Here is a 57,671-nt window from a genome sequence, read left to right as displayed (position 1 = left end):
GCCCCGTAGGGCGGCCACCCCAAGAGAGGTGATTCCATGAGAATCGATAAGCTAGCAATGACGTCGCGCGAGGCGCTGCAGACCGCCATGAGCACGGCTGCTGACGCGCAGGCCGGCGCGGTGGAGCCGATTCACCTGCTGTCCGCCCTGCTTGGTGCCGGCGAGCGCAATATCTCCGTGATTATCGAGCGCATCGGTGCCGACCCGGCTCAGCTCGCACGCTCCACGCAGGATGCCATCGACCACGCGCCCAAGGTTTCGGGCGAGGGCCAGCAGATAGGCCTGTCCAACGAGCTCGTCCGCGTCATCGAAAAGGCCGAGAAGAAGGCCACCAAGATGGGCGACAGCTTTGTGGTGACCGAGCATCTGCTGATGGCGCTTGCCGAGGACAAGGGCGAGGCCGGCCGCGTTCTGTGCGACGCCGGCGTGACCAAGGAGCGCATCGAGCAAGTCTACGAGGAGCTACGTGGCGATGATCGCGTGACGTCTGCCGAGGACAAGACGCAGTTTGAGGCGCTGGAGCAGTACGGACGCAACATCTGCGACCTCGCCCGCGCCGGCAAGCTCGACCCGGTCATCGGCCGTACCGACGAGATCCGTCGTACCATCCAGGTCCTGTCCCGTCGCACCAAGAACAACCCCGTGCTCATCGGTGAGCCGGGCGTCGGCAAGACGGCCATCGTCGAGGGCATCGCCCAGCGTATCGTAGCCGGCGACGTGCCGAGCACGCTGCGCGATCGCGACCTCATCGAGCTCGACATGAGCGCGCTGGTCGCCGGCGCCAAGTACCGCGGCGAGTTCGAGGACCGCTTGAAGGCCGTGCTCAAGGAAGTCCAAAAGTCCGAAGGCAAGGTCATCCTGTTCATCGATGAGCTCCACACCATCGTGGGCGCGGGTGCCACCGAGGGCTCCATGGACGCCGGCAACATCCTCAAGCCGGCGCTCGCCCGTGGCGACCTGCACGCGATCGGCGCGACCACGCTTGACGAGTACCGCAAGTACATCGAGAAGGACGCGGCGCTCGCGCGTCGTTTCCAGACCGTTATGGTGAGCGAGCCTACCGTCGAGGACACCATCTCGATCCTGCGTGGCCTCAAGGAGAAGTACGAGATCTTCCACGGCGTGCATATCACCGATAGCGCGCTCGTGGCGGCTGCCGACCTCTCCGATCGCTACATCGCCGACCGTTTCCTGCCCGACAAGGCCATCGACCTGGTCGATGAGGCCGCAAGCCGCCTGCGCATGGAGCTCGACAGCATGCCGGTCGAGATCGACGCCACCACGCGTCAGCTCACCCAGCTGCAGATCGAGGAGCAGGCACTCATGAAGGAGACCGATGACGCCTCCAAGGAGCGTCTGGAGGCCCTACGTCAGGAGATCGCCGAGGTCCAGGAAAAGCTCAACGTGCAAAAGGCCGGCTGGCTCAACCAAAAGAACGCCATCGACCACGTGCAGGAGCTCAAGGGCCGGCTCGACGAGGCCAAGAGCGAAGAGGAGCGCGCGACGCGCAACGGCGACCTGGGCCGTGCGTCCGAGCTGCGCTTCTCCGTGATTCCGGGCCTGCAGCAGCAGATTCAGGATTCCGAGGCCGCGCTCGAGGCACAAAAGCAGCAGGACGGCGAGGGCCTCAACGAACAGGTGACCTCCGATGAGATCGCCGAGGTCGTGAGCGCCTGGACCGGCGTGCCTGTGTCCAAGATGATGCAGGGCGAGCTCGACAAGTTGAAGGGCCTGGAGGGCGAGCTGCATAAGCGCGTCATCGGTCAGGACGAGGCCGTCTCCGCCGTTGCCGCGGCCGTGCGCCGCAGCCGTGCGGGTCTCTCCGATCCGGACAAGCCCATCGGCAGCTTCTTCTTCCTGGGCCCCACCGGCGTGGGTAAGACCGAGCTCGCCAAGGCGCTTGCCGAGTGCCTGTTCGACGACGAGCGCGCACTCGTGCGTATCGACATGTCCGAGTACATGGAGAAGTTCAGCGTCCAGCGTCTGATCGGTGCGCCCCCGGGATACGTGGGTTACGACGAGGGCGGCCAGCTCACCGAGGCCGTGCGCCGTCGTCCCTACTCCGTGATCTTGCTCGACGAGATGGAGAAGGCCCATCCGGATGTCTTTAACGTGCTGTTGCAGGTGCTCGACGACGGCCGTCTGACCGATGGCCAGGGTCGCCAGGTGTCCTTCAAGAACACGATTATCATCATGACGTCTAACGTGGGCTCCAAGGCTATCGCCGAGCTTTCGGGCAAGGACGAGGAGGAGATGCGCCATCAGGTCGACGCCGCCATGGCTCAGACCTTCCGCCCCGAGTTCCTCAACCGTATCGACGACATCGTGGTGTTCCATCCGCTCGGCATGGCGCAGATCGAGAAGATCGTCGACATCCAGCTTGCCGACGTCCGCGCGCGTCTGGCCAAGGAGCGCATGACGCTTGCCATCACCCCGGCGGCCAAGCAGATGCTCGCCGTGGGCGGCCTGGACCCGGTCTTTGGCGCCCGTCCGCTCAAGCGTCTGGTCCAGCGCGAGGTCGTGGATGCCATCGCCGCCGCCATCATCGACGGCACGGTGCGCGAGGGCGATCAGGTGACGGTCGATGTCGATAAGGACGGCGGCTTTACCGTCGTGTGCGATAACACGCCGGCGGCCACCTACGAGGTCCCCGATGCCGAGTAGATTTTTGGGACATGCCTTAAAATCTGCCAGCCGTTTCTAAACGCCAAGGGCGGCGGATCCAATTGGGTCCGCCGCCCTTTTTCGTGCGACAATCGATGATGTCGAGCACGATTGCATGGCAAGGAGATATGCAGATGATAGACAAGAACAAGACGAACACGTCGGCGACCGATGCTGCACCCGCCGCACCCAAGCCTGCACCTAAGCCGGCGCCCAAGCCGCGCGATCCCTACATTCGCGCCGAGAACGAGGACGATGACGGCTACGATCCCTACAGCGATCGCCGCCCCGAGCGTGAGCCGATGTTCGAAGCCGATCCGTGGCGCTGAGTGCCACCCAAAAGGCCACCAATAAGTTGCGGTGAAATAGGGACTGTTTTGCAGTTTGACCAGCAAAAACAGTCCCTATTTCACCGCAACTGCGTTAGGGATTTTTCTGCAGGGGAGGGTAGTCAAAAAAGCCCCGTCCCAAATTGACTGCTCGGGGAGTCGCATTCGAGCTCGGTTGTCCTCTTAGCCACTCGATATCCTTCGGAGCAATAACGGTGATAAAACTTGCTTAAGTGCTAATCAAACTACACACAATCTTGCTCTCTAGCTAATCAAGAATCAGTATAATTTTGATTAGCTAGAGAGCAAGATTGGAGAATCATGGCATTCAACGACTTGATCGCCCAGAAAATAAAGGACTTTGAACAGCAGGGGGTTCCGCAGGTCTTTGAGCGAGACCTTGATCTGGAAAACCCACAGGAGCCAAAGCGCGACAACATCGTAAATGTGGTTGTGGGGGCCCGCCGTTGTGGAAAGACGTATCGCCTGTATCAGGAGATGCAGCGGCTTCAGGGCCGGGGCGTCGAGCTTGACCGGATGCTTTACTTTAATTTTGAGGACGAGCGCTTGCGCCCGTATGAGTCATCGCTGCTGGCGGACGTGCTCGACACGTTCTATGCGCTGTATCCTGCTGCTCGAACCGAGGGCGCTTACATTTTCTTTGACGAGATCCAGGAAATTCCCGAATGGGGTGCGTTTCTGCGGCGTGTAGTCGATACGGAGAAAGCGACCGTCTATGTGACGGGATCTTCTTCCAAGATGCTGTCCTCAGAGCTTAAGAGCGAGTTCAGGGGTCGTTCTCTTATACGGGAGCTTTTTCCGTTGAGTTTTTCGGAATACGTTCGGTATAAGACGGGGAGCGTTTTCGAGCCAGATGCGACCTTTTCCCCAAGCGATGCAGCGCTGCTTCGACATCATCTGATCGGATATCTTGAACGAGGGGGATTCATCGCGACGCTTGAGCAGACGCCCGCGGACGCGATTCAGCTGCTACAGGAATATGCTTCGCGAACGGTCGCCATGGATGTCGTTGAGCGCTACGACGTCAAGAACCCTCGCCTGGCCTCACTGTTCCTGACGCGGTCTATGGCATCTTCTGGACGAGAGCTGTCAGTGAACAAGGTGTACAACGAGTTCAAGAGCAGACAGATACCCGTCAGCCGTAATTCGCTCAGCGATTTACTTGAGTATTATGAGGATGCCTACCTGTTATTTTCTGTGCCGGAGTTCACGCGTTCATTGGCAAATAACATGCGGTCTGCGTCTAAGGTCTACGCTGTCGACCCTGCGATGTTTGGAGCATTCTCTCCCGCATCGGCATTGGACCAGGGCCAGAGGCTCGAGACCGCAGTGTTCAATGCGCTAAGAAGAAGGACTCCCGCGGTGAGGACCGGCTCGGTCTGCCGCCTGCTGATCAAAGAGAAGAGCAAAAGCCATGAGGTGGACTTTGTGGCTGGGGACGCACTTCTCATGCGGGCTTATAGCCTGATTCAGGTGAGTGTGGATATGGCAAGTGAGAAAACGCGCGAGCGCGAAATTGCCGCGCTTGATGCCTCGATGGCCCAGTTCGATCTTGGCGAGTCGGCAATCGTTACCATGGATGAGCAGGCCGATATTCCATGCGAGCACGGTGCGGTACACGTTGTGCCCGCATGGAAGTGGCTCCTTGCCTAATCATCTACGGATCTGTGGGGCCAGGACCTCCTGGCCCCTTTATCACGGTTGGGGAGCACCATGATGCGCCCGGCTAGTCCTGGGCCTTGATGCTCGGCAGGAGAATCTGGGCGAGGTAGTCGGTCTCGAGTTTGGTGGCGGCGTCGGCCTTGCCGTCTTTGCCGACCAGCACGTTCTTGATCTGGCTATAGGTGTAGCGGTTGCCGGTCGTGAGCTCGACAAGCTCAATCGCCGTATCCATGGGGTAGGTCGACACGGGGTCTTGCGTCCGTCCGTTGATGGTCTGGGGCACCACGTACGGATAGACGGGGCCGCTGGCGTAGACGGTGTAGCCGTTGCCGAGGTTTGCGGCACCCAAAACCGCGTCGCCCTCATCGGGCGTAAAGCTCTCGCCCTCGCGCACCGCGACGAGCGTCACGAGCGGTGTGTTGGTGTCGCCGTCCAGATAAATGCACAGCGTGCTGCCGTTTTGCCAAGTCGCGACTTTGCCGTACCACTCAACGGGAATATCGAGCTGATACAGGTCCGTTGCCTTATGTCGAGCATCGGCGTCGCGGGCCGCCTGTGCCTCGCGGGAGCTCACGGCGTTGACGGCGGCGTCACGGCGCGCGGTTGCCGCCTGCTGGAGCACCTTTGCGACCGCGGCGGAGTTCACCCCGCCTTCCTCGGCATACTTGGCGGCGGCATCGATCTGGTCGTCAGTCACCGTGTCGGCCGAAGGCACCTTGAGCTTAAAGGTGGCCTGGGCACTCAAATCCTGCCCATCGCTCTTAATGGTGACCTGCGCCTTGGTGGTCGGCACGGTGTAAATGGTACCGTCGGCTGCGATGGGGGACCCAGCGATGGAGAGCGTATAGTCGCCGGGCAGCAGCTTAATGCCGCGACCGTGTTCGTCAACGTAGAGCGTTTCGCTCACGGAAGAACCGTCGGAATCCTGGCCGCTCACCTGCACGGGAATCTTGGAACCAGTTGAGCAGTCGAGCCCTGCGGCATGCACGCCAATCTGCACCGACATCATCGTGTGTGCACTGGCGGCGACAGCGGCAGCCTGCTCTTGCTGATATCCGTTCCAGGCAGCATAGCCTGCGCCGCCGGCGACGAGCGCGACGGCCACAACGCCGGCAACCATCAGGTTGCGGCGCTTGGGCGGCATCTTACGATGACGAACCTCGGCTTCGCGTGCCGAAGGAACGGACGGTAGGGGAATATCGCCCATGGCGATGGTCTCGTCCACGGCAGGCGCGGAGCCCAGGCCGGGAAGCTCGCGGGTCAGCGAATCTTCGGCCGGCAAGCTGTCGAGTAAGATGGTTTCCTCGCTCGTGTCGGATTCGGGCTGGTCGTTGACCTCGCATTCGGATTCCTCGTGCCCCGCCTCGTCTTCGGTGGGCGCGGCGCCATCGTCTTTTGCATCCTGATCATCGGGCTGCGCCTCGATTTCCGGCTCATCCCGCACATCAACGCTCGGATCGTCAAACGCAATCTCGGCCAGCGCAATCCGGTCTAGGCTCTCCAGGGCCTCAGCGCAAGCTTCTGCATCTTGGGCCGCATCCTCTTGGCCCGTCGTCTCATCTTTCATATATCCCCCAAGCTCAATATCGGGACAACAATGTACCCAAAAACGGGACCCCATAGAGCCGCCGCATGATTTGAAATCCGATTTTATATATGCGCATGTTTTTGAATAGATGAATAGAGACGCAACGACAAAAGCCCCCGAAAAGCGAGCGAAACGCTTTCCGGGGGCTCTGCGAGACATTGGATTGAAAAGCCTGGCAGGTGGGCCTATGCCCAAGTGCCAACAGCGACCAACATGTTACTCAGCGTGCGCGTAATCAACCTTGGCGCGGCGAGCGGTGGCCTTCTCCCAGTCGCTGGTGCCCTCAAAGACATCCTGCTTGTAGGGATTGCGGCCGAGCTTCTTGGCACGGTAGGCGATGTAGGTGATCGCGGCAACGTTGGCGACCAGCGCGGCGACCGAGACCGCGGTGGCGGCGCCGGGGTCGAGCGTGGAGTGGGTCACAAAGATGGACTCCTCCTGGAAGTACGGGAACACCTGGGCAAACATGCACCAAATAGCAAGCGTAAAGGCGCGGTTCTGAATCCAGCCGCCCTTATTCCAGATAAAGGCGGCGACGGTGGGCGCCAGCAGCAGCGCAAAGCCGCAGAACCAGGAGTGGGTGGGCAGGCAGTTGTAGGTGTAGCAGAAGTTCCAGATATCGTAGGCGATGATGTAGACCCAGGTCATGTCGGGCCACAGCATGTCGGTCTTGTCCTCGGAGGCGTAGACGCTCCACCAACCGGTCATGCAGAAGATGTTGATGATGCCCGCGATACCGTTGAACACGTTGTTCCAGCCGGCCAGCTGCGTGGCGCCCTCGGAGGTGACCCAGGTGGACTCGCCCAGGACAAAGAAGTGATAGGCGCTCTCAAAGTCAGACACGACGGCGATCATGATGTTGATGGCGACGATCACAAACGGCCACGCGCGGAACCAATGCGCCTTGCCGATCTTGCCCCACTGGTACTTAATGGCAATGAAGCCCCAGCAACCGGCCAGCGCCGCGTACACCTTGGCGTAGTGGAACCAGCTGTTCTGGTACACATGGGTGGGGTTGGTGAGCGCCCACTCGGCACCCTGCGAAACGCCGACGGCGATGGCGACGCAGTAGATGGTCATGGCCAGCGGAGCCACGCCAAAGATGATTGCCGCGCCCAGCTTGGTGCGGCGGCCGACCTCGTTGAGCACGATCAGGCCAATAAAGACCATGGCCCAGCCGGCCCAGTGGATAAGGGTATCGCTACCCCAAACATCGAACAGCATGCTGCTCTCCTTTCACACGCCCGCGGCCCCTCTTCTGATCGCGGGCAGTTTGGCCAAATGTCGTCAGTTCTGGGGCTTGCGCTCCGGATACTTGGCGGTATAGCCCTCGATGTGGAGTGTCGAGGCGATGATTTCCTTGACCGTCTCGTCGGGCACATCGGGGTGCGTGCGGATATACATCAACAACCCCATGATGAGGGTGTAGAACGTCTCGTAGACATGGTCGATGCGTAGCTCATGATGGGCGGCAAAATCCACCACGGTGGTGTCGCAGATATACTGCGCCACACGCTGGACCACGTTGTGCAAAAAGCCGCCGTAGAGCGCGCCGCTGCTTGAGGTGAGCGTACTCGGCAGCTCGTGGCCGCTGACGACCAGGCGCTTAAAGAGCGGGGCGACGGTGTCGAGTGCGCCCTCGATATCACCGACGGTGCGGTTGGCATTCCACTGCTCGAGCTCGGAGATAAAACCGTCGATCGCCTCGTCCATGACGGCGGTGACAGCGGCGTCCATGTCGGCAAAGTAGTGGTAGAACAATGAGCGCGTACAGCCGGCTCGCTTGGTCACGGCCGATACCGATAGGTGGGACACGCCCAGCTCGGAACTCACGGTGCGCACGGCGGCGAGGATCTCGCGACGGCGTTCGTCGCCCGTCAAGCGCTTTGCCGCGCTATCGGACGCGGGGACGGCATCGACTACAGAGGTATCTGCTGTGTTGTTGCCCATACGTTTGCCGCCTTTCGTCCTCTTTTGCCTGACCGTTCGCCTAACAGTCTTGAATATTGTTGACGGTTCGTCAATACTATTTTTGACACAATGTCAACTAATGGCGGGTGAACGGCATGGGGGCATGCCTGGCCTGCAAAAAGAGGGGTGCCGCGGTCTCGCCGGGCTGTGGCAAGAGAAGGGACGACTATGATTCTCAACGGACCGGGGATTAGCTACACCGAGCCCGATATCGGTGCGGAGTTTGTGCCGCCGCTGCCGGAGCATCCGCGCGAGGCCATCGTCAAACTGTGCGAGCACTGCACTAACCGCCTGCTGCATCGCGACGAGCTGCTGGGCTACGAGTACTGGTCGTTTGCCGAGGCCGCGACTGACGAGCAGGCCGAGGTACTCTGCAAGATGAAGATGCGCCGTCCCTATACGCTGCCCGAGATGGTCAAGCTCACCGGCATGCCCGAGGCCGATATCGAAAAGATGCTCGACGACATGAGCTACACGGGCCTGCTCGAGTACAACTGGGAAAATCCCGAGCGCGCCAAGCAATGGGTGCTGCCCATGCTGGTGCCGGGTTCCGCCGAGTTCCTCAACATGCGCGTGAGCCAGCTCGAGGAGCATCCGGTCTATGCTAAGTTCTTTGAGCAGGCGTCTAAGGGACCGCTGTCCAAGGCCACGCCGATGGTGCCGCCCGGTGGTGCCGGCATCGGCATGCATGTCATTCCGGTCGAGAAGGCCATCGATGCCGCGAGCACGTCGGTGCCTATTGAGCATATCGAGCACTGGCTCGACAAATACGAGGGTAAGTATGCCGCTAGCACCTGCAGCTGCCGTGCAAGCCGTCGCGTTATGGGCGAGGGCTGCGCCGACGACCCGGCCGATTGGTGCATCGCCGTGGGCGATATGGCCGACTACGTGGTCGAGACCGACCGCGGCCATTACGTGACGCGCGACGAGGTTTACGACATCCTGCGCCAGGCCGAGGACAACGGCTTTGTGCACCAGATCACCAACATCGACGGCGAGAACAAGATCTTCGCCATCTGCAACTGCAACGTCAACGTGTGCTACGCCCTGCGCACCTCGCAGCTGTTCAACACGCCCAACCTGTCGCGCTCGGCCTATGTCGCCAAGGTCGAGAAGGATAAGTGCGTGGCCTGCGGTCGCTGCGTTGAGGTGTGTCCGGCCGGCGCCGCCAAGCTGGGCCAAAAGCTCTGCAGCAAGAAGGCGGGCGGACAGGTGCCCGAGTATCCGCGCCAGGAGTTGCCCGATGCCACCAAGTGGGACCACACCAAGTGGTCGCCCAACTACCGCAACGACAACCGCATCGAGACGCACGAGTCCGGCACCGCGCCCTGCAAGACGGCCTGCCCCGCGCACGTTGCCGTTCAGGGCTATCTGAAGCTCGCGGCTCAGGGCCGCTATGACGAGGCCCTAGCACTCATTAAGCGCGAGAACCCGCTCCCCGCTATCTGCGGCCGTGTGTGCAACCGCCGCTGCGAGGACGCCTGCACCCGCGGCCGTGTGGACGCCGCCGTGGCTATCGACGAGGTCAAGAAGTTCATCGCCCAGCGCGATCTTGATGCCGCGACCCGCTATGTCCCGCCCGTGGTGACGCCGACGCGCGCTGGCGGCTTCGATCAGAAGATCGCCATCATCGGTGCCGGTCCCGCCGGCCTGTCCTGCGCTTTCTACCTGGCCGAGAAGGGCTACAAGCCTGTCGTGTTCGAGAAGAACGAGCGCCCGGGCGGCATGCTTACCTACGGTATTCCCAGCTTTAAGCTGGAGAAGGACGTTATCGAGGCCGAGGTCGAGATCATTCGCCTGATGGGTGCCGAGTTCCGCTATGGCGTGGAGGTCGGCCGCGATGTGACGCTCGACGAGCTGCGCGAGCAGGGCTTTAAGGCCTTCTACGTGGCTATTGGCTGCCAGGGCGGCCGCCTTGCCGGTATTCCGGGCGAGGATGCCGAGGACGTGACCGTGGCCGTCGACTTCCTTCGCGAGGTTAACAGCGGCAAGATCGACGCGCTGCCCGGCCGCACCATCGTGGTGGGCGGCGGCAACGTGGCCATCGACGTGGCCCGAAACGCCTGCCGTCTGGGCTCCGAGCACGTTGAGATGTTCTGCCTGGAGAGCGAGGCGCAGATGCCCGCCAGCGAGGAGGAGCGTCGCGAGGCCGTTGAGGACGGCGCGCACATCAGCTGCGGCTGGGGTCCCAAGGAGGTTCACCTGGACGAGGCCGGTCGTGTGTGCGGCATCACCTTCAAGCGCTGCACGCGTGTCTTTGACGACGAGGGCCGTTTTGCGCCCGAGTACGACGAGAACGATCTGCGCCGTGTCGATGCCGACCGTGTCGTCATGTCGATTGGCCAGTCCATTGTGTGGGGCGACCTGCTGGCTGGCTCCAAGGTGGAGCTCGGCCGCGGCCAGGGTGCCCTTGCCGACCCCCAGACCTACCAGACCGCCGAGCCAGACATCTTTGTGGGCGGCGACGTCTACACCGGCCCCAGCTTTGCCATCGACGCTATCGCCGCCGGCCACGAGGCCGCGGTGTCCATCCATCGCTTTGTGCAGCCGGGCTCCACGCTCACCATCGGCCGCAATCAGCGCCGCTACACCGCGCTCGACCGCGACGACGTTGTGCTCGAGAGCTACGACAACGCGAGCCGCGAGGTTGCGCATGTGGACCGCGAACGCGAGAAGGCTACGCCGTTTAGCGAGTATGTTGAGACCTTTACCGAGGAGCAGGTGCGCGCCGAGACCGCCCGCTGCCTGGGCTGCGGCGCCTCGATCGTCGACCCTAACAAGTGCATCGGCTGCGGCCTGTGCACCACCAAGTGCGCGTTCGACGCCATCCATCTGGATCGCGACCGCCCCGAGTGCTCAACGATGGTCAAATACGAGCAAAAGCTCCCGAGCCTGGGCAAGTACGCATTGAAACGTGCAATTAAGATCAAATTTGGGAAGAAGTAAGAGACCTAACAAGTAAGTGAACGGCGCAGAGGGCGGTTGGACAGCGAGCGGGTCCCAGGCGTGGCGAGGTGCCTTGAAAGAGGAGGGCATAGGGCTTTTGCCCATGCCCGACGATTGAAAGGCAGATCGCCCGTCTGGGACTCGCGCAGCGTCAAGCCGACCGCCGTTCGTTAGAACGGCGGAAGGAATTAAAAGTGCACGAGCTCGGAATCGTCTATCACATCATTCGCGATGTCGAGAATGTGGCGCGCGCTCATGGCGTGCGTCGCGTTTCGAGCGTGACGTTGCTACTGGGCGAGGTCTCGGGCGTCGTTCCCGACTTGCTGCTCGACGCTTGGCGCTGGGCAGCAGATAAAAAGCCTATCACCGAGGGCGCGGAGCTTATCGTGGAGCCCGTCGAGGCCGTGACACATTGCGAGGCGTGTGGCTGCGACTACGCGACGGTCGAGCACGGCAAGACCTGTCCCCATTGCGGCAGCGGCGAGACATACCTGCTGCAGGGCCAGGAGGTCATGATCAAACAGATCGAGACCCCCGACGAGGATCCGGCAGACGCTGTCCCCGACGGCCCTTGCGACGTCCCCGACGCCGTCGACGCCGCCAACCCCCTCCACATCGCCTAGGATCCCCTATAAGTTGCGGTGAAATAGTTCCTAAATCCCCCTTCTGACTCTTAAACAAGAACTATTTCACCGCAACTTTTTTGAGTAGTTTTGTTGAGCATAAGTCGTGCAAATAGTCAAGCCACGTCTGTTTAAACAAAATAGTGACAGTACGAGCACATTCGCATTTGCTTAATATCGATATTAATGAACAGCTTGCTTGTATCTATAAAATACATAGATTGATGAGCGACGCTTTATCAGGTAATGAGTCGAAAAACAGTAATGTAATCAATTTGCAACAAACTTAGACGTTTAAACAAATAATCCAACCTTTTGCGAATTTAGCTATAATTCCACAATCCAAACAGGTATACTCCTTTCATGTCGTGTAGGAAATACGTAGACAAAAAGGAGGTTATGTGATGGTAAGTATTGTTCTTGCTAGCCACGGGGACTTGGCAGCTGGAATCAAGCAGACGGGCTCGATGGTCTTTGGCGATCAGCCGTCTGTTGCCGTGGTCTCGCTCGAGCCGAGCATGGGCCCCGACGACTTCCGTGCCAAGGTCGAGGAAGCAATCGCTTCCTTCGAGGACCAGGAGCAGGTGCTCTTCCTCGTTGATCTGTGGGGCGGCACGCCGTTCAACCAGATCAGCGGGCTCATCGAGGGCCATGATTCCTGGGCTATCGTCACCGGTGTCAACCTGCCTATGCTCATCGAGGCATATTCGCAGCGCTTTGACGCAAAGAACACTGCACATGCGATCGCAAAACATCTCGTGACTGAGGCTAAGGCTGGCGTGCGCGTCAAGCCCGAGTCTCTGGAGCCCGAGGAGAAGAAGCCGGCTGCGGCCGCCGCTGCTCCTGCAGGCGCCATCCCTCCGGGAACGGTCATCGGCGACGGGCACATCAAGATTGCCCACGTCCGTATCGACACCCGTCTGCTTCATGGTCAGGTGGCCACCACGTGGACCAAGCAGATCAACCCCAACCGCATCATCGTGGTTTCCGACGGCGTTGCTCACGACGAGCTCCGCAAGACCATGATCGAGCAGGCTGCCCCTCCGGGAGTCCATGCCAACGTCGTGCCCATCAAGAAGATGGCCGAGGTCGTCAAGGACACGCGCTTTGGTGACACCAAGGCCATGCTGCTCTTTGAGAACCCGCAGGATCTGCTCAAGGCCATCGAGGCCGGTGTCGACATCAAGGAAGTCAACATCGGTTCCATGGCTCACTCCAAGGGCAAGGTCGTCGTCACCAACGCCGTCGCTATGGGCGATGATGACGTTAAGACTCTCGAGGCCCTCAAGGCCAAGGGCGTCAAGTTCGAGGTCCGCAAGGTTCCTTCGGATTCCTCCGAGGATCTCGACGCCATGTTGAAGAAAGCTAAGGCCGAACTGGCCGCTCAAGCATAGTAAAGGAGGGTCCGATACATGTCTGCAATCACTATTCTGCTTGTTGCGATTGTCGCGTTGCTTGCCGGTATGGAAGGCATTCTGGATGAGTTCCAGTTCCATCAGCCGCTCGTGGCATGCACGCTTATCGGTCTCGTAACCGGTCACCTTCAGGAGGGCATCCTCCTGGGCGGTTCGCTCCAGATGATGGCCCTTGGCTGGGCTAACGTCGGCGCCGCTGTCGCGCCTGACGCCGCTCTGGCCTCGGTCGCTTCTTCGATCATCATGGTGCTCGCCCTCAACGGTGGCGCCACCGATTCGGCCAAGGCCGTTACCACCGCTATCGCCGTCGCCGTCCCGCTGTCGGTCGCTGGTCTGTTCCTGACCATGATCTGCCGTACCATTGCTACCGCTATCGCTCACGCCATGGACGGTTGCGCCGAGAAGGGCGACTTCTCCGGCATCGAGCGCTGGCAGTATGCTGCCATCCTCATGCAGGGCCTTCGTATCGCCATCCCGGCAGTGCTTCTGTGCGTCATCCCGGCCGAGGCCGTTACCAACGCGCTTAACGCTATGCCCGACTGGCTGTCCGGCGGCATGGCTGTCGGCGGCGGCATGGTCGCTTCCGTCGGTTACGCCATGGTCATCAACATGATGGCCACCAAGGAGACCTGGCCGTTCTTCGTCCTCGGCTTTGTCCTTGCTGCCATCCCTCAGCTCACGCTGATCGCCCTTGGTCTCATCGGCATCTCCCTTGCCCTCATCTACCTTGGCCTTAAGGATCTGGCCAAGCAGGGTGGCGGCATGGGCGGTGGCTCCGGCGACCCGCTCGGCGACATTCTGAACGATTACGAGTAGGAGGGGAGTGATACATATGGCAGAGAACAAGATTCAGCTCACCAAGGCTGACCGCAAGAAGGTTTGCTTCCGTCATCAGTTCCTTCAGGGCTCGTGGAACTACGAGCGTATGCAGAACGGCGGCTGGTGCTTCGCAATGATCCCTGCGATCAAGAAGCTCTACACCAGCAAGGATGACCAGATTGCCGCTCTTAAGCGCCACCTGGAGTTCTATAACACCCACCCCTATGTTTCCGCCCCCGTCATTGGCGTTACCCTCGCTCTCGAGGAGGAGCGCGCCAACGGTGCCCCGATTGACGACGTCGCCATCCAGGGCGTCAAGGTCGGTATGATGGGCCCGCTCGCCGGCGTCGGTGACCCCGTCTTCTGGTTCACCCTTCGCCCGATTCTGGGCGCTCTGGGCGCTTCCCTGGCCATGTCCGGCAGCATCGTCGGTCCGCTGCTGTTCTTCTTCGCGTGGAACATCATCCGTTACGCTTTCCTGTGGTACACGCAGGAGTTTGGCTACAAGGTCGGCTCCTCCATCGCCAAGGACCTCTCCGGTGGTCTGATGGGCAAGGTCACCGAGGGCGCTTCCATCCTGGGTATGTTCATCATCGGCGCCCTGGTCGAGCGCTGGGTGTCCATTTCCTTCACCCCGATCGTCTCCACGGTCAAGCAGTCTGCTGGCGCCTTTATCGACTGGGCTAGCCTGCCCTCCGGTTCCGAGGGTATCAAGGAAGCGCTGACGATGTACAACTCCGTCGGTGCTACCGCCCTTGATCAGATGAAGGTCACCACGCTTCAGGCCAACCTCGATCAGCTCATCCCCGGCCTTGCCGCCGTGTGCCTGACCCTGCTGGTCTGCAAGCTCCTCAAGAAGAAGGTCAGCCCGATCGTCATCATCCTGGCTCTCTTCGCCGTCGGCATCATCGGTCGCTTCTGCGGCTTCATGTAAGCACGCTTCGGCTTAAGACCGAGAGTTGCTAGGTAAGGGCTTTTGAGCCATTGAAACGGACCGCACCCGGTGGGTACACTGGATGCGGTCCGATTGTTTTTATTGGAGGGCGAGGCGCGTATGGCGCAATCTCAGAACAGCACGGTCGATCTGGCAACGCCGGCAACCTGCCTGATGGGGCTTACCAGCCACGGTAACGTGATGGTGGGCAATAAGGCGTTTGAGTACTATAACGAGCGCAATCCCGAGGATTATATTCAAATCCCGTGGGACGAGGTCGACTATATTGCCGCCGAGGTCTTGCGCGGCACCAAGAAGATTACGCGTTTTGCCATCTTCACCAAGGACAACGGTCACTTTACGTTTTCGACGCGCGACGACAAAGAGACGCTGCGCGCTGTGCGCAAGTACGTGGACGAGGATAGACTCGTGCGTTCGCCCGACTTTATCGACGTAACGACCAAGGGCGCCAAGAGCATCCCTGCTGCCATCAAAAGCCTCTTTCACAAAGGCGACTAGTCGTCTGCGATAGATGGCGGAAAATGCATCCCGGAATTCGTTCTCATTCCGGGATGCATTTTCCTTTTGAGCGCCAGTTGGGAAAGCTTGTCCCATTTTTTAGCCGAATACCGGGATGGAATTTCCCTTACATGTGGTTAGAGGAAACCCCATCCCATTATTTTGCGTTATTCTGGGTAATTTTCCGTTATTGAGAAGGCTCTACGGCGATAATTCGCTGCAGAGCCTTCTTGATGAGTGGCCATGCGCTACATGGCCAAGGGGCAAATCTGCTACACTAGTACAACATGCCTCCGTAGCTCAGGGGATAGAGCACCGCTCTCCTAAAGCGGGTGTCGACGGTTCGAATCCGCCCGGGGGCACCAGGGAATATGACGGCGTCGCGGGAGCGGCGCCGTTTCTGGTTTGCGGGGGCCGCCGGCGGATTCGGGCCGTCGACACCCGCGTCACCAATTGCGTCTAGAGCCCTCCGGTAGAGTGTCCAAGCCCTAAAGCCCAGTTGATGCTACGGGGTTTAGAGGCGGACTGAAGCAAGGGGAAGACATGTCCGCTCGGGGTGATAGACTAACGCTGTGGTAAATACAGGACAGTTTGACCGTTTTTCAACCAAGATAGGCGTCCCATGCAACTAAATGCAGCTGATATAGCGCAAAAGAGAATTGACCTCGGCCTCACCCAAAAGGAGTTCGCCGCCGCCCTTGGTATGGGCTCGTCTGGCGAACGCACCGTTCGGCGCTGGGAGTCTGGGGATACTAGTCCAACGGCGGCTGAATGCGCCTTTATCGCATCGCTCGATGCGGGGGCTCCATTTGACCAAGGGGAGCGCAGCGACGCGCCTTTTACCTTCTGCGATCTCTTCGCGGGCATCGGCGGTATACGAATGCCGTTCCAGGAGCTTGGCGGTAGGTGCGTCTTCTCTTGCGAGTGGGATAAGTTCGCCCAGAAAACCTACCGGATGAACTATGGAGAGACCCCGGCGGGCGACATCCGTCAGGTCGCATCAAACGATATACCGGACTTCGATGTCCTGCTCGCAGGCTTTCCTTGTCAGCCATTCTCCCTTGCAGGCGTTTCGAAGAAGCAATCTTTGGGGAGACCCACCGGCTTTGAGGATAAAACGCAGGGAACCCTCTTTTTCGAGGTCGCTCGCATCATACGCGACAAGCGCCCGAAGGCCTTCTTGCTTGAGAACGTTAAGAACCTTACGAGTCACGACGGCGGGAAGACCTTCAAGGTCATACGACAGACGCTTGAGGAGGACCTTGGATACCATATTTTCTGGAAAGTGCTTGATTCAAAAAACTGGACGTGCCAGCACAGGGAGCGCATCTACATCGTGGGGTTCAGGGAGGAAGTTCCCTTCTCGTGGGATGACCTTGAGGTGCCGGGACCGGGACATACGCTAGGGGAAATCCTCGAAGAGCAACCAAACGAACGCTACACCATTTCGGATAAGCTATGGGCCTATCTGCGCGCCTATCGCGAAAAGCATGAGGCGGCGGGCCACGGCTTTGGATACTCGATGGTCGGCCCAGAGGACACGACAAGGACGCTTTCCGCCCGGTACCACAAGGATGGCAGCGAGATTCTGGTCGGGCAGGAAGGAAAAAACCCTCGTAAACTCACTCCCCGCGAATGCGCGCGCCTGCAAGGATTTCCCGATGAGTTCATCATCCCGGTGTCGGATACTCAGGCATACAGGCAGTTCGGCAACTCCGTGACCGTGCCGGTCGTGCGCTCGGTCGCGAAGTTGATGATGGAGGTGTTCTAGGATGGACTATGGAGTACTTGGCGCGTATTTTGACGGTGCTGTCGCGAAAACCCTCGCGGGCGTTGACATCATGGGGGCCAATAAAAGCCACCAGCACGAATTCAACGGCGTGGGGCCTTTGCGCGCGCTTTTCGGAGACGATGACATAAAGGGGATGCGAACTACCTTCGCATATCTCGATGATGGTGCAGACCCTATATTCGACCATGGTTATACCACTTGGTACGACGCCCGCAGGAAGCATCCAACTAGAACTGAGTATAGGCTCTACTACAACGATAATGCTGCCATGGGCATGGCCCGTCCGGGCGACCTCATGGTTTTGGCCCTACACGAAGCCAAGGAGGTCGTAATCCTATTTGCCCGAGCGGGGAGTACGGCGGAATCTCAAGTTCGCTGGCTCTTCGCGCTCGACGGGGTTGGCGAGAAGGGTTTTACGCCCTCTGCTCGGGAGGATACGCGCATCACGTCGATCGCCGCAAGGATTTTGGAGTCCATCGGCATCGAAGTTAGCATGCCGATCGCAGCGGAGAACTTCCTCGACGGTATGATCGAGAAATTCGGCGAGTCCTTCCCCAAAGGGGCAGACTTCTCAGCCTACTCAGCTTCCACCCTTGGAAAGCTCGATTGGACGGGCGACCCGGATGGCTGCTTGGTCGCTTGTTACGAACGCGAAGAGATGCTGTTCCGCGTCTTCGAGCGGCATCTCTTGGAGCGCGACCTCGCGCCATACCTTGGCTCGGCGCTTGATGTTGATGGCGTGCTGCGCACCACTATGTCGGCCTTCCAGCGCCGCAAGTCCCGTGCGGGGACGGCGTTCGAGAATCAACTCTCGATGCTATTCGATGCTAGGGGCATACGCTACTCGGCGCAGAAATACACCGAGGGCAAATCAAAGCCGGATTTCATCTTTCCCTCTATTGACGATTACCACGACCCCAAGTTCCCTGTCGCTCGACTGACGATGCTCGGTGCCAAGACAACCATCAAGGAGCGTTGGCGTCAGGTGCTTGATGAGGCTGACAGAATCGAGGACAAGCATCTTGTAACACTTGAGCCCGCCGTAAGTGAGGATTACACACGAGCTATGGCTAAGGACAGGCTCAGCCTCGTTGTGCCCTCATCGCTGTTCGAAACCTACACGCCCGCGCAAAGGGAATGGCTCATGAGCGTCAACGACTTCTGCAGGCTGGTAGAAGCCCGACAGCACGAGTAGAACCACGAGACGTTTTTTAGAAATGAGGCCGGAGACCAGTTGAGTCTCCGGTCTTCTTTTTTCACTCGCAACAGATTCGTCGATCACGAGGTGGGATTTGTATTTGGACTGCGCAAACTCTTGGGCAAGGGTGCTTTTTCCAACGCGGCGGGCCCCCTCGAGCATGATGGCTCGGGATCCATTGCTCGCTTTCCAATCGAGGAGTTTATTGTAGGCCGTACGTCTGAATACTGACATGATTGCCCAATCTAGCTGCTGTATACACGAAATGGGAAGTGTGGTTACCTGATTCAATACACGAAATGGGAAGTGCGGGTACCGCTGGAGCTTGTTGGGATAGATGGAGCGCATGTGTTGCGTCGCTCAGGTATGCTCATATGTGCCTAGAGTTTCACATGCCGAGAAAGGTTGATGGCTGCCATATCCACATACCAAAACACGGAGCGCTCAGCGCCGTCGACACCCGCGTCACCAATTTCCCCGCGGGGGGGGGAGTTTTCGAATCCGCCCGGGGGCACCAGGGAATATGACGGCGTCGCGTGAGCGGCGCCGTTTTTGGTTAGTGGGGGCCGACGGCAGATTCGGGCCGTCGACGCTCGCGTCACCAATCGCGTCATTCGAATCGGCGCTGGGAATTCAGTGCTTTTCCTCATGCAAGTATCTTCCATCTTGCGTCGCCGTCAGCCGTGAGCGGTCGATTTTTACCGATAAACGGCAAATTAATTCAGAAAAAATCAGGTAATTTCAAGAATGGTCAAACTTGATTAACAGCAAAACCACAAGGTAGATGGCTTTATACGGTGAAAAACTCTGACACAATGAGAAAAAGAGTGAAAAATACTGATTGAAAATGAACTTATGTGGCAGTAATCTACATGTCACAGGGTAAGCCCCGGCGCGCAGGCGGCGGCCCTTATCGAATTACGGATATAGATCAGGTGCTCGAACGGGCAGAAACGATCAAGGACGAAGGTAAAGGACGTAGAAGCATGAAGCTTGCAACTCGTATCAACTCCTATTTTCGCGATGGCGACAAGAATCTTGATCGCGTGTTCGCGGAGTTCCAGAGCGTGGGCCTCACGCACGTCGACCTCAACTACCCCGAGCACTGCACAGGTGTCACGGCTGAGGACATGGCCGCCAAGCTCGCAGCTCACGACCTGCAGCTGAACGGCTGCGCGCTGCGCTTCCGCAACGCCTTCCTCAACGGTGACCTGGGCAATGCCGATGATGCCCTTGCCGCGGAAGCCCTTGAGCTCTGCTACGAGGCGTGCGACTACTGCCGCACTGCCGGTGGCAACACGGTGACCATCTGGCTCGGCCACGACGGCTTTGACTACAGCTTCCAGATCGCCTACGCTCGCGTCTTCGACCAGCTCGTAGCCGCATTCCAGAAGGTTTGCGACTACGCGCCCGACCTCAAGATCTCGATTGAGTACAAACCCTACGAGGAGCGCGCGTACGCGTTCATCGACTCCATGGGTATGACCGGCATGATTCTCAACGCTGCAGACCGCCCGAACCTGGGCGTCACGCTGGACTACTGCCACATGCTCATGAAGCACGAGAACCCTGCCATGGCCGCCGACCTATTCGGCCGCGAGGGCAAGCTCTACGGCATTCACCTAAACGACGGCAACGGTCGCTTCGACGATGGCCTTATGATTGGTACGTCCACGCCGGTGAAGACCCTCGAGTTCCTCTACTACGTGAAGAAGCACGGTTACGACAGCGCGATCTACTTCGACACGTTCCCGGTCATCGAGCCCGCTGCCGGCGAGGCTGCACAGAACGACCAGATGATCCATCTGCTCAACGACGCCATCGAGGCCGTAGGCATGGAGAAGATCCAATCCGTTATCGATGCAAACGACGCGATTAAGGCAGCCGAGCTTGTCCGCGAGCTCTTCTGCGCAATGGGGAGGTAACCAATGAAACGCGACTGGAACGCGATGGCTCAGGGGATTCTGGACGCCGTCGGTGGTCCCGAGAACATCTCGGGCATGACGCACTGCGCGACGCGCCTGCGCCTCAATCTCAAGGACGACGCGGCTTGTGACGACGCTGCGGTCAAGGAAGTCGAAGGCGTTGTGAACACGCTGAACAAGGCTGGTCAGTATCAGGTTCTCATCGGCACTGAGGTCCCGAAGCTGTACGAGAAGTTTGAGCCGCTGGTCAAGGGCTCGGGCGTGGAGATCTCCGCTGCTACCAAGGACGAGGGCGAGAGCATCGTCAGCCAGATCTTCTCTGCGATCTCCGGCATCTTTGCCCCGCTGCTGCCCGCCATGGCCGGCTTCGGTATCCTGCGCGGCTTCGTCATCCTGGCTGCCCAGCTCGGCATCATCGCCGAGGGTACGGGTACCTACACCATCCTGTACACCCTGGCCATGAGCGTGTTCTACTTCCTGCCCGTGCTGCTCGGCTTCTCGGCCGGTAAGCGCTTCGGCGCGAGCCCGTACCTGTCGGCGCTGCTCGGCGCGTGCCTGCTCTACCCGGACTTCATCGCCCTCATGGGCGACGCGGGCAACGGCGCCATGACGGATTTCTTCGGCATCCCCGTTGTTCTCATGAGCTACAACTCCACGGTTATCCCCGCCATCCTGTCCGTCTGGGTCTACTCGTTCCTGTACAAGTGGCTCGATGAGCACGTCTCCGAGATGCTCAAGCTCGTCGTGCTGCCCGCCATCTCCCTGATCGTTATGGTTCCGCTCACGATGCTCGTCATCGGTCCCCTGGGCGTCTACGCCGGCGAGGGTATCGCCTTCGTGGTCAACTGGCTGATCGAGCGCAGCTCCTTGCTTGCCGGCGTGCTGGTTGGCGGCGGCTGGTCCGTGCTGGTGTCCATGGGTATCCACTGGGCCGTGAACCCCATTATGATCAACAACATCGCCCAGAACGGCTTCGACTACATCTGCCCCTTCACCTTCGCCTGCAACTTCGCCGTTATCGGCTGCGCCTTCGGCGTGTTCCTCAAGGCCCGCGACCAGAAGCTCAAGAGCTTTGCCATGACCGGCGTCGTGTCGATCGCCCTGTCCGCCATCATCGAGCCCACGCTGTTCGGCATGCTCGTGAAGAACAAGAAGGTCTGGCTTGCGCAGATCATCGGTGGTGCCGTCGGCGGTGCGTTCCTCGGCATCATGAAGGTCGTCACGACTGCCTTCACCTTCGGTTCCGTCACTACGTTTCCGGCTTTCGTGAGTTCCGACCCCATGAACTTCGCTTGGGCTATGGTCGGCATGCTCATTTCCGCCGTCGTGGCCGGTGTTCTTGCCTTCGCCTTCACCGGCAAGGAGGATCAGCTCGCCTAAGAGCCCCCGGATGCGCCGCCTCTCCTAGGGTCGTTCTCTTCGCTTGAAGAGCGTCGCGCTTACGCGAGGTGTGTCAACCTCGTTCAAATTGTGAACGAGAGGGTAGGTCAATCGATTAAGCGGTCGTCATCGCAACAGGTGGCGGCCGCTATTCTGCTTGTGCGTTACACTTTTCGAAAAGAAATGAACGAGCGTGAAGCAGAGTGGTTTGGAGAGGTTCCCAATATGATTCCGTATGAGCGCCAGGAGCGAATTGTAGAGTGCCTGCAGAAGTCGGGCCTCGCGAGGATTTCCGAGCTGCAGGAGGAGCTGCCGGGCGTCTCTATTTCGACGCTACGTCGCGACCTCAAGGAGCTGGAGGCGCTTGGCAAGGTTGAGCATCTTTCGGGCGGCGCGGTGAGGCTCCTCTCGGCTGTCCACGAGGTGAGTATCTCGACGCGTTCGGGCCTACACGGGAGTGAGAAGGAACAGATTGCCCAAGTCGCCTTGCGTTTTGTTGAGGACGGGGACACGCTCTACTTGGACTCGGGTTCCACCTGCACGGCGCTGCTGCGTCTGCTGCTCGACCGCGACGTGACAATTTACACGACGGATGCCTCGGCGTGCCTGATTAAGAGCGAGACGCGCGCCCAGCTCATCGTGGTGGGTGGCGAGTTCAACTATGTGAACTCCTCGTTCTGCGGTTCTATGACCGAATCGATCCTGCGCGATCTGTACTTCGATAAGGCGTTTATCGGGACCAACGCGATTGACGAGGACCGCGGCGTCATGACGCCCTCCTACGTTGAGGCGGCGAAGAAGCGCATCGTGCGCGAGAATTCGAATAAGGCGTACGTGCTGTGCGACAGCTCGAAGTTCCATCAGTTCTCGAATGTTCGTGCGTTTGGGTTCGATGGTGTGTCGATTATCGCGGAGTCCTATGACGAGAAGATCGCCCAGTGCGCGCGCCTGATCACGCCTGGAGCGTAGGGGGTCCGGGCTCAGGTCTGCGGATTGCGGCCCCTGGCTGCTGCTGTCCGCGTAGCGGGATTTCTTCCTAGGGAATACGACAGCGTTTCGCGGTGCGGGCTCCTGCATGATACCAGCTAGATAGGCAAATATGGCAACGTTGTGAATCTGGAAAAGCCTGCAGGTTAACAACGTGGTTAAACGATTAATCAGCCAGACTGTAGATAAAGGTTAAACGATTAATTACCACCGAGTAGATAATCACCGAGCAGATAAGGAGTTCACTATGCTGCTCTGCCCCAGTCTCATGTGCGCCGACTACGGCAATCTGCGTGCGACCGTCGAGGATCTCGACGCCGCCGGCATCGACATCTTCCATTGCGACGTGATGGACGGCAGTTTCGTTCCCAATTTCGCCATGGGTCTCGAAGACATCAAGGCCGTGCGAGCTGCCACCAACAAGCTCGTCGACGTGCACCTTATGGTCGAGAATCCTGCCAGCAAGGTTGAACTTTTCGCCTCCGCCGGCGCGGACATCATCTATATCCATCCGGAGTCCGAGCGTTACGTGGTCAAGACACTCGCCGCGATTAAGTCCCTCGGCAAGAGCGCCGGTATCGCCGTGAACCCCGACACCTCTATCTCCGAGATCGAGGAGATGTTGAACCTCTGCGATTACGTGATGGTCATGACGGTGAATCCGGGTTTTGCCGGTCAGAGCTTTATCGAGTTCACGAACGACAAGGTGCGTCGCCTTGCCGCGCTGAAGGAGCGCTTTGGCTTCAAGCTCATGATCGACGGCGCCTGCTCGCCCGAGCGCGTGCGCGACCTGTCCGCCATTGGCGCGGACGGATTTATCCTGGGCACCAGTGCGCTGTTTGGCAAGGACGCTGGTTACGAGGAGTGTCTGCGCCGTTTGCGCGCCGGCGAGGTGTATTAGAAGCGGAACGGCGAATTAGGACGGATTGAGCGCGCGGCATGCGCGAATGGTTCTTATGGAAAGGGGTCTCTTGTGAAGATCGGTATTGGAAACGACCACGTCGCAGTCGAGTACAAGGAAGCCATCACGGCGTATATCCAGGAGAAGTACGGCTACGAAGTCGTGAACTTCGGTACGGACAGCACCGAGCGCTTTGACTATCCCATCGCGGGTGAGGCCGTGGCGGACGCTGTCATGTCCGGCGAGGTTGATCGCGGTATCGTTATCTGCGGTACGGGTGTGGGCATCTCGCTTGCCGCCAACAAGGTGCGCGGTATCCGTTGCTGCACCTGCTCTGAGCCGTATTCCGCTCGCCTGTCGCGCGAGCACAACAACACCAACATGCTCGCATTTGGTGCTCGTGTGGTAGGCATCGAGCTGGCCAAAATGATTGTCGACGCCTGGCTCACCGGCGAGTTCGAGGGCGGCCGTCACCAGCGACGCATCGATATGATTCGCCAGATCGAGGCTCGTCAGCTCGTACGTGCGGAGGAAGCACGCGGCTGGTAGCGGAAAAGCCCGTCACCCGTGTGGTGGCGGGCTTTTTGCATGTCGCGCGTGGGATAGAGCACATGCGAGAGAAAAACGCGGCTATTCGCTGCCCGCTGTCTAGCTGCTCGCGCGTTGCACGAGCTTAACGGGGACAAGCGTCTCCATCTCGGGCTCTTCGCCGCGCAGCAGGGCGAGCAGGGCCTGACATCCCTCGTGCGCGAGGCGCTCGGGGAAGCGGCGGATGGTGCTGATTTGCGGCGTCGGAAGCTGCGCGTAAACGGAATCGTCGAAGCCGATGAGACGGACGTCTTCGGGTACGCGCTTGCCGGCGGCAACGAGCGCACGCAGCGCGCCCACGGCTGCGTGGTCGCTATGGGCGAAGACGCCGTCGACGGGGTAGCCCGTGGAGAGGAAGTCGGTCACGAGCTCTTCCGACTCGATGATGCTCGGCTGCTTACCCGAGACAAACAGCTGGTAGTCGCGGCGTAGCGGCATTCCGTGCGCGGCGAGCGCCCGCTCGTAGCCCATCTGGCGCTCGTTGCCGGGGTAGTTGGCGGTAAAACTCGAGATGCTCAGGATGTCCTTGCAGCCGCGCTCGATGAGGTGCTCGGTCGCCATGTAGCCACCGCCGATGTTGTCGGAGCCCACGTGTGGGAAACCGAGGTCGTTTTCGGGCGCACGGTCGATGCAGACCACGGGGATTCCGTGGGGGACGAACTCGCCGTCGAGCCTGCGCAGGCCGGAGATACAGATGATACCGTCGGCCTGCTTGCTTGCCAGCGTGCGGAAGTAGTCACGCTCGCGGGCGGGGTCATTGGCGCTGTTGCAAACAAAGACCGAGTAGTCCTCGGTTGCCAGCTCGCGCTCCACATGCAGGGCGATCTTGGAAAAGAAGTCGTTGGAGATGTCCGGCACGATCATGCCGATGGTCCGGGACTGGGCCATACGGAGGCTCTTCGCCGCCATGTTCGTGACGTAGCCGTATTCCTTTAGGGCGGCTTCCACGCGTTTGCGGGTGTCTTCGGAAAAACGGCCGCTGCCGTTGATGACGTGGGAGACCGTGGCGACGGATACGCCGGCCGCGACGGCAATCTGGCGCATGGATGGGCGCTTGCCTGGTGTGGGCATGGGGCCTCCTGCTGCTTTCGGGTGGTTAACAGATTAACCGAGATTGTAGCGCATGCGCGATGCCGTAATGGGTCGCTTCGAAGTCGTTTTGTCGCGCTCGGTCTGCACCTTGGATAAGAAGGAGTTCGTCGAGCACTCCGATCCGGAGCGCACGCGCGCCAACATCCCGCTGTTCCAGCAGGGCATCATGATACAGCAGTTCAACTCCGAGAAGCTCGTGGTCGAGACCATGGTGAAGTTCTGCGGCTAGTAATTACTGCATTACATATTCTGTTGTCACCTGGGAGGCTTGTTTTTGCGGGCCTCTTTGTGTTGCTATGGAGCCCTGGCCTGTCGATAAACAAAGCGCCCGCTTGCCGGGGAGCAAGCGGGCGCTTCTGAGCGAATATGTTTGCGGCCATAGCCGCTGCAGGTGATGGGTTGTCGACTAGTTAGTCGTCGTACCGGAATCGTCACCCGTGCCCGAGCCAGAGCCCGAACCCGAGCCAGAAAGTGCGACCGTCAGCGTAATCGTGCTGTCGGTGGACTGCTTGCCGGTGGGGGAGACGCCCGTAACGGTGGCATCCTCGTTACCGCTCACGGGATTGCCGTTCTGGTCACAGAAGCCAATGTTATAGAAACCGGCGTTGTTGAGCGCGGTAACGGCAGCGGAAATGCTCTTGCCGTACAGGTTGCCCGGGACGGTGGCCTTGCCGGACTTCTTGGCAATGACGACGGTAATCGTGGCGCCGGGCTTCTGCTTACCGCTGGGGTTCCAGCTGATCACGGTGCCCTCGGTAACCGAGTCGTTCTCCTGGTAGCTCACGTCGACGCCAAAGCCTGCCATATCGAGGGCGTTGCGCGCCTGGGCCTCGGTCATGTCGGTCAGGTCGGGGACGGACGTGGTATCCGGGCCGCTCGAGACCTTGTACGAGATGGTCGTGCCCTTCGCGACTTCCTTACCGGCTTCGGTGCCCTGCTCAAAGACCTGGCCCTCATCGGCCTCGTTGGCCTCCTCGGAGGCGTTGCCCTTCAGGCCAACGCTTGCCAGCGCGGCCTCGGCCTGGTCCTTGGTCAGGCCGAGAAGCTGGGGAACCTCAACCTTCTCGGAGGGCTTGGGACCCTTGGAGATTACCAGGTTCACCTTGGTGCCCTTGGCCTTCTTGGTGTTGCCGTTGGGCGTCTGCTCGGCGACCTTGCCCTCGTCGACATCGTCGTTGTAGCTTTGGTCGATGGTGCCGACCTCGAGGCCGGCTTCCTTGATCAGCTCGACGGCAGTCTGCTGGTCCTTGCCCAGCACATCGGGCACGGTGACCTGCTCGCCGCCAAAGAGTCCTGTGGCAAAGGCCACCACGATGCCGATGACGGCAACCGCTGCCACCACGGCGGCGATGATCTTGTTTTTGTTGGATTTGGGCTCTTCGACCTCGTAGGAGCCGGTGGAGCCCGAAACCGAGCTACGGGTGGTATTCTGCCCGCTCACGCCCGAGACGGGACGCACCATGGCGCGCGTCTGATCGGAAAGCTCGCGAGTCTTGGTGGCGCCCAGCTCGCCGGGGGCACCGATGATGCGCGTGGGCTCCGAGACGTTGACGGCACGGCCCGACAGGTAGCTGTTGAGCACCTGACGCAGCTCGTCGGCGGTCTGGAAGCGGTTTGCCGGGTCCTTCTCCATGCACTTGAGGATGATGCGCTCAAGGTCGGCGTCGACACCGGAGTTGATCTGGCTCGGCGGAATAGGCAGCTCGTTGACCTGCTTGAGTGCGACCGAGATAGCGTCGTCACCGTCAAAGGGCACGCGGCCGGTGGCGCACTCGTACATCACGACGCCCAGCGAGTAGATATCCGAGGTGGGGCCGAGGTCCTGACCACGGGTCTGCTCGGGGCTGACGTAGTGGGCGGTTCCCAGCACGTTGTTGTCTTGCGTGAGGTGGCTGTTCTTGGCGCGCGCGATGCCAAAGTCCATCACCTTGATGTTGCCGTCGGGCAGCACCATGATGTTCTGCGGCTTAATGTCGCGGTGGATGATCTCGTGCTTGTGGGCGACCGAAAGCGCGGAGCTGATCTGCGAGCCGATCTGGGCGACCTTCTTGGGGTCGAGGGCGCCGTGGCTCTTGATGCCGCTCTTAAGGTCGGTACCGCGCAGGTACTCCATGACGATGTAATAGGTGTCGCCGTCCTTGCCCCAATCGTAGACGCCCACGATATAAGGGGAGGAGAGACCGGCTGCTGCCTGGGCCTCCTGCTTAAAGCGTGCGGCGAAGGTTGCGTCGCCAGCATACTGCGGCAGCATGATCTTGACGGCTACCGTGCGGTCGAGGACCTGGTCCTGTGCGCGGTAGACGGTCGCCATGCCGCCTGTTCCCACCTTATCCTTGAGGAGGTATCTTCCCCCGAGGACCCTCTGTTCCATTCCTGCTCCTAACATAACTATTCGCTCAACGATGTGTGTAGTACCTACGATGTGGCCGCTGGGGCCGTGTGGCGCGTTGCCGCTAACTCTTCGGCCGCGGCGCGCCTCGGGTGTCCGATTCGATCATGGGCATCACGCTCCCTGTGCGGCAAGCGCCGCGGTCAGGACGATACCGGCAATCTTGGCGGCCTCGACGTCATGCTTGTCGTAATCCTCTAAGGCCACCGAGATGGCGACTGTGGGTGAATCGTAAGGTGCAAAGCCAACGAACATCGAGTTGACGTTGGTGCCGCCAGTCTCGGCCGAGCCGGTCTTGCCGGCGACCTTGACGCCGGGGATTTGGGCATCGGTGCCGGTGCCGGACTGGACGACGGCAAGCATGGCCTGCTTGACCTGGTCGGCCGTGGCGGAGCTGACGGCCTGACCAAGCGAGCGGGACTGCGTGGTCTTGACCACGGTTCCGTCCGGGGCGAGTACCTGGGCTACAAAGTACGGGTCCATGACCACGCCGCTGTTAGCGATGGCGGCGGCAATCACGGCGTTTTGCATGACGGTGGTCTGCGGGCCGGGCGTATGGTCCATGCCGACAGGCTGGCCGGCGCCGGCCCAGGCAGTCTCCCATTCGGTCATGAGCGACGGGTCGGCCATGATGGAGGCCGCGGAGGTCAGGTCCTGGCCGAGCTTTTGGCCGTAGCCAAAGGCGTTGGCAAACTGCACGAGCGTGTTTGCGCCAACTTCGTTTGCCACCTGGCCAAAGACGACGTTGGAGGACACGGCAAAGGCCTGCTGCAGGCTGATGGTGCCGTAGCTCTCGTTGGCATAGTTGGTGACCGGTGCGTTGCCGATGTCCATGGAGCCGGGCGCCTGGTAGGTGCTGGTAAGGCTGGCGGTACCGGTCTCGAGTGCCGCGGAAAGCGTAACGACCTTAAACGTTGAGCCCGGCGTGTACAGCGCGTCCATGGCGCGATTGTACATGGAGCCGTCCTCGCCGCCGCCCGTCTGCAGCAGGGCATCGATGTTGGTATTGTCGTAGGTGGGCGAGCTGGCACATGCGAGCACCGCGCCGGTACGCGGGTCGATGACCACTACAGCGCCCTTAAAGCCCTTGAGCGCCTGCTCAGCAGCCGTCTGGATGCGCGAGTCGATGGTGAGCTTGGCGGTGTTGCCCGGCTGGGTCTGGCCCGCGAGCGACGCGATGGCGTTGTTCCAGCTGGAGTAGTCCTTAGAACCGGTGAGCGTATCGTTCATGACGCTCTCGATGGCGGTGGTGCCATACTGCTGGCTCACGTAGCCAACCACGTGCGCTGCCAGGTTGCCGTTGGGGTAGGAGCGTACGTAGGTGCCGTCCTCCTGCTGCAGCGACTCGGCCAGCGTCACGCCGTCGGACGTGATGATGGAACCGCGCTGGATGTACTTGGAGCGGGCGATGGTGTGGTTGTTGGTCGGCATGTCCTGATAGTCCTTGGCCTTGATGACCTGGACATAGGTGAGGTTGCCGATAAGGATGGCGAACAGCGCCGTAAAGGCGAGCACCGCACGGGTTAGACGGTTGGCGAGCGCAACGCGGCCGAGCACACCGGATTCAGGCGTGTCGAGCAGGCGACGGCGCATACGCGAGCCGACGGAATGGCTGCCGCTGCCGTAGGAAGACGAGGTGGCAAAGCGCGTGCCCGTCGGGGCGGCGGCAGATGCGACCTGATCATCGGTGATGGCGGCCATGGTGCCGGTGCCGGTAAGCTCGGCCTCGCGTCCGGTCGCCTCGTCACCGGCGCGCAGCAGGAGCGCGACGATGATAAAGCTCGCCAGCAGCGAGGAGCCGCCTTGGCTCATAAAGGGCAGGGTGACGCCGGTCAGCGGGATCAGGCGGGTTACGCCGCCAACGATCAAGAAGGCCTGGAAGCTGATGGCGGCCGTAAGGCCCGTGGCGCTAAAGGCGGCGAGGTCGGATTTAGCGCGGGCAGCCGTGGTGAGGCCACGCACGGCAAAGAGCATAAACAGGATGAGCACGGCGCCGCCGCCCAAAAGGCCCATCTCCTCGCCGATAGCCGAGAAGATAAAGTCGGACTCGACGACAGGGATGTTGTTGGCCATGCCGTTGCCGATGCCAACACCGACCAGACCGCCATCGGCAAGCGAGAAGAGCGACTGGACGATCTGGTAGCCCTGGCCCTGGGCGTCCTTAAACGGATCGACCCAAACCTGGAAACGCACCTGAACGTGCGACAGGAACTTGTAGGCGCCCACGGCTCCAACGGCTAAGAGCGCAAGGCCGATAACGACATACGAAAAGCGCCCCGTGGCAACGTAGAGCATCAGCAAGAAGATGGTGTAGAACAGCACGGCCGAACCCAGGTCGCGTTCGAAGACGACGACGAGCAGGCACACACCCCACACGGCAAACAACGGCAGCAGCAGTCGCAGGCGAGGGATCTTAAAGCCCAAGATCTTGCGGTTGGAGATGGAGAGCAGCTCGCGGTTCTCGGCCAGGTACCCGGCCAGGAACAGGACGATAAAGACCTTGGCGAACTCGCCGGGCTGGATGGTAAAGCCCGCGATGCGAATCCACAGTTTGGAGCCCGAGATCGTGGTGCCGATAAAGATAGGCAGCATCAGCAGGATGATGCCGATGATGCCAAAGGTGTACTTGTAGCGCATGACCACGTCGAGGTTTTTGACTAGTGCAAGCGTTCCCACCATGAGCGCCACCGAGACAAACAGGATGATGAGCTGTGAGATGGCGAGAGCGGGGGCGAGACGCGTCACGAACGTGATGCCGATGCCCGAAAGTATAAATACGATGGGCAGGATGGCGGGGTCGGCACCGGGTGCCAAGATGCGCACGGCAATGTGGGCCGCGGCAAAGGCGGCAAAGAGGCCGATCGGTACAGCGAGCGTCTCAAAGGAGATGGCAGCGCCCGCGGTGAGGACGTACATCGCATACAGCAGGATGACGGGGAACGCCGAGGCGATGAGCAAGAGCAGCTCGGTGTTGCGGCGACTCATAAGCGGCACTCCCTTTCTAATTCTTATCGGAGGCTTCGGCCTCGGCGGACTGTTCGGCGGTTTTCTCGGAATCTGATTCGGAGGTCGATCCCTGATTGGTGTTGTCGCGAATCGTTTGCGCGTCGATCACCTGGCGGGTCTGCTCCTCGTCGATCTGGTGGCGGTACTTGGATATCGTGTCCTGCGCATCGTCGACACTTGTTTGCGGAATGCCCGCCTTGAGGCGGTTTTGCGTGTCTTCGGGCAGGTCGGACAGCTTGATGCTGGTTTCGCTTTCGAGCCAGTGGAGCTTGAGTCCGAGTGGCTTGCCGGGCAGGCCGCGCCAGACGGCGACATTGCCCTGGTAGGTACCCAGGTAGTACGAGCCGGTGACACCCGTGTAGGCCCAGATGCCAGCTGCCAGCACAAAGACGAGGGCCAGGATGGCGGCGATAGTAACGTTGCGGCGACGCACGCGTTGCGCCTCGCGCATGACGCCATCGTCAACCAGGTCAACGACTACTACGGTCACGTTGTCGTGGCCGCCGGCGGCAAGCGCCGCGTCCACTAGGTTGTCGACGCAGATTTGCGCGGTTGAGGACTGCGTGGTGATGTTCTCGATATCGCTATCGGGAATCATGCTCGAAAGGCCGTCAGAGCACAGGATCAGACGGTCGCCTTCCTCGATATGCAGAGTGAAGTGGTCGGCATACATGGCGGGGTCCGAGCCCAGCGCACGGGTGATGACCGAACGGTTGGGGTGGACGCGAGCCTCGTCTGCCGTAATCTCGCCGGCGTCCACGAGTTCTTCCACATAGGAGTGGTCGCGGGTCACGCGGATGAGCGTGCCCTCGTGGAGCAGGTAGGCGCGCGAGTCGCCTACGTGGGCGATGGCGAGCGTGTCGTTTTCGATATAGGCGCAAGTGGCTGTGCAGCCCATGCCAGGCTTGCCCAGGCCGTTCAGGGCCGCCTCGATTACGGCGGCGTTGGCTGCCTCGACGGCTGCGGCCAGGCGTGCTGCGTCGGCGGACTGTGGGGCCGTCTTGGCAATAGTCTCGACGGCGATGGAAGAGGCTACCTCGCCGGCAGCGTGACCACCCATGCCGTCGCATACGCAAAAGAGCGGCGACTGCACCAGGTAGGAATCCTCATTGTGCGGGCGCACACAGCCAACGTCGGAGCGGGCGCCCCACATGAGTTGCGTGGTGGTGCCGGCATCATAGGTCGAGTCGGTCTCGATGCGCTCCTCGGTCAGGGGCTCAAAGCTCATGGTCGAGCCGGGGTCTTTGAGCTTGGCCTCAACGGCGGCAACGTCGATCTCTGCTGTGTCACCGGGAGAGACGGTGTCGGTCTCGGCGTTTGATTCGGAATCTCCGGTGTCCGGGGAGTCGGGCTCCTCGGAAACGCGGGCGGTCGACTCGTCGTCTTGCGGGCTGACGTCTATAGGCTCGGGCGCCGGCGTAGACGCGGGCGCAACCTCGGACGCCGGGGCCATGGGAAACGCCGGCGCGGCGGGCTCGGGTGCCGCAAACACCGCAGCGCTCTCGTTGATTGCCGCGGCGACGGGCTCTGCAAAGTGAGCCGGCGCCGGGGTTGCTTCGGGCGCTGTGGGCTGTTCCGCAGCATGTGCGCCGATGGGCGCTGCTGCGGCATCCTCTTCGCCCTCGTTATCGGCGAGATCCGAAATATCATGCGTTACATGCGAAAGAGGCAGGGAGAACACGGTGTCCTCGGGCTCCACGGGTGTGGAGTCCGCCGGAGCGGCGTGGGCCGGTGCAGCTACGGCGGCAGCCGGTGCCTCGGTCATAGTTGCGGACTTGTTCTCCTCGTCGATCATCGACGGTTCACCTTCATGACCACGTCGCCAATCTGGACTTCGTCGCCCTCACGCAGCGTCGCGGGCTCCACGAGCTGGCGGCCGTTGACGAGCGTGCCGTTAAGCGAGTTGAGGTCCTCGATGATGAGCGCCGGGCCCTGCAGCGAAAAGCGCGCATGCGAGGCCGAGACGAACGGTTCGTTGATGCAGATGTCCGAAGATGGCGAGCGACCGACGATGACGGGGCCGAGCATGTCTACGTGGATGCCGCGGATACCGCGCGGACCCTTGTCCACATCAATCGTCCAGATAGCCGAGTCGCGGCGCTGCCCGCGCACAAGTCCCACGCCGGTCTTCATGACGGCGAACAGGAAGATATAGAGCAGGGCGACCAGGACGATGCGGCCTGCAAAAAGGACGATATCGATGTTCATAAGCGACTATCCCCTAAATTCAAAGGTGCTCAGGCCAAACGTCAGCAGATCGCCGTTGCGCAGCGGGCAGCGCGTAATGCGGCGGTTGTTGACGAGCGTGCCGTTGGTGGAATTGAGGTCCTCGATCGACCAATCCGAGCCCGTAAAGGTGAGCTGGGCGTGGCGGCGCGACACGTTGGGGTCGCGCAGGGCAATGTCGGAAACTGAGCGCTCGCGACCGATGGTCACCTGTGCGGAGGTGATGCTATGGCTCTCGCCGCTCACGACGTCGACGAGCTGGGCGAGCGGGCGCTGCGGGGCGCGAGTGCTCGCCATGTTGGAGGCGATGCCGGCTGCGGCGCCTAGGCCCACGGCGGCACCGGTCGCGGCGGCTCCGCCCATGCCGGCAAGCGCGTCGCGCGAGACGGTCTGAGGCACCGGGATGGGTGCGGCGGCGGGGTCGGGGACGCTAGGCGCGAAGGGGCCTGCCACGGCAAGCGGGTCGGGAGCGGCGGTGCGAGGCGTCGGCTGTTGCTGGGGCATGGCGGCGGGGCGCTGCTGCTGCGGGGCAGCAAACTGCTGCTGGCCGGCGCGCGGGGCGCTGGCGGCACGGCTTGCCGCGGAGTTGTTCTGGCCCAGGCCGTTCTGATAGGCGCGCTCTTCTTCGTACAGGCGGCCGAGCGTGGGGGCATCGACGTTCTCGGCAAAGACCGAGAACTTGCCGGCGCGCAGCTGCGGATCGATCATAAAGCGCACGAGGGGCTCGCCGACAAAGACATAGCGGCGCTTTTCGGCCTGCGCCTTCACAAACTCGCGGACCTCGCGCGAAAGCTCGGGGTAGAACGGGGCGAGCATGGGATCGTCGTCGGCGGCGATCAGGATGGTATAGAGTGCCGGCGCCGTGTTGACGCCGTTGATCACCAGAGTCTGATCCTCCATGTCGCGAGCGGCCTGCTTGGCAAGCTTCTTAAAGGAGAACGGGGCACGGGTGGCACCGAAGATGCCGGCCACGTGGTCCTCGAAGATGTTCAGGAAGTTCACGAAAGATCACTCTCCGTATAAGTTCTTTGGTATCCGAGCAAATATAGGCATATCCCAACGATTATAGAGGATAGGGTTCCCGCAACCGCCGCCTTGGCGACGACCGCGGCTGCAAGGCTGGCAATTTCCATATGGTGTGCAAGACAGGACGCCGCTGCGCAGCCGATGCCGGTGACAGCGATGGCGGCGATTGCGGCAAGGTTTGAGCCCTGATCGGCACGCTTGGCATGGGCATTGAGCAGCGCAGATGACGCCGCGGCAGTTGCCGCTACCAGCACAAAGGCAGCCCAAAGGAGCGGGTCTCCCAGCGCTGCGGCAACGTTACCGAGCCCCAGCACGCCTCCGGCTGAAAGCGCGACCGTGGCCAGACGGGCAAAAAGCGCGCCCATGCCCGTTGCCGCGGCGGCGCTTGCCGGGCCGAGCCAAAATGACGCGACGCCGGCGGCGACCCCAGCTGCCAGAAAGGTATTGCCGGTCAGACAGCCAAGCGCGAGTGCACAGGTGAGCGTGGCGCTCGCGGCAGTCTCGGTGCGACCCCAGGCGATCCACCAACCGGACATGGCGGCGGCAAAGATCACCGCGACGGGCAGCATCGACAGGATGCCCTGTGCCTGCATGGTGGCGTTGGCCATGAGCACCAAAAAGCCCACAGCCGAGATGGCCGAGCCAATCTGGGGGGCCAGGCCAGCCGCCGCTCCGATCGCGATGGCCGCAATGACCAGGCCGGGAAGCGCCGCGACCCCGGCCGTTTGCATCAGCAAAAAGCTAAAGGTGCCGCACGTTAGCGCCGAGATAGTGCGCATGGTGTAGTCGCGCGCATGGCTCCAGCGCGTGCCCGCCCAGCCAAGTGCGGGGTCGACCTCGATGGCGTCGTCCTCGTAGTGCGACGGCTCGATATCGTCGAGCTCCTGCTCGTCATCCGAAAGTTCGCCAACCATTTGCTCTAGGCTGCGACGGCCCTCGCGCACGCTGCCCAGACCGGCAAGGAGCTGGTCGCAAAATGCCTCGATGCTGCTGGGGCGGTCCTGCGGCATGGGGGAGAGCGCGCTCATGAGCGCGGCCTCGGCTCCCGGGGGAAAGTGTGGTATCAGCTCGCTGGGATAGGTGGCGCCGCCGATGATGCGGTCGAGCGAGTCGGCGGGCGTGGCCGCCATAAAGGGGGCGCTGCCGCACAGGCCCTCATAGATTACACAGGCGAGGGCAAAGACATCGGCGCGCTCATCGACCGTGCCGGTCTCGATATCGAGCTGCTCGGGCGGCATGTAGCCGATGGTGCCGCCGCGCGAGCCGCCAAAGCCACCGGCGGACGACAGTCGCGCCATGCCAAAGTCGGTGAGCTTTACATTGCCCGAGTGGTCGATGAGCACGTTGGCGGGCTTAATGTCCAGGTGGAGTACGCCATTACTATGGGCGAAGGTGAGCGCCTGGCCTAGGGCATCGGCAATGGCCGCGGCCTCGTCAAAGGTAAGTGAGTGACCGTCCACGCGGTGCAAAAACTCGGCCAGCGACATGCCATCGACATATTCCATAACCAGGTAGGCATAGGCTGTGTCGTGCGTAAAGTCGATGACCTGCACGATGTTGGGATGTTGAAGCATGGCGGCAGTGTGCGCCTCGCGCAGGACATCCATGATGTCGCTGGCGGGCATGCCGACACCGTTAATAAGGGGGATGCGCTTAATGGCGACGCGGCGGCGCAGGTGCGTGTCGCGGCAGATCTCGATGGAGCCAAAACCGCCGGTCGCAAGTGTCTCGAGCGGCTGGTACCGCTTGAGCAGCTCGCGAGAGCTGGTGCCCTCCAAAGGAACGTCCGGCGAGAACCGGGCGGTATGTTGCGAGAAAAGCGGCATGGCCAACCCTCGTGCGTTTAAAGTTCGTTTGCGAGCGGCGGGCGCGGGGCCGAGCCGTTCGCGGTGGCATAGATGCTGCTAGTGTAGCACGCTCGGGTGCATGGGGAGGATAGCGGGATGCGAGGCTGCCTGTCTGGCTTGGCCTTAGCGCTTCTTCTTGTTCTTCTTCTGCTTGCGCTTGGTCACCTGGGGCTTGTCGCCCTGCTTGGCCTCGGCGGCGGCCTTCTCGGCCTTCATTTTCTTCTTCTTGGTCTCGATGCGGAGTTTTTTGTTGATGCGCGCCTTAAGGAAGGGACCGAACTGCTCGGCATCGCCGCGGACAAAGGTGTCCTTAGGGATCGTCACGCCCTGGTCGGCGAACATGGCCACAAAGATGCGCTCGCCGTCGAGCACGTGGTCGAGCTTTTCAAACGGGAAGAACTGTGACTTGCCGCTCTTGCCCCAAACCATCAGGCCGTCCTCGTTGGCGGCGACGCGGCGATAGCGGCCACCCATGGACTCGTCGGCCTCGACGGCGTCGATAAAGTCGCGGGCGAGGGTGTGGTGCAGGTTCTTGCTCCACCAGGCCAAAAAGGCGCCGAATACGATCAGCACGACGCCAAACTTGATCCAGTTGCCGCCGGCCACCAACATGCCGATGCCGATGAGCGCGGCAATTGCCGCGGCGACATACAGCGAGCCGCGACGCCTAGGCGAGGCGACCAGGCGGGCGAAGTCGGTGACCAGGTCGTTTTCGTACTGGTACTCGTTGAGGTACAGGATACCGTCGTCGGCTGCGGCCTGCTCCTCGAGCGCGACCTCGACCTGGTCGGCTGCTTCGGAGGGGACGAGGTTGCTCTCTGCGTCTGCCATGCTCTTTGGACTCCTATCGCGGCGGGCTCGCCGTACGGGTATTATGGAATGCAGTATGCCGTGCGACCGCATGGCCGCCGCGGCAACAAGACTCAGTATACCCGGGGGAGCACCCATGGAATCGTTGTACCGAAAGTATCGCCCGCTCACCTTCGACTCCGTGGTGGGCCAGCAGCATATCGTCTCGACGCTCGAGCACGCCATCACCGAGGGGCGCCTGTCCCACGCGTACCTATTCTGCGGACCGCGCGGCACGGGCAAGACCACCATGGCGCGCATTCTGGCCAAGGCGCTGCTGTGCCGCAATGCCGAGGCGGCGCGCGCCGAGGGTGCAAGCGGCTGCATGCCCGACGGTACTTGCGAGGAGTGCGAGCTCATCGCCGAGGGCAACCACCCGGATGTCTACGAGCTCGATGCCGCAAGCCGTACTGGCGTGGACAACGTGCGCGAGGAGATCATCAACTCCGTCAACTTTGCCCCGGTGCGCGGCAAGTACAAGATTTATATCATCGACGAGGTCCACATGCTCACGACGGCGGCGTTCAACGCGCTGCTCAAGACGCTTGAGGAGCCGCCGGCACACGTGATCTTTGTGCTGTGCACCACCGACCCGCAAAAGATTCTGGAGACCATCCTCTCGCGCTGCCAGCGCTTCGATTTCCATCGTATCGGCAACGAGGATATTGAGCATCGCCTGGCATACGTGTGCGAGCAGGAGGGCTTCGATTACGACGACGAGGCGCTGGCTATCGTGGCACGCCATGCCAAGGGCGGCATGCGCGACGCGTTGTCCACGCTGGAGCAGCTGAGCGTTTTTGGCAACGGCGCCGTGCATGCGGACGATGCCCGCTCGCTTTTGGGCGAGGTTTCGGACCAGATCCTGGGCGAGTTTGCCCGCGCCATTGCCGATCGCGATGTTGCCGAGCTATATGGACTGATCCGTGCGCAGGTCGAGGAAGGAAACGACCTGCTGGAGCTGACGCGCGACCTGGTGGCGCATGTGCGTGACGTGTACGTTGCCTGCGTTGCCGGTGCCCGTGCCGAGCTGTTTGAGGGCGGCTCCGAGCAGGCCGAGGCGCTTGCTGCCGAGGCCGCTGCCTTTGGCGAGCATCCTGCCGACCGCCTGGCCCGTGTGCTGACAGTGCTCGACGATGCCGCGCTGGAGATGAGGGGCGCGAGCGACGTGCGCCTGGTGCTTGAGATTGCCTGCACGCGTCTGGCACGTCCCGAGGCTGATTTAACGATTGAGGCATTGGCCGAGCGCGTGGCACGTCTGGAGGCCATGGTTGCCAACGGCGCCGTGCCGGCGAGCGTGGCCGCTGCTCAGGCCGCCGCGCCTGCAGCATCCGTACCCGCTGCTGCCCAACAGCCGACGCTCATTTCGGGCGCCCGTGCTGCCGCTCCGGCGGCATCCGCTGCCCCCGCTGCTACGTCCGCGCATCAGGGTGGCATGCCTTGGGACCGCGGCGCTGCTGTTCCGGCTGCCCAGCCTGCTCCCCGTTCTGCGTCCGTGTCAGCTTCCAAGTCTGCAGCGCCTGCACCTCAGCCTGCGCCGACGTCGACGCCTCAGCCCGTTGCTGCCCCCGCGCCTGCCACCGCTCCGGCACCTAAGCCCCAGTCCAACAATGCCGCCCAGGTTGCCGCCGCCGGTGCTGCCGAGACGCCCGCGGTCGAGGATGCCGGAGAGCTGCAGCGCAAATGGGCCGAGGTCGTCGAGCGTGTCAAGGCGCGTCAGGCTTCCTACGCAGGGCTTTTGCTCAACGCCCGCGCCACGGCCGACGACGGCTCCAAGCTCACGGTCTCGTTCCCCGCGGGTTCGACTTTTGCCATTAAGATGCTCGGTCGCGCCGATACGCAGTCGGTGGTCCTGCCGACGGTCTGCGCGGTCTTCGGTCGTCGTACCGTCGACTATGTCCTGGATGGGGGTGGCACGCCGGCTCCTCAACATGAGGAGCATTCTCCATCTGCACGGGCTGCGGCATCTGCGGACCCGCAACCCGTGTCCTCGGCGGCCCCTGTATCCTCGAGCGCCAGCGCGCCGCAGCAGCAAGCGGCGCCGGTAGCGGCATCGACCCCGTCGGCGCCTAAGCCCGCAGCGCCCAAACCGGCTGCTCCGACACCCGCGCCCAAGCCCGTCTCACCCGCGCCCAAGTCGTCTGACCTGGGCAAAGCCCCCTGGCTACGCTCCGACAACCCCGCCGGCGCTCCTGTCACGGGTAAGCTCCCGACCGAGCCCGCACCCCGAGCGCCCGAGCGCGCGTCCGCTCCCAAGGCTCAGCCTGTCGCGCAGCCCGCGCCGTGGGAATCCGAGCAGGTGCCCTACGACGACGCTATGGTCGGCGGCTTTGCCGGCGATGCGAGCGGGGACGATCTGCCTCCGTTCGACGTGCCGGGTGCGGCGTCCGCGCCCAAGTCCGCTGCAACTGCCCCCAAAGAGGAGGACGCTCCTGCAGCTCCTTGGGAGTCCAACCCCGGTGCGGGCAGCCCCTTCGGCCATCAGGGTGCAGCCCCGAGCATCCCGCAGACCGAGGACGAGGCCAAAGACCTCATCCGCAGCGTCTTCGGTCAGGCCACCATCTTCAAGCCGGTGGAGTAGCTGCGTGGGCGGGTATACCGTTCAAGAAGAGGGCCCCTTGTCCGGGCGCATCTGTATTTCGGACATGTATAGCGTGGTGCCACGTATGTCGCATTCGAGCAAACAGGTGCGCGACGGCCGGCCTAGGATGTTGAGGTCGATACGATACGTCGCATGGCTGTCTGTGTGCTCGACTTGCTCGGCGTCGACGGTTGCTCCGATTGTCGAATAGTCGCCTAGCTCGGCATCGACAATCTTGGAGTTATTAATCTCGACCTTGAACTCTTGGTAGAGGGACGGGCTGTTGTAGTAAACGGTTCGGGTTCCGTCGGTGCACTTATCGGTCGTCTCCCATTTGACGATGGGCTGATCCGAGCTGGCTATCAGCAGTTCTGCTCCAAAGGCTATAGCATGGGTGATGACAACCAGCAATGCCCAGCCGACAAAGAGATAGAGAACCAAATATGCAACGGGGTGTTTTGAGCGGATGTTTTGAAGCGCGTCGGGGGCGTTCATGGGGCACCTCCAAATTGCTGTCTATGGCAATCAAATTATACCCCGCCGTCATGCGTGCCGCCTCGAGTAGTGGCTCGGCATTTAGCCATTTAGTGGTACGCATTAAATGTCGGATTCCGGCTCTACGAGATTTAGCTTTCAATATTATGCAGATGCGAATTATTCAACTTTGCATAATCTTGGGGGCGCATCACGCTCCAGGACATGTATATCGACTGAGGTAGTGTGTCCGCCCCGCTTGCTTGCCCCGCGCCGTGGTACGATTTTTGAGTTTGAAAGTCCCGCCGTGCTCCGGCTGCCCTTGCAGCTCGGCGTGCGGCCGCACGTAAAGGAGCCATCATGGCCGGTATGAACATGCAGCAGATGATGAAGCAGGCTCGCAAGATGCAGGAGCAGCTTGCCGCCGCGCAGGAGAACCTCAAGTCCCAGACCGTCGACGCCTCTGCCGGCGGCGGCATGGTCAAGGTGACCGTTAACGGCGAGATGGAGCTCGTCAACCTCACTATTGACCCCGATGCGCTCGATCCCGAGGACGTCGACATGCTGCAGGACATGATCATGGCTGCCGTCAACGAGGCCGTCCGCGGCGTCAACGAGCTCGCCAACAAGCAGATGGGCGCCATCACCGGCGGCCTCAACATCCCGGGCATGCCGTTCTAAGACACGCATATACATGAGTGCGAATCACAGTCTGCAAAAACTGCTCGATGAGCTGGGCCGTCTGCCGGGCATTGGTCCCAAGTCGGCCCAGCGTATCGCCTATTACCTGCTCGAGGCCGATGCCGAGGAGGCCCGCCGCCTGGCCGAGGCCATCCTGGAGGTCAAGCAGGAGGTCCACTTTTGCAGTCGTTGCTTTAACTACGCCACGGCCGATGAGTGCTCCATCTGCCAGGACCCGATGCGCGACACCACTCGCATTTGCGTTGTGGGCGAGCCGCGCGACGTCCAGGCGATCGAGCGCACGGGCAGCTACCACGGCCTCTACCACGTATTGGGCGGTGTGATCAGCCCCATGGACAAGATTGGTCCCGAGCAGTTGCACATCCGCGAGCTGCTGGCACGCTTGGGCCACGAGGACATCCACGAGGTCATCATCGCCACCAACCCCAATATTGAGGGCGAGACCACGGCGAGCTACCTGGCCCGCACTATCAAGCCGCTGGGCGTCGAGGTATCGCGTCTGGCAAGCGGCCTTCCCGTGGGCGGCGACCTGGAGTATGCCGACGAGCTTACGCTTGGGCGCGCCATCGAGGCCCGTCGCGCGATTTAGGTGGCGAGCCTGCTCCTGCCGTATGTTTTCCTCGCGACGCACGGGGTAGTCATAATTTCCCCGTGCGACTGTGAGTTTGTTGTGCAACAAAGATGCTTCGTATCCGCTTATCGCATGGATGCTTCCGCTCGCATCCTTAATTTGCCCATTCGTTGCGCAACCTTTTGGGTTCGCTGATACACTCAAATATGGATTCGAATGAATGCGCCGCTCCCGAGCGGCGTGTTTTTGTTGGAGGAGAACGCATGCGGCCCGGTGGCACTCAGATAAAGCGCGGCGCCGCGGTGCGCATGCGACGCCGACTGGGCTTGGCACCGCGGGCGCACGCACTGCTGTCGTGCTCGCTGGTGCTGGTCATAGCTGGCGTTTCTGCCTATGGCATGACCGTGCCGTCCATGATGCAGGCGCATGCCGCACGCGAGCCGCGCGTTGGGCATGAGGTCAAAAGTGATCTGGGCACCACGACTGGATATGCTTGGGCAAGTGTGGTCGCGCATATTGTTTTTGGCACCGACGATGCGGACGGCGCCGAGGCCCCGGACAACGAAGTCACGCTTGCCAATGGCAAAACCATCGTGCTCACCAACACCAAGATCATCGATCGGTTGTCCAACAATAGCGTGGCGGCAACGGTGAATAAGGTCGAGCAGCAAAAGGAGCAGGACGCCCAGCAGTCCGGAAAGCCCGGTAGCTCGGATACTTCTGGCTCCGGCTCGGATTCATCGAGTTCGGGCGGCGGCTCTGGGCCGGGTTCCTCTACCGGAGGGTCTGGAAACGGCGGCTCGACGGGCGGTAACACTGACAACGATGCAAACTCCGGTGGCCTTTCCGCTGCTGAAGAAGAGAGCATTCACAGTTGGCTTGTGACCAAGTACAACATGCTCGACGGTTATGTTTCTCGTGCCAATGACGTGGTCTCGACCTATAACTCTACGGGAGATCCCAGACCGTGCGACAGCCTGGTCGGGGAGATGTTTGTTATTCGAGCTGAGTTCGGTCGTCAGACATTCTCGCCCCGGTCAAAGTGGTATCAGCAGTATGCCAATCTGTGGGGCTGTTACACCAACCTATGTCAATGGGTCGGCCATTACGGCGATGATGACGTCGCGCTCGGTAACTTCAACAATAACGTGGCGGCGCTTGCCCTATGATGACCGATCTTGCATCCACCACACCACAATCGCTCGGTCGCGATCCCATGGTCGGCCTGCGCCTGGCGCATGTCGACGGGTTTGAGCCGGCCATTGCGCTCGGTCAGGACGAACTGCCTGCCTATCTGCGTCGTTTTACGATGCTGTTTGCCGACGATGCCACCATGCGCCGTGGCGGTATCGGCCGCGTGACGCGTGCCGTCAACGCCCAAGGCGAGGCCGTGGCACTCAAGCAGCTCATCTTGCCGACGCGCGATGAGTTTGACGACGATGCCGCTCACGAGGCGCTGGTCGCCAAGTTCAAGGCGGCGTTTCGCGAGGAATACGAATGCCATCGCGCCCTTTCGGGCCTTAAGGGCTTTCCCCGCCTCTATGGCTGGGGCGAGGTCGACGGTGTGCCTGCAATTGTCATGGAATGGGTCGAGGGCGAGACGCTTGCCCGCTTGCGTTCGCGACTCGCCGTGGACGATGCCGGACGCCTGTCGCCGCTTGTGGCGGCGCGTCTGGGTCGCGACCTGTTCGATCTGCTCTGCCGTATGAGCCTGGTGGGTGAGGGCTTTGTCCATCGCGATATCTCGCCCGCTAATATTATGGTGCGCACGGCGCGTCTACCGCTTGACCGGCAGCTTGCCGAGGGCACCTTTGACCTGTGCCTGATCGACTTTGGCTCGTCGCTGGCGCTTGAGCCTGCGTCGGCCGTGGCCGGTACCGGCGGCAAGGCATCCTTTACCGAGCGCTATGCCACGCTGCGTCGCGCGACGGTTGCCTATGCCCCGCCCGAGATGCTCACCGACGATATTCCCGATCTGCGCGCTTTGCGTATGTCGCCGGCGATCGACGTCTATGCCGCGGCAAGCACGGTTTACGAGCTCATTGCCGGCGTCGCGCCATACGAAGCCGCGCCGAGCACTTCGGGCACCTCGGGTTCGCGCAAAAAGACGCGCGACATCGCGAGCCCCTACCGTCTCAAGATGGACACGCGGCCCGACTATCCCATTGGTGCCCATGCGCCCGGTTGTGATTTGACTCAGCTGCTTCGTCGTGAGCCCGATGTGGCGCTCGCCGCGGCCGAGCAGGCCCAGCAGCTAGGGCTTGAGCCGGATTCCGAAGAGCTACGCGATGCGCTGGCGTTTGTCGATGCCCAGCTGTTCGACGTGGTGATGGCCTGTCTGTCCAGGCATCAAAAAGATCGTCCCGAGCCGGCGGCGGTCGAGGCGGCGCTCTCAGCGTTTTGTGACCACTATGCGCAAAATGTCGGCCGTTCGCTCCGCGGCGAGCCGCTCACGCCGTGCCCCATGGATGCGTCTGGCCGCGCGGTTCGTCGCGCGCTGATGGTCGGCGCGACGGTCGTCTGTGGCGTGGTTTGGGCTGTGATCGTGGTTTCGGCCGCGCTGCTGGCGTCGGGCGCTCGCGTGACGGCGACTTTGGGATCGCTCGTGTGGTCTGGGTCGCTACCGGGTATTATTGCCGCACTGGCGTTGGCGCTGCCAGGCATAGCCGGCGTTGCCGCGGGGGCGCTTGCGCGCGATCGGCGCTCGGGCTTCCTGCAGGGTGTGCTTGCGCTTTCTGCCTGCGAGGTTCCGGTGCTGGTTGTGGCTGCATGTAGCGTATTTTCCCAACGCGCCGTGATGGGCGGCCTTGTTGCCGCTCTGGTTGCAACCTATACGCTTACGTGGTTTTTGCTTGCGATGGGCTTTGCCTTTGAACTTCCCGTTTCGGCACCGCGACGCACAAAAGCCCAGATGGCGACTCCGCTTGCCGGTGGAGCCGCAGCTGCCCGTACTTTTGGCGGACCTGTCGAAGTATCGTCCGATTCTATTTCTACGACTAAGGAGGCCTAGGTCATGGCATCTCAAGTTGAGCTCACCCCATGCGGGGCCATGTTTGACATCTTTAAGCGCGCGGCGCATCTGAGCCATATCGAGCTGTGCGGCTTGGTGCTTTCGTCCCGTCCGCTCGCCGACGGCCGCAGCCCGCAGAGCCGAGCCGCCGATCGCTCTTGGGTTTCCCGCTTTATCGTTCGCGCGCCGGTCGGCACGCTTCAGCATCGCTACTTTGCCGAATACGGTACCTCGGCTGCGCGTATTATGTCGCAACTGGCCCTGCGCCAGCGCAATCCCATGGACTCCACGGCTGTGATCAATATGGTGTGCGGTCCTGCAGGTGAACCGATGGTACGCGCGCTCGAAGAGTGCCACCAGGACACGAATCTCTATCGCAACGCGCTCGATCGCCTGTCCCAGGCGGCGGAACTCATGCCCGCCGAGCGCGCCGAGGCCGTGCTGGTGCTGTTTGTCGCCGTCGGTTGTTCGGCGGATGTGCGGTCCTCGGTGAACTATGCCATCGACTACGCGCACGCGACCTGTGGCGGAGGCACATCCACGCCGCGTTCGCTTGGCATGTCGATGACCGCGGGCGAACGCGAACCCGCCCCGGCGCACCCCTTGGGCTTGCTGCGCGTACAAAACAGTTTTGTCGTGAGCGCCCCGCGCTGGATTCAGCCGAGTGAGCAGGGTGTTGAGATTGGCGCGCTGGCCACTGGCGAGGGCGATATTACCGACGTCGGCGACGATGTCTCGGCCCGCCATGCCCATATCTGGTGCGATGCTCAAAATATCTGGCACGTCGAGGACTTGTCGTCCACCAACGGAACCGTGGTGGTAAACGGGGCCACGCGCGTCTGCATTCAGGTCGAACCCGGCCGTTCCGCCCAACTCAATCCCGGCGACGAGCTCAAGCTCGGCGAATCCACTACCTACGCCATTCTCTTCGGTGCCCTCTAGCCGGCAGATAGGGACGTTCCTTTTCTGCCGGCACTTGGGGACACTCCTTGGCGCACCAGAGCCGGTCGCCCAGGGATGGAGGGGCCATTTTGGCCCTTGGCAGTCACCCAAGGTAAACCTTTACCGCCCGCCTATATTTGCCGAAATTACACTTGACGGCGGGGTACAATAAACCCGCATGCGGATTTCCGTTGCGGGCGCTTCCCATCGCCGGGGCGTGCCCGGGAGCATCCGGCATGCGGCCTTTGCGGCGCTCGGTCATGTGCAAGACGGGTAGCTGGGCTTGTGGAGCGCGTGCAGCCCTCCTCGCCTCGGCATGCCTTCTCTCCACGCCATGTACCTGCTGCTGAGCCTGCCTGCCAGATGATTGGAAGCAACAGCGAAAATCCCATCACGCCAACATCCCGGCGATCGCCGGGGCCTGTATACCTATATGAGAGGAGAGGGGTATATGGCGCGTAAGTTTAAGTCTATGGACGGCAACGAGGCGGCCGCATATGTTTCGTATGCGTACACCGAGGTAGCGGGAATCTATCCCATTACGCCGTCCAGCCCGATGGCCGACCATGTCGACCAGTGGGCGGCCCAGGGTCGCAAGAATATCTTCGGCACCCCGGTCAAGGTCGTCGAGATGGAGTCCGAGGCAGGTGCAGCCGGTACCGTTCACGGTTCGCTGGGCGCCGGTGCTCTGACCACCACCTACACGGCTTCTCAGGGTCTGCTCCTGATGATCCCGAACATGTACAAGATCGCGGGCGAGCAGCTCCCGGGCGTCTTCCACGTCTCCGCGCGTTGCGTCGCTTCCCACGCCCTGAACATCTTTGGCGATCACTCCGACGTCATGGCCTGCCGCCAGACCGGTTTCGCCATGCTCGCCGAGGGCAACGTCCAGGAGGTCATGGACCTCTCGCCGGTGGCTCACCTTGCCGCCATCGAGGGTAAGACCCCGTTCCTTAACTTCTTCGACGGCTTCCGCACCAGCCACGAGATCCAGAAGGTCGCCATGTGGGACTACAAGGATCTGGCCGAGATGTGCGACATGGACGCCGTCCAGGCTTTCCGCGACCACGCGCTCAACCCTGAGCACCCGCACACCCGCGGCAGCCACGAGAACGGCGACATCTTCTTCCAGAACCGTGAGGCCTGCAACAAGGTCTACGACGAGCTTCCCGCCGTCGTCGAGGGCTACATGAAGAAGATCAACGAGAAGCTCGGCACCGATTACGGCCTGTTCAACTACTACGGCGCTCCCGATGCCGACCGCGTCGTCGTGTGCATGGGCTCCTTCTGCGACGTGCTCGAGGAAGTCATCGACTACCTCAACGCCCACGGCGAGAAGGTCGGCCTGGTCAAGGTTCGTCTGTTCCGTCCGTTCTCCATCAAGCACTTCGTCGACGTTCTCCCCGAGACCGTCCAGAAGATCGCCGTCATGGACCGTACCAAGGAGCCGGGTTCCATCGGCGAGCCGCTCTACCAGGACGTCGTCTCCGCTCTCTACGAGGCCGGCAAGACGGGTATCAAGGTCGTCGGCGGCCGTTACGGTCTGGGCAGCAAGGACACGCCTCCCGCGTCCGCGTTCGCTGTCTTCGAGGAGCTCAAGAAGGACGAGCCCAAGCGCGAGTTCACCATCGGCATTGTCGACGACGTGACCAACCTGAGCCTGCCCGAGGCCGAGGATGCGCCCAACACCGCAGCCCCCGGCACCATCGAGTGCAAGTTCTGGGGTCTGGGTGGCGACGGTACCGTCGGCGCCAACAAGAACTCGATCAAGATCATCGGCGACCACACCGACAAGTACGTCCAGGCCTACTTCCAGTACGACTCCAAGAAGACCGGCGGCGTCACCGTCTCGCACCTGCGCTTTGGTGATTCCCCGATTCGCTCGCCGTACTACGTGACCAAGGCCGACTTTGTCGCCTGCCATAACCCCAGCTACATCGTTAAGGGCTTCAAGATGGTCCGCGACGTCAAGCCGGGCGGCACCTTCCTGGTCAACTGCCAGTGGAGCGACGAGGAGTTCGCCGAGCACATGCCCGCCGTGGCCAAGCGCTACATCGCGAACAACAACGTCAACGTCTACCTGATCGACGCTATCGACCTGGCCGCTAAGGTCGGCATGGGCAAGCGCACCAACACGGTGCTCCAGTCCGCCTTCTTCGCGCTGGCCAAGGTCCTGCCCGCCGAGGACGCCCTGCAGTACATGAAGGACGCGGCTACCAAGTCCTACATGAAGAAGGGCCAGGCTATCGTCGACGCCAACCACAAGGCCATCGATGCCGGCGCTACCGCCTTCCGTAAGTTCGAGGTTCCGGCCGACTGGGCTACCGCCGAGGATGCCGCTCCCGTCGAGCTCTCCGAGGAGACCAAGTCCGCTATCGCCCAGCAGGTCAAGAACCTGCTCGAGCCCATCGATCGCATGGACGGCGACAGCCTGCCTGTTTCCGCCTTCGTCGATTGCGCCGACGGCCAGTTTGAGCTGGGCGCCTCCGCATACGAGAAGCGCGGCGTCGCCGTGGTCGTTCCCCACTGGGACGAGACCAAGTGCATCCAGTGCAACCAGTGCGCCTATGTGTGTCCGCATGCCACCATCCGTCCGTTCGCGATGACCGAGGACGAGGCTGCCGCCGCGCCCGAGGCTACCCGCACGCTCGACGCCATGGGCCCCAAGGCCAAGGGCATGAAGTTCACCATGGCTGTGTCCCCGCTCGACTGCATGGGTTGCACCAACTGCGTCAAGGTTTGCCCCAAGGGCGCCCTCGAGATGGTTCCCACCGAGCAGGAGATGGACCAGCAGCCCGTTTGGGACTACATGGTCGAGAACGTCTCCGAGAAGAAGGAGCTCATCGCGGCCAACGTCAAGGGCAGCCAGTTTAAGCAGCCCTACCTGGAGTTCTCCGGCTCCTGCGCCGGCTGCGCCGAGACCGCCTATGCACGTCTGGTGACCCAGGTCGCCGGCGACCGCATGTTCATTTCCAACGCCACCGGCTGCTCCTCCATTTGGGGCAACCCCGCTGCCACCGCTCCTTACTGCAAGGACAAGGACGGTCACGGCCCGGCGTGGAACAACTCCCTGTTCGAGGACAATGCCGAGCACGGTCTGGGCATGGCCGTTGGCTACGAGGCCGTTCAGAAGAAGCTGATCGCTGCTACGCAGGAGATCATCGCCGCTGACGGTCCGTCCGACGAGCTCAAGGCCGCCGGTCAGGCTTGGATCGACTCCGTCAACGACGCCGAGGCCTCTAAGACCGCTGCCGCCGCCTACGTTGCCGAGCTCGAGAAGTGCGGCTGCGACGCCTCCAAGGCGATCCTCGCCGACAAGGCTTACCTCACCAAGAAGTCCTTCTGGATCTTCGGTGGCGACGGTTGGGCCTACGACATTGGCTTCGGTGGCCTGGACCACGTCCTGGCTTCCGGCCACAACGTCAACGTCTTCGTCTTCGACACCGAGGTTTACTCCAACACCGGTGGTCAGGCCTCCAAGGCCTCGAACCTGGGCCAGGTTGCTCAGTTCGCCGCTGCCGGTAAGGTGACCAAGAAGAAGTCCCTGGCCGAGATTGCCATGAGCTACGGCTACGTCTACGTGGCGCAGGTCGCCATGGGCGCCAACCCGGCTCAGACCCTCAAGGCCATCCACGAGGCCGAGGCCTACGACGGTCCGTCCCTCATCATCGGCTACAGCCCCTGCGAGATGCACTCCATCAAGAAGGGTGGCATGCAGAACTGCCAGGCCGAGATGAAGAAGGCTGTCGAGTGCGGTTACTGGAACCTCTTCCGCTTCAACCCCGAGGCTGCTGCCGGCAAGAAGTTCTCGCTCGATTCCAAGGAGCCCGCGGGCGGTTATCAGGAGTTCCTGATGAACGAGGCCCGTTACGCTTCGCTGACGCGTTCCTTCCCCGAGCGCGCCGAGGAGCTCTTCAAGGAGAACGAGCAGGCCGCTATGGACCGCTATCAGCACCTGCTGAAGCTCAAGACGGTGTACAACGAGGCCTAAGTCTCCCACCGCAGGACCTGAGGGCTAACCTTCGCGGACGTCCTCGGACATGAAAGAACCCCTGCTGCGCATTACGTGCGGCGGGGGTTCTTTCGTCCTGCGGAGTGTCCGCGAAGGTTAGCCCTCAGATCCTGCTACGGCTACGTCCTCGGATTGTGTGGGCGGATGACGGATGTGGTTGGTCGGGTATTCCGTCTCCTTCGCCGTTTCGTGGTTTTGCCGCGAAACCTCGCGCCACTTTGGGGATGGATGGGGGACTTGGCTGTTGCCGCCTTTTCGGAGCCCTTCTTTATTCCTTATGCTGGATGAAAAGCCCCTTGTTTTTGCAGGGGTGCATACTCGACTTATAAGTGCATAGAATCTCGTATAGTGCGAGTAAGATATTGCGCTGTCTGTTTTGTGTTTAGCAAAGATATAGTTTGCATAATCTGGTCTAATCCCTGCTCTATTAAAATAAAGTTGCACGTAAATGGCGTAGATATGCTTGAGCTGGGGTTCTGTACGCTGAGCGGATAAAAACGACCGTTCACCGTTCCGCTATTTTCAAAATGAATAAAATGAGCGATAAAGAGAATATAAACCTTAATAAGCTCGCGTATCGCACGGACGCGGGTTATTAATGGGTTGTAGGCCTTTTACAGAAAGGATTCCAGCAATGTCTAAGCCTCTTGGCAAGCCCGATCGTATTGTCGTCGCCCTTGGCGGCAACGCCCTCGGCAACAACCCCGTCGAGCAGATCGAGGCCGTGAGCAACACCGCCCACGCTCTCCTCGGTCTCATCGAGCAGGGCAACGAGATCATCATCACCCACGGCAACGGCCCGCAGGTCGGCATGATCCAGAACGCCTTCGCCGCTGCCCACGATGCCATCGGTACCCCCGAGATGCCGCTGCCCGAGTGCGGCGCCATGTCCCAGGGCTACATTGGTTATCACCTGCAGCAGGGCATCGGCCGCGAGATGCACAAGCGCTATAAGCGTTGGCACGCCGCCACCGTCGTCACCCAGATCGAGTGCGACCCCGACGATCCCGCGTTCAAGAACCCGACCAAGCCGATCGGCCCCTTCTACACCGAGGAGCAGGCCAAGGAGTTCATGGCCGAGGATCCCTCCAAGGTCTTCGTCGAGGATTCCGGCCGCGGCTGGCGTCGCGTCGTCGCTTCCCCCGATCCCAAGAAGATCGTCGAGGCTGACTCCATCCTCAACCTGCTCGACAACGAGTTCATCGTCATCGCCTGCGGTGGCGGCGGCATCCCCGTCGTCCGCGACTACGAGAACAAGGGCTGCTACAAGGGCGTTCCCGCCGTCATCGACAAGGACCTGGGCGGCGAGCTGCTGGCCGAGGACTGCGACGCCGACGTTCTGTTCCTGCTGACCGCCGTTGAGCATGTCGCCATCAACTTCGGCAAGCCCAACCAGGAGGAGCTCGAGGACCTCACCGCCGACGAGGCCGAGCGCCTGGCCGACGAGGGCCAGTTCGGCAAGGGTTCCATGGAGCCCAAGGTCCGCGCTGCCATCAAGTTCGCCCGTTCCCGCAAGGGCCGCACCTGCATCATCGGCGCTCTGGACAAGGCCGCCGAGACCATGGCCGGCCTCTCCGGTACCCGCATCCACGAGTAGTCTCTACTCTGTTGCCTCTCTCGTGGGCGCCAGGCAAAGCGCCCACAAACTAGCCTCTCTTCCTGAGCCCCGCAGTCCGCTCCGGCTGCGGGGCTTTTGCTATTCACCTAGTCATTGGAGACAAACCCGGCACTTGGGGACGGTCCTTTCCTGCCGGCAGCTTGGGACAGTCCTTAATAGTCATTGGGGACGTTCTTAAACGACTAGCCAAACAAGAACGTCCATTACAGTCGAAATTGTCAGCCCGGGACCATCTCGGGCTACGATTGAGGCGCGCCCAGAACGGGCCGCCGACCGGGCGCCCGCGCACGGCCGAACGTCCCTGCCCCCGAGAGGGCCCGTTGGGTGCTGCCGGCGCGGGGCGCGCCGCCCCCGACGGCTGATAGGAAAGTGCCGGGCAGGTGCCGCGGCTGGTAATGTGAGTGCCGAGGGGGAGGCCATCCGGTCGAACGACTACCGGAAGGATACCACCGTGAAAGCGCCATCGACCAGGCCCGCGGCCGTGCTCGGCCTGGACGTCGGCAAGTCGTCGCACTGGGCCTGCCTGATCGACCGCGACGGGGAGGTGCTGGCCAGCGCCCCCGTCCGCAACAGGGAGGCCGAGCTCGACGCGCTGTTCGCCTCCGCGCCCGCCGGCACGCTCGTCGTCGTCGACCAGTTCCGCAGGACAAGAACCGCCTGCGCGCGGTGCTGCTCGAGTCCTGCCCGGCCCTCGAGGCCGCGGTCGACCTGTCGGACCGGCGGTGGCTGGAGCTGCTCACCGTGCCCGGCATCGGCCCGAGGACCGCGGCGCAGCTCGCGGTGTCGGTCGACATCGGGAGGTTCCCGGACCACGACCACCTGGCCTCGTACTGCGGCATAGCCCCGAGGGTGAGGAGCTCCGGCACGTCGGTGAGGTCGGTCGGGGCGTCCAGGCGCGGCGACGCGAGGCTCAAGTCCCTGCTGATCTTCTCGTGCAACAGCCTGGTGAGGTCCTCGGGGCGCTACGGCGAGTACTACCGGGCCTGCAGGGCACGGGGCATGGGGCACGGGCGGGCGCTCAAGGCCGTCGCGAGGAAGCGGCTCAGGGCGATATACGCCGTGATGCGCGACCGGGTGCCCTACCGGGAGTAGCCCCGACGGTTGACAAAACTATAGGAACACCCAACGACTACTCATTTAAGTCTGTCCCCAATGACTGCCCAATGGCTGGGAAGGCGCATCCCACACCGACGCATTGCCTTCGGGCCCTCTCCCCAGGCTCTCCATAGCTCAGCTGGACTCCCCGCAACCTGTTCCGAGTTGGCGGAACGAGCGCGACGTGGAGTGTCATTCTTTACCGCGTTAGACTAGACGCAGGGAAAGGAGGAGGACATGGATGCTCGCGTCAAGCAGCTTGTAAATATGATCGAGGACGCTCAGCCTGTCGCTGTCGCGGTACTTGCCAAGCGTCTCGAGGTAAGCGAGCGCGCCGTGAGAAACTATATCCATCGCGCAAACGACAACCTTGCAGGGGTTGCACGCATCGTTGGCAGCAAGGGGCAGTATCGTATCGATGTTGCACGTGCAGATGAGCTTGCTCGCTTGCTAGACGGTGCGGCTCTGGCCCATCCGGGCATTCCTGATACGCGCGACGGCCGTGTGTCCTTCCTTCTTAACGACCTCCTCATGCGGTCCCAGTGGGTGACGATTGAGGAGTATGCGGATTTACTCTACGTTTCGGCGCGAACTCTGTCCAATGACATGCGTCTGGTAGAGCAGAAACTCGCCCAATTTGACTTAACGCTCGAAAAGCGCCCACGCTACGGAATCCGCGTTGCGGGCGGGGAGTCGCAGCGGCGCCTGTGCCTGGCCTCGCTGGTGAGGCCCGTGTTGCCCGACACCGACGATGCAAAGCTCGCCGAGCGCCTGCGGGCCATCGCCGCATGTGTGGACGATGCTCTGACGGCCTCGCCCGTCACGGTGAGCTCGCTGGCATCCCGCAATCTCATCATGCATCTTTACATTGCTCTTGGCCGCATCGAGCAGGGCTGCTATGTCCCAGCTGCAGAATCGGACGTTCAAAAACTGGAGGGAACGCGCGAATACGCCGCGGCTTTCCAGATTGCCGCAAACATCAAGGATGCCCTGGGCGTGAGCATGCCCCGAGAAGAGGTTGCCTTTATCGCAATCCATTTGCTCGGCAGGGGCACGGGCGTGCCCGAGAAGGGCTCTGCCGTTATCTCGGACGAGATGTGGGAGATTGCTTCCGAGATGGTACGTGCGGTCAACGATGAGTTTAGGTTTGACTTTAGCGGCGATCTTGAACTTCGCATGAACCTTGCTCGGCATATCGGCCCTCTGGGCTATCGCCTTGAATATCACATGCATATGGATAACCCCATGCTGTCCGATATCAAGACGAGGTTTCCGTTGGCCTATTCGATGGCAGCTGGCACCTCGCAGGTACTCGAGCGTCATTTTGGCAGCCAGCCCTCTGATGAAGAGCTCGGCTACATCGCCATGGCATTTGCCCTGGCCCTCGAGCAGCAAGCCGACCAGCCGCGTCGCAAACGCATCCTGATCGTGTGCGCCTCGGGAGCGGGAAGCGCCCGTATGCTCGAGCACCAGTACCGCAAGCAGTTTGGCATGTATATCGATTCGATTGAGACATGCGATGTCGCCCGCGTGGGAACGTTCGATTTTTCGCATATCGACTACGTGTTCACAACGGTGCCGCTCAACGTCAAGTTGCCCGTGCCCGTCCGCGAGGCCGATTTCTTCTTGGAGACGAGCGATGTCAACGCTATCCGCAAGGTGCTGAGCGACGACACTGCGCAATCGGACTCCGTGAGCTCTTTCTTTAGCCGTGTCCTGTTCTTCAACCGCGTTGAGGCGTCGTCGAAGCAGGCCGTTCTCCGATATCTCTCCGAGCGCGCCGTCGAGAGCGGCCGTGTCGATGCCCAGTTTGCCCAAGAGGTCGCCGAGCGCGAGAGCGCGAGCGCCACCTCGTTTGGCAATGGGGTAGCCATGCCCCATGGGATGCATCCCTTGAGCGCCGAGGCCTTTGTTACCGTGGGCCTGCTCGAACATCCCATTCTTTGGGACGAATACGGCCATGAGGTCGATATCGTCTTTATGGTGTCGTTTGCCCGGTCGGGCGGCGATGAGGCGCGGATCTTGAGCTCACTGCTCGCCGAGATCTTTATGGACCGCCAGGGGGTCGAGCGCCTACGCGAGCGCCGGTCCTGGCATGAGCTGATGGCGCTTGTGCAAGCGCATACGGCTTAAGACTTCTTTTGTCGATGACCCTGTCAGTCTACCTGCAATAAACCTCGAGGATTGCGGGCGGGAGATAGGCGTTTCGAATATTCAAGTACAAACCAAACATCACGGGAGAGGAGACCGTTATGGACGATCAGGGAACCGAGATGGTTTCGTTTCAGCTGGTCGCTGCAGCGGGAGAGGCACGCAGCCTTGCCTTCGAAGCCCTTGAAAAGGCAAAGGCGGGGGATTTTGACGCCGCCGCCAAACTCATGAAGCAGTCAAAGGATGCGGGAATCAAGGCTCACCACATCCAAACGCAGCTGCTTTCGACTGAGGCAGCGGGCGAGCATCTGTCGGTGGATGTGTTGCTGGTCCATGCTCAGGACCACCTCATGTGCTCCATGCTTGCTCAGGAGCTCGTGCAGGAGCTGATCTGCCTGTATGAGCGCACTGCAACCAAGAACGCCTAGCGGCGTGCGGTGACTATCCAACCAATCAATGCGAAGGGAATCCCTTATGAAGATCCTTCTTGTTTGCGCAGCTGGTCTGTCTACAAGCATTCTGATGAAGAAACTCGAGAAATATGCGGAGCAAAACGGCATCGAGCTCGATATCGATGCGGTGGGTATCGGCGAGTATCAGGAGACGTGCGCCAATTATGACGTGCTGCTCTTGGGGCCGCAGGTGTCCTACCAGCTCAACACCGTCAAGCAGGGGAGCGGTAAGCCGACCGCGGTCATCCCCGCACAGGACTACGGCATGGGCAACGCCGCCAACGTGCTGGCACTCGCCCAGTCGCTGTTGGGTTAGGAGGCAACCATGGAGAAGTTCATGACCCTGCTTCAGGAAAAACTGACCCCTATCGCCAATTTCTGCGGCACCGAGCGCCACTTTGCCTCCATGCAAAAGGGCTTTATGAGCGCGATCAGCTTCATCTTGGTATCTGCCGTCTTTATGATCCTCGCCAACCCGCCGGTCACGGCCGACCTGGTGGCGCAGGGCGGGTTCTGGTCCGTCTTTGGCCCTTGGCTCGATTTTGCCACGGCCAATAAGCTCACGCTGCTCATTCCCTTCAACATGACGATGGGCATACTGTCGGTGATCGTGACGTTCGCAATCGCCTATAACCTGGCGGGCACCTACAAGATGCCCAAGCTTAACGCCGGCATGACCTCGCTGGTGATGTTCCTGATCGCCGCGGCGCCGTCGTCCTACTACCAGCTTGCTGACGAGTCCGTGCTCCAGGCGGTCCCCTGCACCTATCTGGGTGCGCAGGGCCTGTTTACCGCCATCATCGTTGCCTTGGTCTCCGTCGAGGTCACGCGCTTCTGCCAGACCAAGGGCATCACCATCAAGATGCCCGATGGCGTGCCGCCGTTTTTGTCCGAAACCTTTGGCGCCATCGTACCTATGCTCGCCAACATCCTCATCTTCTTTGGCGGCAACCTGCTGATCCAGATGATCGATCCCGCGCTGTCCATCCCCTCGGTTATCGAGAAGCTGCTCGCTGCCCCGCTTTCCGTCGCAGTTGACTCTGTGCCCGGCGCACTGCTTATCTGCTTCATGACGCTGCTGTTTTGGTGCTTTGGCGTCCACGGCAACATGATCGTAATGCCCATCACCGCCCCGGTCACGCTTGCCGCCTTTGCCGCCAACGCCTCGCTCTATGCTGCCGGGCAGCCGCTTGAGTTCCACCCGGCGCTCATGTCGTTGGCCATCAACCTCATCGGCGGCACGGGTAATACGTTCTCTTTTGTGGCGCTCTGCGCGTTTAGGGCAAAGTCGCAGCAGCTCAAGGCATTTGGCAGGGCATCGATCGTGCCGAGCTTCTTCCGTATCTCCGAGCCCGCGATCTTCGGCGCGCCCATCATCTTCAACCCGATCCTCATGATTCCGTTTGTGCTAGGCGGCATGATCTCGGCCCTGCTGTATTGGGGTGCGGTCTCACTGGGTCTTGTCTCTAACTTCTACATCTTGGTGAGCGGCACGTTCCCCATCTTCGTTCAGGGCTTTGTCCAGTGCCTCGACCCGCGCATCTGGGTGTTTACGATCGTTTTGATCGTGGTCATGGCTGTGGTCTGGTACCCGTTCTTTAAGGTGTACGATAACCAGCTCCTGGCTCAGGAGCAGGAGAACGCCGCGGCAGCTTCTGCCGAGGATGCTGAGTAGCATGAGTTACTTTGACAGAACGTCTGCCGCCGGTATGCCCGAGGGCTTTTTGTGGGGTGGTGCCCTCGCCGCCAACCAGGCCGAAGGGGGCTGGAACGAGGGCGGCCGCGGCATGTCGCACTCCGACCTGATCCCACAGGGTTCCGACCGCTGGGATGTAATGTTTGGCAGGCAAAAGCCCGTGGACGATCCGGACAGGCTGTATCCATGCCGCTGGGGCAACGACTTCTTCCATCATTGGCACGAGGATGTCGAGCTCTTTGCCGAGATGGGCTTTAAGTGCCTGCGTCTTTCAATTTGCTGGAGCCGTATTTTTCCCACAGGGATGGAGACCGAGCCCAACGGCGAGGGCTTGGAGTTTTACCGTCAGGTATTCGAGGCGCTGCGCGAGCATGGAATCGAGCCGCTTGTGACGCTGTCGCACTACGACTATCCGTTGGCTCTGGTCGAGCGCTATGGTGGCTGGCAAAGCCGAGAGATGATCGAGCGGTATGCGCACTACGTCGAGACCGTCGGACGCGCGTACCAGGGCCTCGTGCGTTATTGGCTTACGTTCAACGAGATCAACAGCGTGGCGCTGTCCTATCTCAACGCGGGTGTCACGCTCGAGGATGAGCGTGACCGTGCAGCCGTGACCGCGGCGTTCTCGCACCATATGTTTATGGCGAGCGCTCGCGCTGTCGAGATTCTGCACAAGATCGATCCCGCAAACAAGGTGGGTTGCATGGTCGCTGCCGGTGCGACCTATCCGTACCGTTGTGCGCCCGAGGACGTATGGCTTGCGTATGAGGAGGACCGCGGCCGCTACTTCTACACAGACGTGATGGCTGCGGGCGCCTATCCTGCTTGGAAGCTGCGTGCACTCGAGAAAGAGGGTGTTCACGTGCCCTTTGAGCCGGGCGATACGGAGTATCTGGCAGAGCATACGGTCGACTTCATCTCGTTCTCGTACTATTGCTCGCGCTTGGTGTGCGCCGATGATCAGGTGATCGCCGAGAAGGCGGAGGGCAACGTGTTCCCGACGTTGCGCAATCCGTACCTCAAGGATAAAGAGACTGCCTGGAAGTGGCAGATCGATGCGCTGGGTTTGCGCGTGACGCTTGCCGGCTACCACGATCGTTACCATCTTCCGCTCTTTATCGCCGAGAACGGTGTGGGCGGACTCGATGCGCTGGAAGACGGCAAAGTCCACGATGCGTATCATATTGATTACCTGCGAAGGCATATTCTTGCGCTGCGCGATGCAATTGTCGAGGACGGTGTTGACCTGATGGGATACACGCCGTGGGGCTGTATCGATTTGGTGTCGGCCTCGACGGGGCAGATGAAGAAGCGCTATGGCCTTGTTTATGTTGATGCCGATGATATGGGCAAAGGCACGTTCGATCGCTACCGAAAGGACAGCTTCTGCTGGTACCAAAAGGTCATTGCATCAAATGGCGAGGACTTGAGTTAACTCTTGCAGGTCTGTTGCCCCCGCGGTCCGCTTCGGCCGCGGGGGCTTTTGTTATTTACCTAGTCCCCGATGAGACCCTCATTCTGTGGGTAGTCATTGGACGTTCTTAAACGACTAGTCATTTAAGTCTGTCCCCAATGACTGCGGAAACCCGGCACCTGGGGACGTTCCTTTTAATATGAGCAGGACATTGTCAAGAGGCAAAATCGGGCCTGGCCCCAACGATATGGGGTCAGGC

Annotated in this window: 44 protein-coding genes, 1 tRNA gene and 1 pseudogene; 33 read left to right on the top strand and 13 right to left on the bottom strand. The window is 61.1% G+C overall.

Going from position 1 to position 57,671, the window contains the following annotated elements:
• The first annotated feature begins 36 nt into the window (after positions 1-36).
• The 3 genes from clpB (at position 37) to I2D57_RS03895 (ending at position 4,667) form a co-directional block, all read left to right on the top strand.
• Complete coding sequence (gene clpB / locus I2D57_RS03905; RefSeq protein WP_195361552.1) at positions 37-2,664, top strand: ATP-dependent chaperone ClpB; 2,628 nt, start codon at positions 37-39, stop codon at positions 2,662-2,664.
• A gap of 134 nt (positions 2,665-2,798) precedes the next feature.
• Positions 2,799-2,993 (top strand): hypothetical protein, encoded by a 195-nt coding sequence (locus I2D57_RS03900; protein ID WP_229055616.1) that lies wholly within the window; start codon positions 2,799-2,801, stop codon positions 2,991-2,993.
• A gap of 321 nt (positions 2,994-3,314) precedes the next feature.
• Positions 3,315-4,667 (top strand): ATP-binding protein, encoded by a 1,353-nt coding sequence (locus I2D57_RS03895; protein ID WP_195361550.1) that lies wholly within the window; start codon positions 3,315-3,317, stop codon positions 4,665-4,667.
• Between the two features lie 73 nt (positions 4,668-4,740).
• Here the strand turns inward: I2D57_RS03895 and I2D57_RS03890 are convergent, their stop codons facing one another.
• From I2D57_RS03890 to I2D57_RS03880, 3 genes are all read right to left on the bottom strand, one after another.
• On the bottom strand, positions 4,741-6,243 hold the full coding sequence (locus I2D57_RS03890; RefSeq protein ID WP_195361549.1) for a hypothetical protein: 1,503 nt from the start codon (positions 6,241-6,243) through the stop codon (positions 4,741-4,743).
• Positions 6,244-6,480: 237 nt separating this feature from the next.
• A complete protein-coding gene (locus tag I2D57_RS03885) occupies positions 6,481-7,488 on the bottom strand; it encodes a DUF5692 family protein (protein ID WP_195361548.1) in 1,008 nt (335 codons plus the stop codon).
• A gap of 63 nt (positions 7,489-7,551) precedes the next feature.
• Positions 7,552-8,214, bottom strand: coding sequence for a TetR/AcrR family transcriptional regulator (locus I2D57_RS03880; protein ID WP_195361547.1), 663 nt, complete (start codon positions 8,212-8,214; stop codon positions 7,552-7,554).
• 189 nt (positions 8,215-8,403) lie between these two features.
• Here I2D57_RS03880 and I2D57_RS03875 point away from each other — a divergent pair, with 189 nt between their 5' ends.
• The 9 genes from I2D57_RS03875 (at position 8,404) to I2D57_RS03835 (ending at position 18,478) form a co-directional block, all read left to right on the top strand.
• Positions 8,404-11,181 (top strand): FAD-dependent oxidoreductase, encoded by a 2,778-nt coding sequence (locus tag I2D57_RS03875; RefSeq protein WP_195361546.1) that lies wholly within the window; start codon positions 8,404-8,406, stop codon positions 11,179-11,181.
• Positions 11,182-11,375: 194 nt separating this feature from the next.
• Entirely contained in the window at positions 11,376-11,804 is a 429-nt protein-coding gene (locus I2D57_RS03870) for a hydrogenase maturation nickel metallochaperone HypA/HybF (protein ID WP_195361545.1), read from the top strand.
• A gap of 404 nt (positions 11,805-12,208) precedes the next feature.
• Positions 12,209-13,198 carry a PTS sugar transporter subunit IIB gene (locus I2D57_RS03865; RefSeq protein WP_006235196.1) on the top strand — a complete coding sequence of 330 codons (990 nt, stop codon included), beginning with the start codon at positions 12,209-12,211 and terminating at the stop codon, positions 13,196-13,198.
• A gap of 18 nt (positions 13,199-13,216) precedes the next feature.
• Positions 13,217-14,035, top strand: coding sequence for a PTS mannose/fructose/sorbose transporter subunit IIC (locus I2D57_RS03860; protein ID WP_006235195.1), 819 nt, complete (start codon positions 13,217-13,219; stop codon positions 14,033-14,035).
• 16 nt (positions 14,036-14,051) lie between these two features.
• On the top strand, positions 14,052-14,972 hold the full coding sequence (locus tag I2D57_RS03855; protein WP_055310058.1) for a PTS system mannose/fructose/sorbose family transporter subunit IID: 921 nt from the start codon (positions 14,052-14,054) through the stop codon (positions 14,970-14,972).
• Between the two features lie 120 nt (positions 14,973-15,092).
• Positions 15,093-15,491: a DUF956 family protein gene (locus I2D57_RS03850; RefSeq protein WP_195361544.1), complete on the top strand. Its 399-nt coding sequence runs from the start codon at positions 15,093-15,095 to the stop codon at positions 15,489-15,491.
• Between the two features lie 289 nt (positions 15,492-15,780).
• Positions 15,781-15,856, top strand: a tRNA-Arg gene (locus tag I2D57_RS03845).
• Positions 15,857-16,113: 257 nt separating this feature from the next.
• Positions 16,114-17,262: a DNA (cytosine-5-)-methyltransferase gene (dcm, locus tag I2D57_RS03840; protein ID WP_117763364.1), complete on the top strand. Its 1,149-nt coding sequence runs from the start codon at positions 16,114-16,116 to the stop codon at positions 17,260-17,262.
• 1 nt (position 17,263) lies between these two features.
• Complete coding sequence (locus I2D57_RS03835) at positions 17,264-18,478, top strand: type II restriction endonuclease (RefSeq protein ID WP_195361543.1); 1,215 nt, start codon at positions 17,264-17,266, stop codon at positions 18,476-18,478.
• Here I2D57_RS03835 and I2D57_RS10045 read toward each other — a convergent pair.
• Positions 18,383-18,643: a hypothetical protein gene (locus I2D57_RS10045; RefSeq protein ID WP_324249196.1), complete on the bottom strand. Its 261-nt coding sequence runs from the start codon at positions 18,641-18,643 to the stop codon at positions 18,383-18,385. The genes I2D57_RS03835 and I2D57_RS10045 overlap by 96 nt on opposite strands.
• A gap of 824 nt (positions 18,644-19,467) precedes the next feature.
• Here I2D57_RS10045 and I2D57_RS03830 point away from each other — a divergent pair.
• The 5 genes from I2D57_RS03830 to rpiB all read left to right on the top strand — a co-directional run bounded on the left by I2D57_RS03830 (position 19,468) and on the right by rpiB (position 24,223).
• A complete protein-coding gene (locus I2D57_RS03830) occupies positions 19,468-20,406 on the top strand; it encodes a sugar phosphate isomerase/epimerase family protein (protein WP_195361542.1) in 939 nt (312 codons plus the stop codon).
• A 3-nt stretch (positions 20,407-20,409) separates the two neighbouring features.
• Complete coding sequence (locus I2D57_RS03825; RefSeq protein WP_195361541.1) at positions 20,410-21,786, top strand: PTS transporter subunit EIIC; 1,377 nt, start codon at positions 20,410-20,412, stop codon at positions 21,784-21,786.
• A gap of 183 nt (positions 21,787-21,969) precedes the next feature.
• Positions 21,970-22,755, top strand: coding sequence for a DeoR/GlpR family DNA-binding transcription regulator (locus tag I2D57_RS03820; RefSeq protein ID WP_229055615.1), 786 nt, complete (start codon positions 21,970-21,972; stop codon positions 22,753-22,755).
• A 265-nt stretch (positions 22,756-23,020) separates the two neighbouring features.
• The gene (locus I2D57_RS03815) at positions 23,021-23,674 is read left to right on the top strand and encodes a ribulose-phosphate 3-epimerase (protein WP_195361539.1); all 654 of its coding nucleotides are present in this window, start codon (positions 23,021-23,023) and stop codon (positions 23,672-23,674) included.
• 72 nt (positions 23,675-23,746) lie between these two features.
• Positions 23,747-24,223, top strand: coding sequence for a ribose 5-phosphate isomerase B (gene rpiB, locus I2D57_RS03810; protein ID WP_195361538.1), 477 nt, complete (start codon positions 23,747-23,749; stop codon positions 24,221-24,223).
• 99 nt (positions 24,224-24,322) lie between these two features.
• Here the strand turns inward: rpiB and I2D57_RS03805 are convergent, their stop codons facing one another.
• Positions 24,323-25,333: a LacI family DNA-binding transcriptional regulator gene (locus I2D57_RS03805; RefSeq protein WP_195361537.1), complete on the bottom strand. Its 1,011-nt coding sequence runs from the start codon at positions 25,331-25,333 to the stop codon at positions 24,323-24,325.
• Between the two features lie 52 nt (positions 25,334-25,385).
• Between I2D57_RS03805 and I2D57_RS03800 the strand changes: the two genes are divergently transcribed.
• Positions 25,386-25,583 carry a hypothetical protein gene (locus I2D57_RS03800; protein ID WP_195361556.1) on the top strand — a complete coding sequence of 66 codons (198 nt, stop codon included), beginning with the start codon at positions 25,386-25,388 and terminating at the stop codon, positions 25,581-25,583.
• Positions 25,584-25,760: 177 nt separating this feature from the next.
• On the opposite strand, the gene pknB is transcribed toward I2D57_RS03800, so the two are convergent.
• From pknB to I2D57_RS03765, 7 genes are all read right to left on the bottom strand, one after another.
• A complete protein-coding gene (pknB, locus tag I2D57_RS03795) occupies positions 25,761-27,725 on the bottom strand; it encodes a Stk1 family PASTA domain-containing Ser/Thr kinase (protein ID WP_195361536.1) in 1,965 nt (654 codons plus the stop codon).
• 132 nt (positions 27,726-27,857) lie between these two features.
• Complete coding sequence (locus tag I2D57_RS03790; protein WP_195361535.1) at positions 27,858-30,728, bottom strand: FtsW/RodA/SpoVE family cell cycle protein; 2,871 nt, start codon at positions 30,726-30,728, stop codon at positions 27,858-27,860.
• Positions 30,729-30,744: 16 nt separating this feature from the next.
• Positions 30,745-32,544 carry a Stp1/IreP family PP2C-type Ser/Thr phosphatase gene (locus I2D57_RS03785; protein WP_195361534.1) on the bottom strand — a complete coding sequence of 600 codons (1,800 nt, stop codon included), beginning with the start codon at positions 32,542-32,544 and terminating at the stop codon, positions 30,745-30,747.
• On the bottom strand, positions 32,541-32,957 hold the full coding sequence (locus tag I2D57_RS03780; protein WP_006235180.1) for an FHA domain-containing protein: 417 nt from the start codon (positions 32,955-32,957) through the stop codon (positions 32,541-32,543). The genes I2D57_RS03785 and I2D57_RS03780 overlap by 4 nt, the downstream gene beginning before the upstream one ends.
• Before the next feature lie 6 nt (positions 32,958-32,963).
• Positions 32,964-33,977: an FhaA domain-containing protein gene (locus I2D57_RS03775; RefSeq protein ID WP_195361533.1), complete on the bottom strand. Its 1,014-nt coding sequence runs from the start codon at positions 33,975-33,977 to the stop codon at positions 32,964-32,966.
• Positions 33,974-35,827, bottom strand: a complete 1,854-nt coding sequence (locus tag I2D57_RS03770; RefSeq protein ID WP_195361532.1) for a serine/threonine-protein kinase — start codon at positions 35,825-35,827, stop codon at positions 33,974-33,976. The genes I2D57_RS03775 and I2D57_RS03770 overlap by 4 nt, the downstream gene beginning before the upstream one ends.
• 144 nt (positions 35,828-35,971) lie before the next feature.
• Positions 35,972-36,679 (bottom strand): hypothetical protein, encoded by a 708-nt coding sequence (locus I2D57_RS03765; RefSeq protein ID WP_195361531.1) that lies wholly within the window; start codon positions 36,677-36,679, stop codon positions 35,972-35,974.
• A 115-nt stretch (positions 36,680-36,794) separates the two neighbouring features.
• Here I2D57_RS03765 and dnaX point away from each other — a divergent pair, with 115 nt between their 5' ends.
• Entirely contained in the window at positions 36,795-39,275 is a 2,481-nt protein-coding gene (dnaX, locus tag I2D57_RS03760) for a DNA polymerase III subunit gamma/tau (RefSeq protein WP_195361530.1), read from the top strand.
• A gap of 21 nt (positions 39,276-39,296) precedes the next feature.
• On the opposite strand, the gene I2D57_RS03755 is transcribed toward dnaX, so the two are convergent.
• Positions 39,297-39,770, bottom strand: coding sequence for a hypothetical protein (locus tag I2D57_RS03755; protein ID WP_195361529.1), 474 nt, complete (start codon positions 39,768-39,770; stop codon positions 39,297-39,299).
• 339 nt (positions 39,771-40,109) lie between these two features.
• On the opposite strand from I2D57_RS03755, the gene I2D57_RS03750 reads away from it, so the two are divergent.
• From I2D57_RS03750 to I2D57_RS03690, 14 genes and pseudogenes are all read left to right on the top strand, one after another.
• The gene (locus I2D57_RS03750) at positions 40,110-40,430 is read left to right on the top strand and encodes a YbaB/EbfC family nucleoid-associated protein (protein WP_006235174.1); all 321 of its coding nucleotides are present in this window, start codon (positions 40,110-40,112) and stop codon (positions 40,428-40,430) included.
• A gap of 13 nt (positions 40,431-40,443) precedes the next feature.
• Positions 40,444-41,040: a recombination mediator RecR gene (gene recR, locus I2D57_RS03745; protein ID WP_006235173.1), complete on the top strand. Its 597-nt coding sequence runs from the start codon at positions 40,444-40,446 to the stop codon at positions 41,038-41,040.
• Positions 41,041-41,285: 245 nt separating this feature from the next.
• Positions 41,286-42,191, top strand: coding sequence for a hypothetical protein (locus I2D57_RS03740; RefSeq protein WP_195361528.1), 906 nt, complete (start codon positions 41,286-41,288; stop codon positions 42,189-42,191).
• Positions 42,188-44,032, top strand: a complete 1,845-nt coding sequence (locus I2D57_RS03735) for a serine/threonine protein kinase (protein WP_195361527.1) — start codon at positions 42,188-42,190, stop codon at positions 44,030-44,032. The genes I2D57_RS03740 and I2D57_RS03735 overlap by 4 nt, the downstream gene beginning before the upstream one ends.
• A 3-nt stretch (positions 44,033-44,035) precedes the next feature.
• Entirely contained in the window at positions 44,036-44,974 is a 939-nt protein-coding gene (locus I2D57_RS03730; RefSeq protein ID WP_117746467.1) for an FHA domain-containing protein, read from the top strand.
• Between the two features lie 451 nt (positions 44,975-45,425).
• On the top strand, positions 45,426-48,965 hold the full coding sequence (gene nifJ, locus I2D57_RS03725) for a pyruvate:ferredoxin (flavodoxin) oxidoreductase (RefSeq protein ID WP_195361526.1): 3,540 nt from the start codon (positions 45,426-45,428) through the stop codon (positions 48,963-48,965).
• Positions 48,966-49,620: 655 nt separating this feature from the next.
• Positions 49,621-50,583 carry a carbamate kinase gene (arcC, locus tag I2D57_RS03720; protein ID WP_006235166.1) on the top strand — a complete coding sequence of 321 codons (963 nt, stop codon included), beginning with the start codon at positions 49,621-49,623 and terminating at the stop codon, positions 50,581-50,583.
• A gap of 418 nt (positions 50,584-51,001) precedes the next feature.
• Positions 51,002-51,151 (top strand): annotated as a pseudogene (locus tag I2D57_RS10040) (hypothetical protein); the annotation flags it as partial.
• A gap of 119 nt (positions 51,152-51,270) precedes the next feature.
• The gene (locus tag I2D57_RS03715; protein WP_324249195.1) at positions 51,271-51,696 is read left to right on the top strand and encodes a transposase; all 426 of its coding nucleotides are present in this window, start codon (positions 51,271-51,273) and stop codon (positions 51,694-51,696) included.
• A 240-nt stretch (positions 51,697-51,936) separates the two neighbouring features.
• Positions 51,937-53,832, top strand: a complete 1,896-nt coding sequence (locus tag I2D57_RS03710; protein WP_195361525.1) for a BglG family transcription antiterminator — start codon at positions 51,937-51,939, stop codon at positions 53,830-53,832.
• 119 nt (positions 53,833-53,951) lie between these two features.
• The gene (locus I2D57_RS03705) at positions 53,952-54,278 is read left to right on the top strand and encodes a PTS lactose/cellobiose transporter subunit IIA (protein WP_117757821.1); all 327 of its coding nucleotides are present in this window, start codon (positions 53,952-53,954) and stop codon (positions 54,276-54,278) included.
• Positions 54,279-54,324: 46 nt separating this feature from the next.
• Positions 54,325-54,618 carry a PTS sugar transporter subunit IIB gene (locus tag I2D57_RS03700; protein ID WP_117648560.1) on the top strand — a complete coding sequence of 98 codons (294 nt, stop codon included), beginning with the start codon at positions 54,325-54,327 and terminating at the stop codon, positions 54,616-54,618.
• A 9-nt stretch (positions 54,619-54,627) separates the two neighbouring features.
• The gene (locus I2D57_RS03695) at positions 54,628-55,977 is read left to right on the top strand and encodes a PTS sugar transporter subunit IIC (RefSeq protein ID WP_195361524.1); all 1,350 of its coding nucleotides are present in this window, start codon (positions 54,628-54,630) and stop codon (positions 55,975-55,977) included.
• 1 nt (position 55,978) lies between these two features.
• Entirely contained in the window at positions 55,979-57,433 is a 1,455-nt protein-coding gene (locus I2D57_RS03690) for a family 1 glycosylhydrolase (RefSeq protein ID WP_267472274.1), read from the top strand.
• Positions 57,434-57,671 lie beyond the last annotated feature (238 nt).

It is taken from the genome of Collinsella aerofaciens (genome assembly GCF_015553355.1).
Classification (GTDB): Bacteria; Actinomycetota; Coriobacteriia; order Coriobacteriales; family Coriobacteriaceae; genus Collinsella; species Collinsella aerofaciens_V.
Note: the sequence above shows the minus strand (reverse complement) of the source record. Positions and strands in the feature narration are given on the sequence as shown.

Coding starts and splice junctions, on each gene's coding strand:
- I2D57_RS03785 (WP_195361534.1), bottom strand. CDS start 32,544: ATGATCGACGAGGAGAACAAGTCCGCAACTATGACCGAGGCACCGGCT.
- recR (WP_006235173.1), top strand. CDS start 40,444: ATGAGTGCGAATCACAGTCTGCAAAAACTGCTCGATGAGCTGGGCCGT.
- I2D57_RS03780 (WP_006235180.1), bottom strand. CDS start 32,957: ATGAACATCGATATCGTCCTTTTTGCAGGCCGCATCGTCCTGGTCGCC.
- pknB (WP_195361536.1), bottom strand. CDS start 27,725: ATGGAACAGAGGGTCCTCGGGGGAAGATACCTCCTCAAGGATAAGGTG.
- I2D57_RS03750 (WP_006235174.1), top strand. CDS start 40,110: ATGGCCGGTATGAACATGCAGCAGATGATGAAGCAGGCTCGCAAGATG.
- I2D57_RS03800 (WP_195361556.1), top strand. CDS start 25,386: ATGCGCGATGCCGTAATGGGTCGCTTCGAAGTCGTTTTGTCGCGCTCG.
- I2D57_RS03855 (WP_055310058.1), top strand. CDS start 14,052: ATGGCAGAGAACAAGATTCAGCTCACCAAGGCTGACCGCAAGAAGGTT.
- I2D57_RS03705 (WP_117757821.1), top strand. CDS start 53,952: ATGGACGATCAGGGAACCGAGATGGTTTCGTTTCAGCTGGTCGCTGCA.
- I2D57_RS03790 (WP_195361535.1), bottom strand. CDS start 30,728: ATGAGTCGCCGCAACACCGAGCTGCTCTTGCTCATCGCCTCGGCGTTC.
- I2D57_RS03695 (WP_195361524.1), top strand. CDS start 54,628: ATGGAGAAGTTCATGACCCTGCTTCAGGAAAAACTGACCCCTATCGCC.
- I2D57_RS03865 (WP_006235196.1), top strand. CDS start 12,209: ATGGTAAGTATTGTTCTTGCTAGCCACGGGGACTTGGCAGCTGGAATC.
- clpB (WP_195361552.1), top strand. CDS start 37: ATGAGAATCGATAAGCTAGCAATGACGTCGCGCGAGGCGCTGCAGACC.
- I2D57_RS03880 (WP_195361547.1), bottom strand. CDS start 8,214: ATGGGCAACAACACAGCAGATACCTCTGTAGTCGATGCCGTCCCCGCG.
- I2D57_RS03900 (WP_229055616.1), top strand. CDS start 2,799: ATGATAGACAAGAACAAGACGAACACGTCGGCGACCGATGCTGCACCC.
- I2D57_RS03830 (WP_195361542.1), top strand. CDS start 19,468: ATGAAGCTTGCAACTCGTATCAACTCCTATTTTCGCGATGGCGACAAG.
- I2D57_RS03885 (WP_195361548.1), bottom strand. CDS start 7,488: ATGCTGTTCGATGTTTGGGGTAGCGATACCCTTATCCACTGGGCCGGC.
- nifJ (WP_195361526.1), top strand. CDS start 45,426: ATGGCGCGTAAGTTTAAGTCTATGGACGGCAACGAGGCGGCCGCATAT.
- I2D57_RS03730 (WP_117746467.1), top strand. CDS start 44,036: ATGGCATCTCAAGTTGAGCTCACCCCATGCGGGGCCATGTTTGACATC.
- I2D57_RS03835 (WP_195361543.1), top strand. CDS start 17,264: ATGGACTATGGAGTACTTGGCGCGTATTTTGACGGTGCTGTCGCGAAA.
- I2D57_RS03770 (WP_195361532.1), bottom strand. CDS start 35,827: ATGCCGCTTTTCTCGCAACATACCGCCCGGTTCTCGCCGGACGTTCCT.
- I2D57_RS03890 (WP_195361549.1), bottom strand. CDS start 6,243: ATGAAAGATGAGACGACGGGCCAAGAGGATGCGGCCCAAGATGCAGAA.
- I2D57_RS03875 (WP_195361546.1), top strand. CDS start 8,404: ATGATTCTCAACGGACCGGGGATTAGCTACACCGAGCCCGATATCGGT.
- I2D57_RS03765 (WP_195361531.1), bottom strand. CDS start 36,679: ATGGCAGACGCAGAGAGCAACCTCGTCCCCTCCGAAGCAGCCGACCAG.
- arcC (WP_006235166.1), top strand. CDS start 49,621: ATGTCTAAGCCTCTTGGCAAGCCCGATCGTATTGTCGTCGCCCTTGGC.
- I2D57_RS03755 (WP_195361529.1), bottom strand. CDS start 39,770: ATGAACGCCCCCGACGCGCTTCAAAACATCCGCTCAAAACACCCCGTT.
- I2D57_RS03895 (WP_195361550.1), top strand. CDS start 3,315: ATGGCATTCAACGACTTGATCGCCCAGAAAATAAAGGACTTTGAACAG.
- dnaX (WP_195361530.1), top strand. CDS start 36,795: ATGGAATCGTTGTACCGAAAGTATCGCCCGCTCACCTTCGACTCCGTG.
- I2D57_RS03825 (WP_195361541.1), top strand. CDS start 20,410: ATGAAACGCGACTGGAACGCGATGGCTCAGGGGATTCTGGACGCCGTC.
- I2D57_RS03860 (WP_006235195.1), top strand. CDS start 13,217: ATGTCTGCAATCACTATTCTGCTTGTTGCGATTGTCGCGTTGCTTGCC.
- I2D57_RS03735 (WP_195361527.1), top strand. CDS start 42,188: ATGATGACCGATCTTGCATCCACCACACCACAATCGCTCGGTCGCGAT.
- I2D57_RS03700 (WP_117648560.1), top strand. CDS start 54,325: ATGAAGATCCTTCTTGTTTGCGCAGCTGGTCTGTCTACAAGCATTCTG.
- I2D57_RS03710 (WP_195361525.1), top strand. CDS start 51,937: ATGGATGCTCGCGTCAAGCAGCTTGTAAATATGATCGAGGACGCTCAG.
- I2D57_RS03820 (WP_229055615.1), top strand. CDS start 21,970: ATGAACGAGCGTGAAGCAGAGTGGTTTGGAGAGGTTCCCAATATGATT.
- I2D57_RS03740 (WP_195361528.1), top strand. CDS start 41,286: ATGCGGCCCGGTGGCACTCAGATAAAGCGCGGCGCCGCGGTGCGCATG.
- dcm (WP_117763364.1), top strand. CDS start 16,114: ATGCAACTAAATGCAGCTGATATAGCGCAAAAGAGAATTGACCTCGGC.
- I2D57_RS03850 (WP_195361544.1), top strand. CDS start 15,093: ATGGCGCAATCTCAGAACAGCACGGTCGATCTGGCAACGCCGGCAACC.
- I2D57_RS03805 (WP_195361537.1), bottom strand. CDS start 25,333: ATGCCCACACCAGGCAAGCGCCCATCCATGCGCCAGATTGCCGTCGCG.
- I2D57_RS03815 (WP_195361539.1), top strand. CDS start 23,021: ATGCTGCTCTGCCCCAGTCTCATGTGCGCCGACTACGGCAATCTGCGT.
- I2D57_RS03690 (WP_267472274.1), top strand. CDS start 55,979: ATGAGTTACTTTGACAGAACGTCTGCCGCCGGTATGCCCGAGGGCTTT.
- I2D57_RS10045 (WP_324249196.1), bottom strand. CDS start 18,643: ATGCTCGAGGGGGCCCGCCGCGTTGGAAAAAGCACCCTTGCCCAAGAG.